Raw genomic sequence first — 55,025 nt, 5'->3', positions numbered from 1 at the left:
TAACCCTCCCCCGCTCCGCGGGAGAGGGGACTCCGCTGCATTTTCCCAAAGCTCCTGCCCCCTCTCCCGCAAGGCGGGGGAGGGATGGGGAGGGGGCACCCGCGATGCACCTTGCGCCAACGAAGAAGGCCCAACAGCCCGAGAGCCCGACATGAGCCTAATGCCCCCCAACCCCGACCTGCTGTCCGTGCGGGGCCTGCGCGTCGATTTCCGGTCCGGTGCCGGCGCGACGCAGGCCGTCAAGGGCGTGTCCTTCGACATCCAGAAGGGCGAGACGGTGGCGCTCGTCGGCGAATCGGGCTCCGGCAAGTCGGTGACGGCCCTGTCGATCCTGCAGCTGCTGCCCTACCCGATGGCGCACCACCCCGCCGGCTCGATCCGCTTCCGCGACACCGAACTGCTGGGCGCCGAGGAGAAGACCCTGCGGCAGGTCCGCGGCAACCGCATCGCCATGATCTTCCAGGAGCCGATGACCTCGCTGAACCCGCTGCACAGCATCGAGCGGCAGATCAACGAGACCCTGTTCCTGCACAAGCGGCTGTCGACCGCCGCCGCCCGCGCCCGCACGCTGGAGCTGTTGCGCCTCGTCGGCCTGCCCGATCCGGAAAAGCGGCTGACCGCCTATCCGCACGAGCTGTCGGGCGGCCAGCGCCAGCGGGTGATGATCGCCATGGCGCTGGCCAACGAACCCGATCTGCTGATCGCCGACGAGCCGACCACGGCGCTGGACGTCACCATCCAGGCGCAGATCCTGGCGCTGCTGAAGGATCTGCAGAGCCGCTTCGGCATGGCGCTGCTGCTGATCACCCACGATCTCGGCGTGGTGCGCAAGATGGCGGACCGCGTCTGCGTGATGAACCAGGGCGAGATCGTCGAACAGGCCAAGGTCGACGACCTGTTCATCCGTCCGCGCCATCCCTACACCCAGAAGCTGCTGTCGGCCGAACCGCGCGGCAACCCGCTGTCGCCGCCCGAGGATGCGGCGGAGGTGATGGCCGCCGACAAGCTGAAGGTGCATTTCCCGATCAAGAAGGGCCTGTTGCGCCGCACCGTCGGCCATGTGAAGGCGGTGGACGGCGTCGACGTGGCGGTCCGCCGCGGCCACACGGTGGGCGTCGTCGGCGAATCGGGATCGGGCAAGACGACGCTGGGCCTGGCCTTGCTGCGTCTGCACGCCAGCGAGGGTGCCATCCGCTTCGACGGCACCGACATCCAGGGCTGGCAGCCGAAGCGCCTGCGTGGACTGCGCCGCGAGATGCAGATCGTCTTCCAGGACCCCTACGGCAGCCTGTCGCCCCGCCTGTCGGTCGGCCAGATCATCGGCGAGGGGCTGGGCATCCACGGCATCGGCGACAGCAAGGAACGCGAGGCGATGGTCGCCCGCGCGCTGGAGGAGGTCGGCCTGCCGCCCGAGGCGCGCAACCGCTACCCGCACGAGTTCTCCGGCGGCCAGCGCCAGCGCATCGCCATCGCCCGCGCCCTGGTGCTGAAGCCGAAATTCGTCGTGCTGGACGAGCCGACTTCGGCGTTGGACATGTCGGTGCAGGCGCAGATCGTCGATCTGCTGCGCGACATCCAGGCCCGCCACAACCTCGCCTACCTGTTCATCAGCCACGATCTGCGGGTGGTGCGGGCGCTGTCCAGCCACGTCATGGTGATGAAGGACGGCAAGGTGGTCGAACAGGGCCCGACCCAGCGCATCTTCGAGGAGCCGCGCGAGGAGTACACCCGCGCCCTGCTCGCCGCCGCGCTGAACCTGGAGGCCGTGGAGTCGCCGGCGGTGCGGACGTGAGTTGCGGACGTGAGGCGGAGACTTTATCCGGGATCGCTCCGCGGGTAGGGTAGCCGTCCCCTCGCACTGACCGACGCCGATCCCATGACCGACACCGCCCCGCAAGACGCCGCCCGCCTCGCCGAAGCCGTCCGGTCGGGGGACCGGCGGGCGCTGGCGCGGGCGATCACGCTGATCGAATCGACGCGCGCCGACCATCGCGCCACCGCCGACGCGCTGCTGGCGCTGCTGCTGCCCTACACCGGCAACTCGGTGCGACTCGGAATCTCGGGCGTGCCGGGGGTTGGCAAATCGACCTTCATCGAGGCGTTCGGCCTGCATGTCATCGGGCTGGGACACAAGGTCGCGGTGCTGGCGGTCGATCCGTCGTCGCAGCGCACCGGCGGCTCGATCCTGGGCGACAAGACCCGCATGGTCGACCTGTCGCGGGAGGCCGACGCCTTCATCCGTCCCTCCCCGGCGGGTGCGACGCTGGGCGGCGTGGCGCGCCGCACGCGCGAGGCGATGCTGATCTGCGAGGCCGCCGGCTTCGACGTGATCGTGGTGGAAACGGTCGGCGTCGGCCAGTCGGAGACCGCGGTGGCCGACATGGTCGACCTGTTCATGCTGCTGCTGCTGCCGGCCGGCGGTGACGAGCTGCAGGGCATCAAGAAGGGCATCGTCGAGCTGGCCGACCTCGTCGTCGTCAACAAGGCCGACGGCGACCTTGCCGCCACCGCCCGCCACACCGTCGCCGACTACCGCCACGCGCTGGCCTTGCTGCGCCATGGCGACTGGCGTGTGCCGGTGCTCAGCTGCTCCGCCGTGAAGAAGGTGGGGATCGACACGGTGTGGGACACCATCGGCGAGCACAAGGCCCTGACCGAGGCCAACGGCGCCCGTGCCACCCGCCGGGCGGAGCAGGCCCGCGCCTGGCTGTGGAGCGAGATCCGCGAGACGCTGATCGACCGCTTCCGCTCTCACCCAGCCGTGCGGGCCGATCTGGCGCGACTCGAGGCGGAGGTGACCGCCGGCACGACCATCCCGGCGGCGGCGGCCCACACCCTCCTGGGGCGCTTCCTCGACCAAACGGGCGGCGCATAACCCGTTCAGCTTATGTTGCACCGCAACAAATTCGTTGCACCGCACCAACCGTAGGGCTATTCTGCATCGGGCGGGAAAGGGGCGGCGTGCGCCGATTCGACCTTGTCGATCAGCGTCTGTCGCTTGGGCCGGGGTGCCCGCGGTCTCCTGGGGTTACGCCGGAGCGGCCTTTCCGTTTCCGCCAATGTGCCTTTTCTACGGGAGACAACGCCATGACCGCTCAGCCGACCCCCGCCGCCGTCCTGACCCTGTTCAAGACCAACGCCCAAACCGCCGCCGCCACCACTGCCGCCAAATCCGCGCGCGTCGCCACCCTGGTCCAGGACGGCTACCGCCGCTGGTTCGACGGCGTCACCGCCTCGGTCAACGACGCCAGCCGTCTGGCCGCCGGGCTGGGCAAGGCCCGCACCCCCGCCGATCTGGCGGCGCTGCAGCGCGACTGGCTGTCCACCACCCAGGCCCGCGTGACCGAGAGCGTTCAGGGTTTCCTGGACGTCTCCACCAAGATCGCCGCCGAGATCACCACCCTGCCGACGCCGGCCGCCGAGGTTGCTCCCGCTGCCGCTCCGACCCCGAAGGCCGAGGTTCCGGCGTCCGCCCCGGTGACGGTCGCCGCCCCGGTGGTCGAGATGCCGAAGGTCGAAGCCCCTAAGGTCGAAGCCAAGGTCGAAGCCCCCGCTCCGGCCCCGGTCGTCGAGGCCCCGGAAGTTGCTCCGGAGCCCGCCCCGGTGAAGGCCGCGGAGACCGCTCCGGTCGCCACCGCCGCCGCTGCCAAGCCGGTCGAGGTTTCCGTCGAAACGCTGGTCGAGGCTGTGAAGGCCGAGAAGGCCGCTCCGGCCGCCTCCATCGCTGCCGAAGCGAAGGCCGCGGCCAAGCAGGCGCCCCGCCGCGCCGCCAAGCCGGCGTCGAAGACCTCCACCGCCGTGAACTGACACCCGTCAGGACAAGGCATTTAGAGTAAGGACCGGACGCGGCGCGTCTCTTCGGCAGATCGAAGAGGCCGCTGCGCTTCGACTCTCCTCAGTCCCGCGACGACTCAGGTTTTGATGGGTTCGTCGCGGATCCCGGCTTGACGACGGCGCTTTTGTTCGACTATATAGCGGCCTCCTTCGGGCGGCAGGCCGTCCGTTACCGGGTTTCATTTGCTAAAGTAAAGGATCAGTCCGATGGCACGTCGGTGCTCCGTGACCGGCAAGGGCACGCAGTTTGGCAACAACGTCAGCCACGCCAACAACAAGAATCGCCGCCGCTTCCAGCCGAACCTCCAGGAAACGTCGCTGCTCAGCGACAGCCTGGGGCAGCTGGTGCGTCTGCGCCTCTCGGTGAACGCGATCCGCTCGATCGAGCACAAGGGCGGCCTCGACGCCTTCCTGCTCGACGCGAAGGACGCCGTGCTGAGCCTGGATGCCCGTCGCATCAAGCGCCGGATCTCCAAGGCCCAGGAGAAGCAGCAGGCTGCGGCCTGATCGCTTCCCGGCATCTGGGGCGCGTTTGGTGTGCTGAGGCGGGGCGCTTGCCGCTCCGCTAGCGAGATTTAGGACGCGTACAGGACGATTCCGACTCCCGGTAAGAGAGCGGCGCGCGACATCCGAAAGGGTGCCGCGCGTTTCGTCGTTTCCGGGGTTGGGTTGTTGAGGGTGTGCAGCGTTAGACCCCCACCCCCAACCCTCCCCCGCTGAGCGGGGGAGGGAGCTAGTGCTTGTGCGGGAGAGTGGCGGTAGTCCCTCCCCCGCCCAGCTCTCGCACAAAGCTATGCTTTGTGCTGACGCGGCAGGCGGACCGTAGGTCCGCTGAGAGCGGGGGAGGCTAGGTGGGGGTCTAACTTTCACTCCCCCAACACCTCCTCCGGGTCCTCCGCATCCACCACCCGCCGGGCGATCTCGTAGCCGAAGCCTGCCCGCCCCAGCGCCGCCATGTCCTTCTCGCGGTGCGCCTCGCGCTGCTCCGGCCGCCGGTACGGACCCAGCCGCCGCCGCTTGGCCAGCGCCAGCGCCGCGGTCAAATCCAATTCCGGCCCGACATCCTCGCGCAGGCTGTCCAGCGCCTTGTCGGCCTCGTCGCGGCCGATACCCTTGCCGGCCAGCTTCTGCGCGATCAGCCGGGTGGAGGCGCCGCGGCGGTGCAGGCTCTCGGTCCGCATGCGGGCATAGGTCTCGTCGTTCAGCAGGCCGCTGCGGACATAGCGGGCGAGCAGGTCGTCGACCCAGCGGGCGCCCTCCTCGCGGTCGGTGCCGTGGGCCTTGGCCGACAGGTCGACCTTGCGCATCAGCACCCGGCGCAGGTTGGCCGTCGAACTGGCGAAGCGTTCCAGATAATGCAGCGCCGCGTTCTCCAGATATTGCGGCGTGACGCGCTTGGGCGGCTTGCGGGCCGGCGAGGATGGACGCTTGTCGTCGGTGTTCATGGCAGTCCCTTCGGCGGCGGCGGTTGCCGGACGGGTGGGCCGCAAGTAAAGTCCGTGACTTTCTCGGCAGTCCGTGACCTTCCCGGCGCCCTTTCCTGGCGAAACAGCTCCGGTTCCTCCGGCCATGGCCGCCGGCACCGGGTCCCTAAAGGCAGATCGTGACGCGATGACCCTTCCCCTTCCTCCCATGCCGCGCAATGTCGGTTCCGTCAACTGGATCGGCCTGTGGACGCTCTACGCACGCGAGGTACGGCGCTTCGTCAAGGTGCACCAGCAGACCGTCTGGGCCCCGGTGGTGACGACCCTGCTCTATTACGCGGTGTTCGCCCTGTCGCTCGGTTCAGCCGTGCGGATGGTCGGCGAGACGCCCTTCCTGCAATTCCTGGCGCCCGGCCTGATCATGATGGCGATGGTGCAGAACGCCTTCGCCAACACCTCCTCCTCCATCGTGATCGCCAAGGTCCAGGGCAACATCGTCGACATCCTGATGCCGCCGCTGTCGCCGATGGAGCTGGTCAGCGGCTTCGTGCTGGGCGGCGTCACCCGTGGCATCGTGGTCGGTCTGGTGACCGGGCTGGCCATCTGGGCGGTGATCCCGATGCACATGCCGCATCCGGGCTTCGTGCTGTTCCACGCGGTAATGGCGTCGATGCTGCTGGCTTTGCTGGGTCTGGTCGGCGGCGTCTGGTCGGAGAAGTTCGACAACATCGCCGCGGTGACCAACTTCGTGGTGACGCCGCTGTCCTTCCTGTCCGGCACCTTCTATTCGGTCGACACCCTGCCGCCGGTCTTCTGGTGGATCGCCCATTTCGACCCCTTCTTCTACATGATCGACGGCTTCCGCTATGGCTTCATCGGCACGTCGGACGGATCGCGCTGGCTGGGCGTGATCGTGATGCTGGGGGTGAATGCCGGGCTGTGGTGGCTGGCTTGGCGCATGTTCAAGACGGGTTACAAGCTGAAGGCGTGAAACACCGGAAAGTCTTGCGTCTTTTCCGCCCTATCCGTTGACAGAACCGATCGATCTTCGGATATTTGCCGTTCCCGGCGGCCAGCCATGGCCGCCGGATTTTCCTTTTTGGGAGACCAAAGCCGTGATCCCCGTCGTTATGCCCACATACGCCCGCGCCGACATCGTGTTCGAGCGTGGTCAAGGTCCGTATCTCTACGCGACCGACGGGCGACGATTCCTCGACTTCGCCGCCGGCGTCGCGGTGAACGCCCTGGGTCACGCGCATCCCTATCTGGTGGAAAAGCTGACCGAGCAGGCGAACAAGCTGTGGCACACCTCCAACCTGTTCCGGGTCGCCGGACAGGAGAGCCTTGGCAAGCGTCTGACCGAGGTCACCTTCGCCGACACGGTGTTCTTCACGAATTCCGGCGCGGAAGCGTGGGAATGCGGCGCCAAGGCCGTCCGCAAGTACCACTATGACTCCGGCAACCCGCAGAAGAACCGCATCATCACCTTCGAGCAGGCCTTCCACGGCCGCACGCTGGGCGCCATCTCGGCCGCCAAGCAGGAGAAGCTGGTGCATGGCTTCGACCCGCTGCTGGACGGCTTCGACCAGGTGCCGTTCGGCGACCTGGATGCCGTGCGCGCCGCCATCACGCCCGCGACCGGCGGCATCTGCGTCGAGCCGATCCAGGGCGAGGGCGGCATCCGCGCCGGCTCGTTGGAGTTCCTGCGCGGCTTGCGCGCGCTGTGCGACGAGCATGGCCTGCTGCTGTTCCTGGACGAGATCCAGTGCGGCATGGGCCGCACCGGCAAGCTGTTCGCCCATGAATGGGCCGGCATCACGCCGGACGTCATGTGTGTCGCCAAGGGCATCGGCGGCGGCTTCCCGCTCGGCGCTTGTCTGGCGACGGAGCGTGCGGCGTCGGGCATGACCGCCGGCACCCACGGCTCCACCTATGGCGGCAACCCGCTGGCAACCGCCGTCGGCAACGCCGTGCTGGACGTCATGCTGGCGCCGGGCTTCCTGGACGACGTGCAGAAGACCTCAGCCTATTTGCGCGGCCGCCTGGAGGAGCTGATCGCCAAGCATCCGGCGATGTTCCTGGAACTGCGCGGCCAGGGCCTGATGCTGGGCCTGAAGCTTGGTCAGCCGGTGGGCGATGTGGTGGCGAAGCTGCGCGCCAACGGCCTGCTGTCGGTCCCGGCCGGCGACAATGTGGTGCGGCTGCTGCCGCCCCTGAACATCGGCGAAGCCGAAGTGAACGAAGCCGTCGGGATTCTCGACCGGACGGCACAGGAGTGCGTGGGATGAGCGGCGACAACAACACGGCCAATAACGGCGTTCGGCACTTCCTCGACATCGACCGGATGGACGGCGCCACGCTGCGCCGCCTGCTCGACCATGCCGTGCGCATCAAGGCCGACCTGAAGAAGGACCGGCTGGCCCATTCCACCCTGCTGGCCGGCCGCTCGCTGGCCCTGATCTTCGAAAAGCCCTCGACCCGCACCCGCGTGTCGTTCGAGGTCGGCATGCAGCAGTTCGGCGGCAACGTCGTGGTGCTGAAGCCCGATGACATGCAGTTGGGCCGCGGCGAGACCATCGGCGACACCGCCCGCGTGCTGTCGCGCTTCGTCGACGCGGTGATGGTCCGCACCACCGGCGAGGAGCGGGTGCATGAGCTGGCCGCCCATGCCAGCATCCCGATCATCAACGGCCTGACCGACCAGACCCACCCCTGCCAGATCATGGCCGACCTGATGACCTTCGAGGAGCATCGCGGTCCGATCAACGGCCGGACCATCGCCTGGATCGGCGACTGCAACAACGTCGCGGTCAGCTGGGCCCATGCCGCCGTCCGTTTCGGCTTCGAACTGCGGCTCGCCTGCCCCACCGTCTACGGCCCGTCGCCGGAGCTGCTGGCCTGGGCCGAGCGCGAGGGCACCGGCCGTCTGGTCGTCACCGAATCGCCGGAAGAGGCGGCGCGTGGAGCAGAATGCGTCATCACCGACGCCTGGGCCTCGATGCACAACACCGACGTGGACGAGCGCGCGGCGATCCTCGCCCCCTATCAGGTGAACGAGGCGCTGATGGCGCACGCCCACCCGGATGCGCTGTTCATGCACTGCCTGCCGGCCCACCGGAACGAGGAAGTGACCGATGGCGTGATCGACGGCCGCCATTCGGTGGTCTGGGACGAGGCGGAAAACCGCCTGCACGCCCAGAAGGCCATCCTCGGCTGGTGCATGGGCGTGCTGGACTGAGGTTAGGTTAGACCCCCACCCTAACCCTCCCCCGCTGGGCGGGAGAGGGAATTGGACCTTTGTCGGCACACAGCGGCAGTCCCTCCCCCGCCCAGCGGGGGAGGTTAGGTGGGGGTCTAACTCCCCAACACCACAGGCCACCCCCATGCATGGGTGCCCTGCCGGCCTTGATTCGGCCTCCCGCCGCCCCGATCTTCGCCCCTACGTCTTCATTGCCGGTCTCTGTCTTAAGGAATCCGCCCTATGGACGATCCGTCCGTCCGCCCGCTCACCGATGATTTCGTCCTGCCGTTCCAGATCGAGGCGTCGCGCCTGCGCGGCCGCACCATCAAGCTGGGGCCGGCGATCGACGAGATCCTGACCCGCCACGACTATCCGCCCACCGTCGCCCGCTTCCTGGCGGAGACGGCGACGCTCGCCGTGCTGCTCGCCAGCATGCTGAAGTACGAGGGCATCTTCACGCTGCAGACCAAGGGCGACGGGCCTATCCGCCTGATGGTGGCCGACGTCACCTCGGTCGGCGACGTGCGCGCCTACGCCCAGTTCGATCCGGAAGCCCTGGCCAAGGCCGAGCGGGACGTCGAGATCGCCCCGGCCGCGGCGCTGCTCGGCAAGGGCTACATCGCCTTCACGGTGGACCAGGGTCAGGACACCGACCGCTACCAAGGCATCGTCGAGCTGTACGGCAAGACGCTGACCGACTGCGTCCAGCACTATTTCCGCCAGTCCGAGCAGATCGACACCGGCCTGACCGTCTCGGTCGACCGCGAGGTGAAGCCGGACGGCACGCCCGGCCAGTGGCGCACCGGCGGCATCATGATTCAGCGCCTGCCGCAGGAGCAGGGTCTGGTCGCGTCCGACAAGGAAGACGATTGGCGCCGCGCCATGGTGCTGATGGCCAGCGTCACCGGCGACGAGCTGCTGTCGACCGATCTCGCCGCGTCCGACCTGCTCTACCGCCTGTTCCACGAGGACGGCGTGCGGATCTATGAGGGCCATGCGCTGCGCTTCGGCTGCCGCTGCTCGCGCGAGCGGGTGGAGAACATGCTGCGCAGCCTGCCCCGCGAAGAGGTGCAGGAGCTGAAGATCGACGACGGCCGGGTCGAGGTGACCTGCCAGTTCTGTTCGACCGACTACCACTTCACCGACGCGGATCTCGACCGCGTGTATGGTCCCGCCTCCTAACGGGGAATAGGGTCCAATACCAGCGCGTTCATAGGGGCGCGGCGTCCGCGCCGCGCCCCTTTCTTTACCCATCAATCCCGAACCGGAGCCCCCATGCTGTCGCGCCGCTTTGCCCTTGCCGCCGGAACGGCCACCCTCCTGCTCGCCGCCTGCCAGAGCGCGCCGCCGCGGCCGGCGCCGCGCCCGGTCGATTTCTCCAATTTCGGGCCGATCGTCCTGAATGCCGGCACCATCGACGTGGTCGACGCCTATCGCCCGATGGGGGCCAAGCATGTGGAGGGCCGCTCCGCGGTTCCGCCGGCCGAGGCGGTGCGGCGCTGGGCGGCGGAGCGGTTGCAGGCGGCCGGCGGTCAGGGCCGCGTGCGCGTCACCATCCGCGACGCCAGCATCGTCGAGGTGGCGCTGCCGACCAAGAAGGGCATCACCGGCTATTTCACCAACGATCAGGCCCAGCGCTATGACGGCCGGATCGAGGTGGAGATCACCGGCGAGGTGCCGGACACCGGCAATGGCGGCTTCCGCGGCGTGACCCGTTCCAGCGTCACCCACTCCTCCACCGTGGCGGAGAACGTCTCGCTGGCCGACCGCGAGGCGACCTTCCTCGACATCACCCGCCGGATGATGGATGACCTGAACGCCCGCCTCGACGCCGGCATCCGCAAGGATCTGGCGCCGATGGTGCGGCGGTGATTTCCCGGCGCTGATCGCTTCGCTGGGAGTTGGCCCGGCTGATCCGCCCTATATCTCAAGCTGCATGCCCAGCTCGACCACACGGTTGGGCGGGATGCAGAAATACTCCGACGCGCTGGTCGACAGCTTCGACAGGAAGATGAACAGCGGCTCCTGCCAGCGCGGCAGGCCGAGCTTGCCGTGGCTGCGGATCAGCGTCTCGCGGCTGACGAAATAGGTGGTTTCCATCGGCTCGAACGGCAGGCCGGGGATCCGCTTCGTCTCCAGCGCCTGCGGGATGTCGGGCTCGTCCTTGAAGCCGAAATGGACGATCAGCCGGAAGAATCCGGCGGACAGCGCCTTCAACTCGAAGCGCCGCTCGTCCGGCACATGGGGCACGTCCTCGATGTCGACGGTCAGCAGCACGACGCGCTGGTGCAGCACCTTGTAATGCTTCAGGCTGTGCAGCAGCCCCGGCGGCAGGCCGCGCGGGTTGCCGGTCAGGAAGACGGCGGTGCCCGGAACCCGCTGCACCGAGCCGCCCTTCAGCCGCTCCACCAGCAGGTCGAAGGGCAGCGCATCCTCGGCCAGCCGCTTGCGCACCACCTCGCGCCCGCGCCGCCAGGTCGCCATCAGCAGGAAGACCGCCGCGCCGACCACCAGCGGGAACCAGCCGCCCTCCTCCACCTTCACCAGATTGGCCAGGAACAGCGCCATGTCGACGGTCAGGAACACCGCCAGCGCCAGCACCGCCTGCCACAGCTTCCAGCGTCCGAGCGAGCGCGCGACCTTGTAGGCCAGCAGCGTGGTCGCCACCATCGTGCCCGTCACGGCGATGCCGTAGGCGGCGGCGAGGTTGCTGGAGGTCTGGAAGGTCAGCACCAGCAGGAGAACGCCGGCCAGCAGCAGCCAGTTCAGCTGCGGCATGTAGATCTGGCCCTTCTCATGTTCCGAGGTGTGCATCACCTCCATCCGCGGCAGATAGCGCAGATGCATCGCCTGCAGCGTCACCGAATAGGCGCCGGAGATCACCGCCTGACCGGCGATGATGGTCGCCGCCGTCGCCAGCAGCAGAAGCGGCACCTGCGCCCAGTCCGGCGCCAGATGGAAGAAGGGGTTCTCGATCGCTTCCGGCTCGTGCAGCAGCAGGGCGCCCTGGCCGAAATAGCACAGCAGAAGCGACGGCAGCACGATGGTGTACCAGGCGCCGCGGATCGGCTTTCGGCCGAAATGGCCCATGTCGGCGTAGAGCGCTTCCGCCCCCGTCACCGCCAGAACCACGGCTCCCAGCAGCAGGAAGCCGTGCCAGCCATGATTGAACAGCATCTCCACGGCATGGCCGGGCCAGACGGCGGCCAGGACACCGGGATACCGCACGATCTGCCACAGCCCCAGCACGCCCAGCGTTATGAACCAGACCATCATCACCGGCCCGAACAGCCGGCCGACCTTCTCCGTCCCGAAGCGCTGCAGCACGAACAGTCCGATCAGGATGGTCAGCGTGATGGGGATGACGTAATCGTCCAGAGCGGGGGCCACGACATGCAGCCCCTCCACCGCGCTCAGAACCGAGATGGCGGGGGTGATCAGGCTGTCGCCGTAGAACAGCGAGGCGCCCATCACGCCGATGGCCATGACGACGCCGGTGCGCCGGTGCCCCGGCCGCATGCCGCGCAACGCCAGCGCGGTCAGCGCCAGGATGCCGCCTTCGCCCTGGTTGTCGGCGCGCATGACGAAGACGACGTATTTCACCGTCACCGTGATGATCAACGCCCAGAAGATCAGCGACAGCACGCCCAGGATGACCTCCGGCACCAGCGGAAAGCCGCCGCCCTCGGTCAGGCATTCGCGCAGCGTGTAGAGCGGGCTGGTGCCGATGTCGCCATAGACGACACCCAGCGCCCCCAGCGCGAGCGCGCGCAGCTTCGCCGCATGCTCCCGCCCATCCATGCCTGCTTCCATAACCAGGTCCGCTCCTGTCCCGTTTCACTGCGTCCGCAAAGGACCACCGCCGGCCTGCCCGGCACATCGTCCGGACCGATCATTGGCATACGCACAGCCATGCCTAAGGTGGCTTGCGGTGGACGCGCAAGCACCGAATGGCGAAACGCGCCGCCGGCCGGTCCGATCCCATGCCAGTTACACCCTTTCGGTGGTCCGTTCCCATGCGACGGAGCGCGGCACTCGGCACCGTTGCATCCGGAGCGCCGACATGCTTCCATTCATACGTGTACCGCGCGGAGCTCCGAGCCGGCAGCCATGTCCAACGATTTCCTGTTCGCCTCGGACGCGTCCCCCGTAGCACCGCTCCCGGACCGACCCGACTCCGACACCCCGGACCCTCATTCCCCGCCCTGGCTGGTGCTGGTCGCCGATGACGAGCCGGAGGTGCATGCCGTCACCCGGCTGGCGTTGGCCCGCCTGCGCTTCCGCGGCCGTCCCGTCCGCCTGCTGGACTGCACCAGCGCCGCGGAGGCGGAGCGCATCCTGCGCGACACGCCCGGCATCGCGGTCATCCTGCTCGACGTGGTGATGGAGACGGAGGATGCCGGCCTGCGGCTGGTCCGCACCATCCGGGAGGATTTGGGCAACCGGGCCGTCCGCATCGTCCTGCGCACCGGCCAGCCAGCGCAGGTCGCGGAGGAGGACCTCGTCCTCGCCTATGAGATCGACGGCTACACCGCCAAGACGGAACTGACCGCCCGTCGGCTGTTCACCAGCGTGGTGACGGCGTTGCGCGCCTATGACGCACTCGACGCGCTGGAACGGCAGCTCGCCGAGCGCACCCGCGCGCTGGAGGAGGCGACCGTCCGCCTGAACCGGCTGGCGGTGCTGGATCCGCTGACCGGCGTGTGGAACCGCCGCCGCTTCCTGGAACTGGCGGCGGCGGAACTGGCGCGGGCACGGCGCTATGGCCGGCCGCTGACGGTCTTCCTGCTCGACCTCGATGGGTTCAAGGCGGTCAACGATGCCCATGGCGACGCCGCCGGGGACGCGGTGCTGCGCGCGGTGGTGAAGCGGATGCGGGCGGCGCTGCGCATCTCCGACCATGTCGCCCGTTCCGGCGGGGAGGAATTCGTCGTGCTGCTGCCGGAGACCGACTCCGCCGGTGCCGCCGTGGTGGCGGAACGGGTGCGCGCCGCCCTGGCCGGCAGCCCCATCGTCGTGGACGACCGCGCCATATCCGTCACCGCCAGCATCGGCATCGCCCACTGGCTGCCCGGCGAACCCGGCGTCGAACAGACCCTGCACCGCGCCGAGCGGGCGCTCCGCGCCGCCAAGCAGGCCGGCCGCAACCGGGTGGAACGGGCGGCGGAATAGCCGGCCCAACCCCGGCGATAGGGTGTTTCATGTGAAATATCGTCACAGCGCGGCGATTGAACGGCGGGGAACTAGGGGCTACTCCTATCGTTGGAGGCATCCATCCGGATGGTGCTCCCGATCAGGGGTTCGCACATGTGGCAGGACTACGGCAACGCGCTCATCTCCGCCTTCGGGCTGGCGGGCCTGGGGTTCGGCATCGGCAAGCTCGTCATCGTGCTCGGTGAGCGCGCCATCGAGCGGCGCCACGGGTCGGAGGGGGTGCGCGACGTCATCGCACGCCGCGCCAAGATGGAAACGAAGTTCGAAGCCCGCCGTGCCGACCGCATCCGGGAACTGAAGGAGCTGGACGGCACGGTGGAGGACGTTCTGCGCCGCCGCAAGGTGCTGGAACGCCAGATCGAGGACTCGCGGCAGTCCGGCGAACGGCTGGTCCGCCTGATCGGCGAGGAGATCCAGGGCAGCCCCTGCTATGTCGCCATGGTCGTGAACAAATATGTCGGCACCGGCGCCGCCCAGCAGAGCCAGCATGCGCTGGTCGACCCCACTTGGGCCCAGCCGCAGACGATCGAGGTGTGGGCGCGGTCGATGGCGGAGGCGCGGACGGAGATCGAACGGCGCTACCCCCCGGCCTTCGGCTATGCGGTGACCCGGATGCAGGAGTTCCTGTCCGCCGATGCTCCCGTCGCCAAGGCCGGTTGAGATCCGGTTGAGATAAGGACGCGCCATGGACAGCATGCCCTACATCTTCGCCGGTCTGGTCGGCCTCGCCTCCCTGTCGGTATCGCTTCTGCTGGCCATGCGCCGCCTGAAGACCTCGGAGGAGCGGATCGCCAACGCCGTCTCGCGCAAGCAGGCGCAGGTCGAGCGGATCAAGAAGGTCGCCCGCGTCACGCTTCAGCAGGCCCGCGATCTGCGCGACGCCCGCCGCCGCAAGGCGATGGCCGAGCTGGGCTGCGAGGATCTGGAACAGCGCCTGAAGGCCGTCGGCGCCGCCGACCGCCGCATCTATGTGCTGGACGACCGCCGCACCCAGAAGGACCAGGGCTGGCTGCTGCGGGTGGTCAACATCGAATACGGCGCCCGCGTCAACGCCAACCTCACCCCCACCGCGCTGGACAGCTGGAAGCGCGGCCGCCGCTTCCTGGTCTGGGCGCTGGACGAGAAGAAGGCCTGCGAGAAGGTCAACGCCCGCTTCCCCGAGAACAAGGGCTTCACGGTCATGGGCGTGGAGTCCTATCTGGGGTGAGCATCGACTGACGATGCCCCCCACCCTAACCCTCCCCCGCCCAGCGGGGGAGGGTTAGGGTGGGGGGCATTCGCCAGCCGACACGCCCCGCCACAATAATGACATCAATCCCATTTTCGGACTATCATCCCCGCGCGCACCCATCCGCCAGCGCCGGGGAGCCTTGCCATGATCCGTTACGCCGAACTGCAGGTCGCCACCAGCTTCAGCTTCCTGGAGGGGGCATCGCACCCTGACGAGTTGGCGCTGACCGCGTCCGCACTCGGGCTGGCGGCGGTGGGGGTGACGGACCGCAATTCGCTGGCCGGCGTGGTGCAGATGCATGCGGCGGCAAAGAAGGCGGGCATCCGGGCGCTGATCGGCTGCCGACTGGACCTGACCGACGCCGACAGCCTGCTGGCCTACCCGACCGACCGCGCCGCCTACGCCCGGCTGTCGCGGCTGCTGACGCTGGGCAAGATGCGGGCGCCGAAGGGGGAGTGCTTCATCGCCCGCGCCGACGTGCTGGCCCATGCCGAGGGCATGCTGTTCCTGCTGCTGTCGCCCGACCGGCGCGACGAGTCGTTCCTGCGCGAGCTGCGCGCCTGGCGCAGCGGGCTGGCGCGCGGGCAGCTCTATCTGGCGGCGAGCCACCGCTACCAGGGCGACGACGGCCGGCGGCTGCGCTGGCTGGCCGGGCTTGGGGAGACGGAGGGGGTGCCGCTGGTCGCCACCAACGACGTGCTCTATCACGGCGCCGGGCGGCGGGCGCTGGCCGACGTGATGACCTGCATCCGCCATCACACCACCATCGACGAGGCCGGCTGGCGCCTGTCCGCCAATGCCGAGCGCCACCTGAAGCCGGCCGTCGAGATGGTGCGCCTGTTCCGCGACCACCCCGACGCCGTCGCCCGCAGCCTGGAGATCGCCGAAGCCTGCCGCTTCTCGCTGGACGAGCTGCGCTACGAGTACCCCGACGAGGTGGCGGAGGGGCGCGATCCGCAGGACACGCTGGAAATCCTGACCTGGGCGGGTGCGGCCGAGAAATATCCCGGCGGGATCCCCGATCCGGTCCGGCAGACCGTGGAGCGTGAACTGGCCCTGATCGCCGGCCAGGGCTACGCCCCCTATTTCCTGACCGTTCACGACATCGTCCGCTTCGCCAGGGAACAGGGCATCCTCTGCCAGGGGCGCGGCAGCGCCGCCAATTCCGTCGTCTGCTATTGCCTGGGCATCACCTCGGTCGATCCGACCGAAATCGATCTGCTGTTCGAGCGCTTCATCTCCGCCGCCCGCGGCGAGCCGCCGGACATCGACGTCGATTTCGAGCATGAACGGCGAGAGGAGGTGATCCAGTACATCTACAGGAAATACGGCCGCGCCCGCGCCGGCCTGACCGCCACCGTCATCCGCTACCGCGCCCGCAGCGCGTTGCGCGAGGTCGGCAAGGCGATGGGGCTGTCGGCCGATCTGGTGGCACGGCTGACCGGAACGATCTGGGGCTGGAGCAGCCAGGGCGTGGACGGGGAGCGCGCCCGCTCGCTCGGCCTCGACCCCGACGACCCGCGCCTGCAGCGGACGCTGGAACTGGCCGATGAACTGATCGGCTTTCCCCGCCACCTGTCGCAGCATGTCGGCGGCTTCGTGATCACCCGCGGCCCGCTGTCCGACCTCTGCCCGGTCGCCAATGCCGCGATGGAGGACCGGACAACCATCGAATGGGACAAGGACGACATCGATGCGCTCGGCATCCTGAAGGTCGACGTTCTGGCGCTGGGCATGCTGACCTGCATCCGTCGCGCCTTCGACCTGATCGAACAGGTGCACGGGCAACGCTGGACGCTCGACAGCCTGCCCAAGGAGGACCCGGCGGTCTACGAGATGCTCTGCCGCGCCGACAGCCTGGGCGTCTTCCAGGTCGAAAGCCGCGCGCAGATGAGCATGCTGCCCCGGCTGAAGCCGCGGACCTTCTACGACTTGGTGATCGAGGTCGCCATCGTCCGCCCCGGCCCGATCCAGGGCGGCATGGTCCATCCCTATCTGCGCCGCCGCAGCGGGGCGGAGGACATCACCTACCCGATGCCGGCGCTGAAGCCGGTCCTCTACAAGACGCTGGGCGTGCCGCTGTTCCAGGAACAGGCGATGAAGGTCGCGATGGTCGGCGCCGGCTTCACCGCCGAGGAGGCCGACCAGCTGCGCCGCGCCATGGCCGCCTTCCGCAGGACGGGCCAGGTGCGCCTGTTCCACGACAAGTTCATCGCCGGCATGATTGCCAACGGCTGCGACCCCGCCTTCGCCGAACGCTGTTTCCAGCAGATCGAGGGCTTCGGCGAATACGGCTTCCCGGAAAGCCATGCCGCCAGCTTCGCGCGGCTGGTCTATGTCTCCGCCTGGATCAAGCGCCACCACCCCGCCATCTTCGCCGCCGCCCTGCTGAACAGCCAGCCCATGGGCTTCTACGCCCCCGCCCAGATCGTCCGCGACGCGCGGGAGCACGGCGTGACCGTCCTGCCGCCGGACGTGAACCTGTCGGGGTGGGATTGCACCATCGAACCCCAGCACCAGTCCCTTCTCCCCCCCGCTCACGCGCAAACTTCGTTTGCGCTGACGCGACAGGCGGACCACAGGTCCGCCGAAAGCGGGGAGAAGGTTAGGATGAGGGGGTTCGGCGCAGCCGAAGAGATCCTCGAAACGCATCCCCCTCACCCCGACCCTCTCCCCGGAGGGGAGAGGGGGATAAGCCTCCGCCTCGGCCTCCGTCTCATCAAGGGCTTCACCGAAGCCCACGCCGACGCCATCGTCCTGTCCCGCGCCGGCGGCTACCGCGATCCCTATGACCTGTGGCGGCGCGCCCGCCTGCCGGTCGCGGCGCTGGAAAAGCTTGCCCGGGCCGACGCCTTCCGTTCCGTCGGGCTGGACCGGCGGGCGGCGCTGTGGGCGGTGCGGGCGCTGGGCGACCAGCCGCTGCCGCTGTTCGCGCGACTAGATGGCCCGCTAGCCGAGGAACCCGAAGCCCCGCTGCCCGCCATGGCGCTGGGGGAGCATGTGGTGATGGACTACACCAGCCTGTCGCTGTCGCTGAAGGCCCACCCGCTGGCCCTGCTGCGCGACGGCCTGCCCGGCATCACCCCGGCGGAGCGGCTGGCCCGGACGCGCGACGGCCGGCGGCTGACCACCGCCGGCCTCGTGCTGGTGCGCCAGCGGCCGGGCAGCGCCGAGGGCGTCGTCTTCATCACGCTGGAGGACGAGACCGGGATCGCCAACCTCGTCGTCATGCCCGACGCCTTCGAGACCTTCCGCCGCCCGATCATGACCGCGCGGATGATGGCCGCCACCGGGCGGGTGCAGAACCACGAGGGCGTGGTGCATCTGTGCGTGGAATCGCTGATCGACCTGACCCACCGGCTGTCCGAGCTGACCGGCGAGGACCGGCCCGCAGCCGGCTCCTTCTCCAAGGGCCGCAATTTTCATTGAGGGGACCGGCCATTTTAATTCGGCCAACCGATTGCTCCTGACATCACGCTGTCAGGAGGGGGTGTGCTATCAAGGGGACGTGCCGGCACGAACCACGAACATCCCTTCCCCACATGTCAGGAGCCCGTTCCATGAACAACCCGCATGTCGCCACCTGGTTCGAAATCCCCGCCGCCGACCTCGCCCGTGCCGTGCGCTTCTACGAGGCCGTCTTCGCCACCAAGATGGTTCAGGAGCCCTGCCCCAGCGGCATGAAGATGGCCGTCTTCCCGGCCGATGGCGAAGCGGTGAAGGGTTGCCTGATCGAGCACGAGTCGTGCAAGCCCAGCGCCGACGGCACCACCGTCTACCTGAACGGCGGCGACGACCTGTCCGCCCCGCTGGCCCGTGCCGAGCAGGCCGGCGCCACCATCGTCGTGCCGAAGACGCTGATCACGCCGGAGATCGGCTATTTCGCCCAGTTCATCGACAGCGAGGGCAACCGCGTCGGCCTCTATTCGATGCACTGATCCCGAGCCGCTTCCATGCGCCGCGCCGACCGCCTGTTCCAGATCGTCCAGCATCTCCGCAAGGGGCGGCTGGTGACGGCTGCCGAGCTGGCGCGCTGCCTGGAGGTGTCGGAGCGCACCGTCTACCGCGACATGCGCGACCTCGCCTCCTCCGGCGTGCCGGTGGAGGGCGAGGCCGGCGTCGGCTATCTGCTGCGCGACGGCTACGACCTGCCGCCGCTGATGTTCACCCGGGACGAGGTGGAGGCGCTGGTGGTCGGCGCCCGCCTTGCCCGCGCCTGGGTCGGCGGCGCGCTCGCCGATGCCGCCGCCCGCGCCCTGGACAAGGTGGAGGCGGTGGTGCCGGAGGCGCGGCGGCGCGAACTGGCCGACAGCCGCGTCTTCGTCCCCGACTTCTCCTTCCCTGCCGCTCTGCGCGAGCGGATGGACGTGCTGCGCTGCGCCATCAACGCCAGACGCGTCGTGCTGTTCGACTACCGGCGCGAGGACGGCACCCATTCCGCCCGCGCGGTCCAGCCGCTGGGCCTGTTCTTCTGGGGCCGGGTGTGGACGCTGGGCGCTTGGTGCGAACTGCGCGAGGAGTTCCGCAGCTTCCGCATCGACCGCATGGAGACCCTGATGGCTCTGGAGCGCCGATTCGACGAAATCCCCGGCCGCGGACTGGAGGACTATCTCGCCCTCTGGCGCGAGGAGGGCTCGTGCGCGGGGGTGAGGCCCTTCACTCCACCAGCCTGATCTCCGTCGTCGCCACGCCCGAGGCGCCGACCGGCACCGCGTAATCGTCGAATCCAGGCGGGCCGAAGCTGCCGCGGGCGGAGCGGCTGAAGCCGTGCGGTTCGGCGGGGATGCCGAACAGTCCGGTGGCGAGTTCCCCGTTGTTGTCCAGATCCTGGAAGGCGATCAGCCCATAGCGCCCGGCCGGCAGGTCGGGGAAGACCGCGACCAGATCCGTCCCCGCCGCCGCGGCGAAATAGCCGGCGCGCGGCGCCTTCGCCGCCTGGGCCTCGGCGCTGTCGAACAGCGCGATCATCACCTTGCCCTGATTGGGCTTGACGTTACGGACGGTTGCGCGAAGCTCCCCCGCGGCGGCCGTTCCCGCGGCGGCCAGCGCCAGCAGAGTCACCGGGGCGATCATCCTTGCGAACCAACGCGCGAACCAACGGCGTGCCTTCATTCCCCGATCCTTCCTGGCGGCTCCCGGCCGGCCGGGCACCGCGCGATGCGTGACGCGACCATGCCGGACGGCGCCGCCTCCACCCCATCCGTTCCCTACGGCAGGCGCATGCTGCGCCGGCGCCTGCCGCTGCTGGCGGGCTCCATCCTAGCATTGGCTCTGCTGGGGCCGTTCGGCACATTCCGCGAAATGGGGTTCATGCTGCGGCTTGGCTACTGGGGCGGGCTGATCGCCACCGGCTGGTCGATGTTCGAACTGGTGGTGCTGGTCGCCCGCCGGGTCCTGCCGAACCTGGAGCGCACATGGCCGCTGATGCTGGCCGCGGCCTTCCTGACCGTCGGCGTCCTGCAGACCCTGGTGGTCGCCCTGCTGGAAAACCAGCTGCGCGGCCAGGATTTCCTCACCCCCGCCGGGTTGGCCGAGCTGTTCGGCCATGTGCTGGTCATCACCACCCTGGTGTCGGCCCTGCCGGTGTGGCTGGAGTTGCGGGAGCAAGGCATCGTCGGCCACCTGCCGCCCGCCCCGCCCGAGTCTTCCATCGACGGCGGCCCGCCCCTGCCCCGTCCCGCCCCGTTCCTCGACCGCATCCCGTCCAGGCTGGGCCGCGACCTGCTGGCGCTGGAGATGGAGGACCATTACGTCCGCGTCCATACCGCGCTGGGCAGCGACCTGATCCTGATGCGCATGCGCGACGCGGTGGCGGAACTGGCGGGCATCGACGGCCGGCAGGTCCACCGCTCCTATTGGGTCGCCGCTTCGGCGGTGACGGCGGTGGAGCGCAAGCCGGACGGCAAGTTGTCGCTGCGGTTGACCAACGGCCTGCTGGTGCCGGTCAGCCGCACCCACGCGCCCTCGGTGCGCGCCGCCGGCTGGACCGAGAAAGCCGTCTCCTGAACGCCTCTAAACACCCTCTCCGCGGAAGGGCCGCGACAGCAGCCCGTCAATGGTCTCGTCCAGCCCGGCGCCGCGGTTCAGGATGGCGTCGACCGCGCCGCAGATCGGCATGTCGACGCCCAGCTTCGCCGCCAGCCCGACCACCGCCGCGGCGGTGTAGACGCCTTCCGCCACCGACCGGCGCACCGCCAGGATCTCGGCCAGCGCCTTGCCTTCGCCCAGCGCCGCCCCCAGCGACATGTTGCGCGACTGCAGGCTGGAGCAGGTCAGCGTCAGGTCGCCCAGGCCCGACAGCCCCATCAGCGTCTCCGCCCGGCCGCCGAGCGCCAGCGCCAGCCGGGTGATCTCCGCCAAGCCGCGGGTGATCAGCGCCGCGCGCGCGTTGTCGCCCAGCCGCCGCCCCTCGACCACGCCGCAGGCGATGGCCAGCACATTCTTCACCGCCCCGCCGATCTGCGAGCCGATCACGTCGTCCGAGCGGTAGGGCCGGAAGGTGCGGCTGCCCAGCGCCGCGACCAGCGCCGTGCCCAGCGCCTCGTCGGCGCAGGCCAGCGTCACCGCCGTCGGCAGCCCGCGCGCCACCTCCGCCGCGAAGGTCGGGCCGGACAGGATCGCCACCGGATTGCCGCCCGGCAGGGAGGCCGCGACCGCCTCGCTCATCAGCGCGTGGCTGTCCAGCTCGATCCCCTTGGCGCAGACGACCACCGGTGCGCCCGGCTTCAGCAGCGGCGCCATCCGCGCGGTGACGCTGCGCGCATGCTGGGCCGGCGACACCAGCAGCACCGCGTCGCACTCGCCGAGATCGGCCAGATCGCCGGTGACCCGTAGCGCGTCGGGCAGCGGCACGCCGGGCAGGTAATCGCGGTTCTCGCGGCGGATGCTCATCGCCTCCACCACCGCCGGCTCGCGCGCCCACAGCAGCGTCTCGCGCCCGGCCCGCAACGCCGCCAGGGCCAGCGCCGTTCCCCAGGCGCCGCCGCCGACGACGCCGATCCGGTTGAGGGAGGAGGAGGGCATCGATGTCATCTCACCACGTATCCATTCCGGTCAAAGCCCTCTCCCGCCCCGGGAGAGGGAGGGGACCCGCACCGAAGGCGTGGGGAGGGTGAGGGGTAATACGAGAATCCCGAACCGCATGGCTTCGTGCCTCACCCCTCACCCTTCCCGCTTCGCGGGCCCCTTCCCTCTCCCGGGCCGGGAGAGGGAAATTCTCACGCCTTCACCCCTGCGCCAACCCCCGCGCGCCCGATCACCGGCGCGGCGGTGGGGTCCAGCGGCCAGCGCGGGCGGGGGGCGAAGTTCAGCGGGTCGCTCTCGCCCAGGCGGAAGCGCTCGATCCCGGCCCAGGCGATCATCGCCGCATTGTCGGTGCACAGCCGCAGCGGCGGGGCGACGAACGGCATGCGCTGCTTCTCCGCCAAGGTAGCCAACCGGCTGCGGATCGCCTTGTTGGCGGCGACGCCGCCGGCGACCACCAGGGCGCCGCCCTGCGGATGATCCTCCTTGAAGCGGCGGATGGCGCGGGCGCAGCGGTCGGCCAGCACCTCCGCCACCGTCGCCTGGAAGGCGGCGGCGAGGTCGTCGCGATCCGCATCGGAAAGCGGCGCGCCCACCTCCTCCACATGCCGCCGCACCGCGGTCTTCAGCCCGGAAAAGGAAAAATCGCAGCCCGGACGCCCCAGCATCGGCCGCGGCAGCTCGAACCGTCCCGGATTGGTGGCGCGTGCCGCCGCCTTCTCCACCAGCGGCCCGCCGGGATAGCCGAGCCCCAGCAGCTTGGCGGTCTTGTCGAAGGCCTCGCCCACCGCGTCGTCGATGGTGGTGCCGAGCCGGCGGTAGCGCCCCACCCCCTCCACCGCCAGAAGCTGGCAATGGCCGCCGGACACCAGCAGCAGCAGGTAGGGAAAGGCGACGTTGTCGGTCAGCCGCGCGGTCAGCGCGTGGCCTTCCAGATGGTTGACGGCGACGAAGGGCAGCCCGCGCGCCGCGGCGATGGCCTTGGCGGTCATGACGCCGACGATGACGCCGCCGATCAGCCCCGGCCCGCCGGTGGCCGCCACCGCGTCGAGATCACCGAAGCCGATCCCGGCCTCCGCCATCGCGCGGCGGATCAGCCCGTCCAGATGTTCCAGATGGGCGCGGGCGGCGATTTCCGGGACGACGCCGCCATAAGGCGTGTGGTCGTCCAACTGCGACAGCACGACGTCGGCGCGGATCTCGCGCGCGTCGGTGACGATCGCGGCGGCCGTCTCGTCGCAGCTGGTTTCAATTCCAAGAACGATCATGGCGCCAAACTAGCCGCCTTGGCCATCCGGGTACAGGATGGAGTTGCGCGCACGCGGGCGCGAGAAGGCGGGCGCGTGAAATTTGATCCGTCTCAATCTTATGTATGAGAGGCAGACGAATCCTTGCAAAGCTGCGCGGATCCCCTAGAACACGCCCTATGACGACCCACCCGCTCCGTATCGGGACGCGCGGCAGCCCGCTGGCGCTGGCGCAGGCCCATGAAACCCGCGACCGCCTGATCGCCGCCCATCCGCATCTGGCCGCCCCCGGCGCCATCGAGATCGTCGTCTTCAAGACCACCGGCGACCGCATCCTCGACCGCACCCTGGCGGAAGCGGGCGGAAAGGGCCTGTTCACCAAGGAGCTGGAGGAGGCGCTGTTCGACGGCCGCGCCGACCTCGCCGTCCATTCGATGAAGGACGTGCCGACCCAGCTTCCCGACGGCCTGGAGATCGCCACCCTGCTGCCGCGCGAGGATCCGCGCGACGCCTTCTTCGCCCGATCCGGCAGCGGTCTGGCCGACCTGCCCGCCGGATCGGTGGTCGGCACCGCCGGCCTGCGCCGTCAGGCCCAGGTGCTGGAACTGCGTCCCGACTTGAAGATATTTCCCCTGCGCGGCAACGTGCAGACCCGCCTGTCCAAGCTGGACGCCGGCGAAGTCGACGCCACCCTGCTGGCGCTGGCCGGCCTGCGCCGCCTCGGCCTGACCGACCGCATCACCGCGGTGCTGGAACCGGAAACGATGCTGCCCGCGGTCGCCCAGGGCGCCATCGGCATCGAGATCCGCAGCGACGACGACGCCACCCGCGCCCTGCTGGCCCCGCTGAACTGCGCGGAGACCATGGTCCGCGTCACGGCGGAACGCGCGCTGCTGGCCGCGCTGGACGGCTCCTGCCGCACCCCCATCGCCGCGCTGGCGGTGCTGGACGGCGAGGACCTGCATCTGCGCGCCAAGGTGCTGTCCCATGACGGCCGGACCATCTTCCGGGCCGAGCGCCGCGGCAAGGCGGCCGACGCCGAGTCGCTGGGTGCCGACGCCGGGAACGAGATCCGGGCGCAGCTGCCGCCCGATTTCTTCGCCGCCGCGCCGCACTGATCCCTCCCTTCGGCCGAGTTTTCCGCATGACGGAAAAACAGCCCGACCCCTCGTCCCCGCCCCGTCGTACGCGTCTTCTCGTGACGCGTCCGGCGGAGGATGCCGAGCCGCTGGTCCGCCGGCTGGAGGCGCTCGGCTTCGACGCCGCGGTCGAACCCATGCTGTCGATGGTCTGGCTCGACGGTCCGGAACCGGACCTGTCCGACGTACAGGCCCTGCTGTTCACCAGCGCGAACGGCGTACGCGCCTACTCCAAACGTACGAGCCGCCGCGACCGTCCGGTGCACGCCGTCGGCGACGCCACGGCGCGGGCGGCGCGGGCGGCCGGTTTCGCAGAGGTCGACAGCGCGTCGGGCGACGTGTACGCGCTGGCCGACCGGGTCAGCAGTTTGCGCGACCCGTCCGCCGGTACGCTTCTCCATGTGGCGGGAAGCAAGGTGGCGGGCGACCTTGCCGGGCTGCTGGGGGGCTCCGGCTTCACGCTGCGGCGCAGCGTGATGTACGATGCCGTACCCGCGCTAACCCTGTCGGACGATACCGCGACATTTTTGCGTACGTCGGCACTCGACGGCGTGTTGTTTTTCTCTCCCCGTACCGCGGTTTCCTTTGTTAGGCTGCTGGCCGAGGCGGGGCTGGTCGACTGTTGTCGTACGGTCGATGCGTTCTGCCTCAGCCCCGCGGTCGCGGAGGCTGCCCGTGCGTACGGCGACGAGGGAGTGACGCCGTGGCGAAGCGTACGGGTGGCGGCCAGACCGGAGCAGGACGCCCTGCTCGATCTGTTGCCGGTCGCCGGGTAACCCCGGCGCGGTCCGGCCGTACGGCTTACACCCCGGGGTCCTTCCGGGTGGGTACGTCAGCCGTACGGGGGACGAGGGGGACCGGTCAGGGGGCTGTGACGTTAAGACGAACAACAGCGAACCGAAGGTACAGCCCATGACCTCTCGTCCAGGCTCCGAACGCCCCGGCACCGACCGTGACGGCGACGGCGCCAGCACCGGCAATGCGGCGGTCGACCGCATCGTCGAACGTTTCGGCGGCATCCGCCCCATGGCCCACAAGCTGGACACCCCGGTGACGACGGTGCAGGGCTGGAAGAAGCGCGGCGCGATCCCGCTGGCCCGCCATGCCGACCTGCGCACCGCCGCCGCCAAGCACCGCATCAAGCTGGACGACGCCGACCTGGACGCCGCCACCCCCAGCGAAGACCGGCCGACCGACGCGGCATCGGCCGCGCTCATCACCCCCGCCGTCATCCCGGCCGATGCGGTTCCGGTGGTGGACCCGGTTGTTGATCCGGTACCGGCCGCCTCCCCCGCCGACACCATCCCCGGCGCCGACACGCCGGCCCCGGCATCCGGCCATGGGACGACCGCCGGCCCGGTGACCGAACTGCAGTCCTCCGACGCCCTGATTCCGCCGGCCACGCCGATCGGCGCCACGGACAGCCTGTCCGACACGCCGAAGTCCGAAACGGAGAAGGCGGAAGACGCGAAGGCCGATCCGTTCAAGTCGGACGCCGCCAAGCCGGACACCGTATCCGACACGCCGAAGACGACGGCCTCCACCTGGACGCCGTCCGGCACCACCGGCAGCGCCGGCTACAGCCGCAGCGATTCCGAGCCGGCCCGTCCGACCATCGCCCCGACGCCGTCCTATATCGACGAGCCGCGCTCCGGCAGCGGCTTCGCCACCGCGCTGTCGGTGGTTGCCCTGCTGGTCGGTGCCGCCGCCCTGTCGGCGCCCTGGTGGGGGCCGGCCCTGCCCGGCTGGCCCGCTCCGGCCGCCCCCGCCGTTGCCCCGTCTCCCGCCGCCGCTCCGGCCGACCCGGCGCTCCGCGCCCAGATCCAGCAGATCGTTGACCGCGTGGGCAAGCTGGAACAGCGCCCGGCCGCCGCGCCCGGCAATGGCGGCAACGGCGAAGCCGCCGCCGGCCTCGCGGCCCTGACCCAGCGGATCGACGCGCTGGAACAGCGCCCGGCCGCCGCCGCGCCCGACACCGGCGTCGCCGACGCCCAGAAGGCGCTGGCCGACCGGCTGGCCGCGCTGGAGCAGAAGGTCACCGCCGCCGCCGGCAACGCCCAGGCTGCACAAGAGCTGCGCGGCGAGGTCGACTCGCTGAAGCAGCAGGTCACCAGCGTCAATCAGGCAGTGACGCAGCGCCAGGATGCCGCCACCGCCGCCCAGGCGCTGGTGCTCGCCGCCGGGCAACTGCGCGCCTCCCTGTCGGGCGGCCAGCCGTTCCAGCAGGATCTGCAGGCGGTCCGCGCGCTCAACATCGCCGATGCCGGCGTGACCCAGCCGCTCGACGCCGTGGCGCCCTATGCCGCCAAGGGCATCCCGACCCGCGCCCAGCTGACCGACCGGTTCGAACCGCTGGCCGGCGAGATCGTCCGCGCCGACATCCGCGGCGAGGGCAACAGCTGGATCGACTCGGCGGTGGGCAAGCTGTCCACCCTGGTCACCGTGCGCCGTGAAGGCGGCGGGGTCGTCGGCACCACCACCGACGCGGTCGTTGCCCGTGCCGAAGCCGCGCTGAGCGAGGGCAATCTGGCCAAGGCGGTGGAAGAGCTGTCGACCCTGCAGGGTCCGGCCGCGCAGACCGCCGGCCCGTGGCTGACCGACGCCAAGGCGCGTCTGGCCGCCGATCAGGCCGCCCGCCAGCTGAACGACCGTGCCATCGCCCTGATGACCACCGCCGCCGGCGGGAAGGGGACGGCCCAATGACCCGCGCCCTCTGGTTCCTTCTGAAGGTCGCGGTCGTCATTGCCGCCGCGATCTGGCTCGCCGACCGTCCCGGCACAGTCAGCGTCCATTGGCTGGGCTATTCCGTCGAGGCGCCCTTCTGGGTCGCCCTGCTGGTCACGCTGGCGGCGCTGGGCATCGCGGCGCTCGGCTACCGCCTGATCCGCGGGCTGATCCGCACGCCGCAGCGGATCCGCCGCCACAGCCGTGCCCGCCGCCGCGAACGCGGCTACCGCGCCCTGACCCAGGGCATGGTCGCCATCGCCGCCGGCGACGCGCCGACCGCGCGCAAGATGGCGCGCAAGGCCGACGGGCTGCTGAACGAGCCGCCGCTGACCATGCTGCTGTCGGCCCAGGCCGCCCAGCTGCAGGGCGACGAGCGCGCCGCCAAGCAATATTTCGAAGCGATGCTGGAGCGGCCGGAGACGGCCTTCCTCGGCATGCGCGGGCTGCTGACCCAGGCGATCAAGTCGGGCGACCGGGTAGAGGCGCTGACCCTCGCCCGCAAGGCGCGCGGGCTTCAGCCCAACACGCCCTGGCTGCTCGGTACGCTCTACGACCTGGAGGCGCAGGCCGGTGACTGGGCCGCCGCCGAGGGCACGCTGCAGCAGGCGATCCAGGCCGGGGCCATCCCGACCGAGGAGGGCCGCCGCCACCGCGCCGTCCTGCTGCTGGAGCGCAGCTTCGAGGCGGAGCGCCGCGGCCGTGCCGACTCCGCCCTGTCGCACGCCCAGGCGGCGCACGACATGATGCCGGGCTTCGTCCCCGCCGCAGTGCGTCTTGCCCGCCTGCAGCTGGCCGCCGACCGTCCGAAGCCGGCCGCCAAGGTGGTGGAGCGGGCATGGCGCCAGTCGCCGCATCCGGAACTGGCCGAGATCTACCGCGGCCTGGTTTCCAGCTACGACCCGCTGGCCCGCGTCCGCCTGTTCCAGAAGCTGGTGCGTCAGGCCCCGGATTCGGCCGAATCGCATCTCGCCGTCGCCCAGGCCGCCATCGAGGCCCAGCTGTGGGGCGAGGCGCGCCAGCACCTGAACCGCGCCATGGAGATCGGCCCGACCCGCCGCGCCTATCGCCTGATGGCCGAACTGGACCGCAGCGAACGCCATGACGAGGACGCGGCGAAGGACTGGCTGGCCAAGGCCGCCGACGCGCCGGAAGACCCGGTGTGGACCTGCAACTCCTGCGGGGCGGTCAGCCACAATTGGGGCGGGCTGTGCGGCCATTGCGGCGCCTTCGACAGCCTGACCTGGAAGGCCCCGACGGTCGCCGTCCCGGTGATGGAACCGACCGACATCCCCCCGGCACTGGCCCGTCCGGCGACGGCCTGAAGAAGGCACGCCGAAAGTCCCCTCTCCCCCCGGGGAGAGGGTTAGGGTGAGGGGGTCGCGCTGCGAGGATTTTCAAGAGCCGCGCACTCCCCGCACTCCTATCGAATCCACCCTATGCATCCCCCTCACCCCGACCCTCTCCCCAGGGGGAGAGGGGGATTCCGCGACGGGAGAGGGTTTTTACTGCCGCATCCCCTCCGGCCCGACGCGGTCCAGCGGCAGTTCCTTCATCGCCAGCAGACGGTCCAGCAGACGCCCGCCAGCCGGCGGAGCGGCAGCCCTGGCGGCACTGGCGAGACCGGCCGTTCCGGCGCTGGGCACCGACGCCTCCAATTGCGTGTTCTCGACCTTGTATTCGCCGCCGGTCAGGCTGACGACGACCTGCTCCTTCGGTGACGGGGCGGCCACGACGTTGCCGTTGGCGACGTTGCCGTGCATCAGGCCGTTCCTGCCGGCGCTGGGCACCCATTCCAGCCGCAGGAAGCGGTCCTTCGGGTCGGTCATCAGGGTGATGTTGTCGGACACCCGGTTGTTGTCGCCGCCATGCAGGAAGACCGCAGCGGCGCCGGTGTTCTCCAGCAGGTTGCCCTGCACCGTCACGCCGCTGGTCATGTCGTCCAGATAGATGCCGAACCCTTTGTAGCGGACCAGCCAGCGCCCCTGCGCGTCGGTGGCGAGGCCGCCGGTGTCGCGGATGTCGTTGAAGCGGACGATGCTGCGGGTGTCGTTGCCGCTGCGGCCCAGCATCTCGATGGCGCCGGCGTCGGCGGTCTGGCGCGCGGTGTCGCGGATGCGGTTAAATTCGATGACGTTGTCGCTGTTCACCGTCTGCGGGTTCCAGTTCTTCACCGAAATGCCGTAGCGCGCCGCGCGCCGGATGTCGTTGTGGGCGATCAGCGTGTTGCGGATGCCCGCCGCGATCACTCCGCCGCCGAAGAAGCGCACCTCGCCCACGTCGCTGATGCGGTTGGCGAGGATGCGGTTGTCGCTGCTTCCCGGCGCCATGAAGATGCCGGAGCGGCCGAGATGCTCCATTCGGTTGTCCGACACCTCGCTGCGCGTGGCGCCGTCCAGCGTGACCGCGGTGCCGACCAGGGCGAAGCGGTTGCCGGCGATGCGCAGGCCGCTGCCGCCCTTCGCCAGCACGGCGCTGCCGTCCCACGGCACGTCGGTGAAGGTCAGCCCCTCCACCGTCACGTCGCGGGCGTTGTCCAGCCGGAGAAGATTGGCCGTCCTCGCCACCACCAGTTCCGCCCGCCCGCTGTCGAGCCCGGTCGGCGGCTTCACCAGCAGCCGCCTGGCTTTGGCGTCCCAGGCGAACTCGCCCGGCCGCGTCAGGAAATCGGGATGGCCGAGCAACCGCACGGTGGAGCCGTCGCGGTACGGATACTGCCCGTCGCCGCCGAAGCTCAGCAGCCCGTTCGGATCGGCGGACGCCACCCCCAGCAAATCGTCTGACAGGCGCTCGCGGTCCAGCGCCTGCGCCCGCACCCCCGGCCCGGCCCAAGCGGCCTTCAGCACGCCCGGCGGAACCCGCATCTGCCGCTTGGATCCGGGACTTTTGGGACCGGATTGCACCGCCTTGGCCGGGAACCAGCCGCTGCGCGGGTCGCCGGGATTGAAGTCGCCGCTGCGCGCCGCCTCCAGGCGTTGCCCGCCGTCAGGGCCGCCGATGGAGACGTCCAGTCCGGGATCGCGCGCCAGCGGCGCCGACAGCACGCCGTTCGCCATCTGCGCGCCGCCCACCGCCTCCCCGCCCGACAGAACCGGCTGTTCGCCCTCCACCGCCGTCAGCCGCAGCCCCGTCAGCGAGCCGTCCACCACCAGCGGCTTGGTCAGCCGGTAGATGCCGCCATGCAGACGCACCGTCGCCGGCCCGCCCCCCTTGGCGGCGGCCAGCGCACGGGCCGGGGTGGCGAAGGGGCCATCGCGCCCGTCTGCCGACGGCTGGGGCAGGCGGCCGGACCAACGGTCGTTTCCGGTTGGCGACACGTAGAAGGTCGTCTCCGCCGCGGCCGCCGGTCCCCATCCGGCGGCGGGCAGCAGGAACGCGCACATCGCCAGGATGCGGGCTGCGCGGCTCCAGGAATCGGGTTGGGAACGGGGCATGAAGAAAGCTCCTCCGTTGCGGCAGTCCTTCCGCCGAAGGGGGGAGACTGACCCAGGCCCGCGGGACCGGCAAAAGCGCGAAGGGGGTGTGCGGGTGCGAAGGGGCCACGCCCTCTGCACCCCTGCCGGGCCGGGACGGGACGTATAGGCTGGCTTTTCATCCTAGCCTGACCGGCCGGTCGTACCCGCTTGCCCGCCCAAGCGCCCCGGTCGGCCGGGCCTGGAAGCGAAGCCTACAACCGGGGACTGTTTGCCGATGATCGAAATGGCGCTGATCGCGCAGGTCCTGGTGCTGGTGCTGGTGATCGCGGTGTTCTTCAGCACCGGCAGCGCATCGATGTTCCATCCGCTGACGCTGTACCTGATCTTCCATGCTCTGGTCTTCGTCATGCGGCCGATCCTGGTCCACACGCAGAATTTCAACGACGTCTGGCTGTTCATGGGCTTCTGGCCAAGCGAGCAGCAATTCGTCATGACGCTGGTGGTCAGTTCGGTCGGGCTGGTCGCCTTCGCCGCCGCCTGTACCTGGGCCGGGATGGTCCGTCCCGATTGGACGCCCAACGGGGAGCCGGCGCCGTCCTTCACCTTCGACCGCGTCGATGTGGTGGCCTTCCTGACCACCGCGGCGCTGCTGGGTCCGCTCGCCATCTATTCGGCGATCCAGCGCCAGGGCGGCGCCAGCTTCGACGGCACCGGCGACGTGCAGATGGAACGCGATCCGCTGACCGGACAGCCGATCTACACCAACACCACCGGCTACATCGCCGAAGCCCATTCGATGGGCCTGCCGCTGACGCTGGGGCTGATCTGGATCTGCCGGTTCCACCCGCTGTCCTTCCTCCCCTTCGCCGGCTTCGTCGCCTACCGCGCCTATCTGGGCTGGGGCCGCTGGGCGATCATCATGGGCATCCTGGGTCTGGTGCTGCTGATGCTGTACCGCACGCGCACCAAATGGTTCCGGCTGTGGCATGCGCTGGCCGCGGTTCCGGTGCTGGGGCTGTTCACGCTGCTGGGCAACAACCGCGACGCCTTCCGCGACGTGCTGGCCGGCGACGCGCCGCCCTCGGTCCTGTTGAGGTTCAACGGCGGCAGCGGCGGTGGCCGGGCGATCGACGCGCTGGCCGGCCAGGATCTGGCCAACTTCGACTTCCTCGCCTACATCCTGTGGGTGGTGCCGAAGCAGTCGGCCACCTACACCTGGTTCACCCAGTATCTGCAGCTGTTCACCGAACCGATCCCACGCCTGCTGTGGCCGGACAAGCCGGTCGGCGCGCCGGTGAAATGGGTGGACCTGAACGACTACGGCGTCTTCTACAACCTGACCACCTCGCTGCCGGGCGACGGCTGGATGAGCGCCGGCTGGATCGGCATGATCGTCACCATGGTGGTGGTCGGCCTGATCCTGGGGCGGCTGCACCGCTGGTTCTGGACCGACGGGTTCCGCAACCGCTACGCCGTGCTGTTCTACTGCGCCTTCCTGCCGCTGTGCCTGCAATGGTTCCGCGACGGCAACATCACCATCGTGAAGTTCGGCTTCTTCTCGCTGCTGCCGATCCTGCTGTGGATCGGGCTGACCCGCGCCCTGCGGGCCTGGGGGATCCTGGAGGACGACCCGCTGCGTCCGGTGGTGGCGCCGCCCCACATCGCTCGAAGGGAGCCGTCATGACGCTGACCGTCAGCGCCGTCATCGCCACCTACAACCGCGGGCCGGAACTGCGCATCGCGCTGACCCGGCTGATGAACCAGACCACCCCGCCGATGGAGATCATCGTCATCGACGACGGCTCCAGCGACGGCACCGGCGCGATGATGCGGGCGGAGTTCCCCACCGTCCGCTACGTCCGCCAGCCGCACAATGGCGGGCTGATCCTGGCCCGCAACTTCGGCTTCGTGAACACCACCGGCGACTGCATCCTGTCGGTCGACGACGACAGCTGGTTCGAGGACCCCGACGGGCTGGCCCGCTGCGTCGCCTATCTGGAGCAGAACCCGGAGGTCGCCGCCGTTGCCTGCAACATCGAGACGCGCGACGGGCTGGTCTATTTCCCCAAGGGGGCCGCGCCCTTCGATGTACCCTGGTATGTCGGCTGCGGCCATCTGCTGCGGCGCAACGCGGTCGAGCAGGTCGGCCTCTACATGCCGGAACTGTATCGCCAGGGGGAGGAGAAGGACCGCTGCCTGCGGCTGGTCGGCGCCGGCTATCGCGTCGTGGCCCTGCCCGAAATCATGGTCTACCACGACAAGAGCGAGAAGGGCCGCAAGCCGGGGATGGAGCGCTTCTACAACCACCGCAACGACCTGATCCGCGAGGTGGCGCGCTGCCCCTCCTCGCTGATGGCGTGGCGGCTGGCACGCAGTTGGGCCGGCAACAGCTGGAAGAACCTGCGCCATGGACCGCGGATGACCGACCTGAAGGTGCTGCTGGCCCTGCCGCAGATCCTCCGCATCGGCCTGAAGCACCGCGCCCCGGTGAGCGCCGAGGCCTACCGCCGCTGGCTGCATCTGGCGAAGACGGCGGCCCCGGCCAGCGCACCGCCTGTTGAAAAGCCGGTCAGCCGGGCTGCATCCCGCCCAGTTGCAGCAGAACGGCCCAGCCCAGCACGATCAGATTGACGGTCAGCGTCATCGCCATACCCGGCGCCCGCGCGAAGGGATGCACCAGATAGCCCGCCCAGAACAGCAGCCGCCCCAGCACGAACAGCCCGGTCGCCACGACCGCCGCCCCCAGCGAGGGCTGCGGCAGGGTGGCGACCAGGGCGGCCAGCGCCGGCACGAAGATGGCGGACTGCTCCACGCTGTTGGCCAGCACCCGCTGGGCGACGCGCTGGCCGCGCGATTCGGGGTCCTCGACCGGGTTGAAGGCCTGGGTGCGCCCGCGCATCGCCATCACCCCGACGACCATGCCGAACATCACCAGCGCCGGCCAGACCGCCAGCCGCGCCCACAGCGCCATCCGCGCGCCCGGCGCGTTGACGCCCAGCGGCGGCGCCACCAGCGACAGCAGCAGGACGAACAGCAGCGCCGTCACCACCATCGACGCCCCGTTCAGCATAAGGGCGCCGCGGATCAGGGACTTGCGCCTACGGGGGGCGCCTTGGTGAAGGCTGCTGTCGGACATCGGGGCGGGGCTCCGTCACAGGTCGGGGATTCGACAAAGGCGCCGGTCCTTCCCATCTGGAAAAGACCGCACCCTGTTCCTTTGACCAATAACGGCCCAGCCCGTGATTTGGATCAAGGCCGGGGCGGGGCGGCAGGTGTTCGATGACGAAGTCTAGTGGGGGCTGCCCCGATGGGACAGATGTTGTCAGCCTCTCTTTTCGCTACCATGTTGTAACCATCTGCTTCACCATGTGGGTGAACGCGGCGATCTCGATGGTGGAGGGCCTATGATGGATCTCGTTCTGCTCGGTGGTGCGGTGGCGACGGCTGCGGCGTTGGCCGGTCTGATCGCCACGATGCCCACCCCCAAACCGATCCCGATCCGCGTCCGCGACCGGCGGCGTCAGCGTCGCTGACGTCACTGGCTCAAGACGTTTTTCGATAGGCCGTTTCCCGATGGGGTGAACCCCGTCGGGATGACAGCTTTGCAACTCAGCGGTCCAGGTCACGGATCGCGCGGTTCAGTTCGAACTCCTTGGAGGCGACGTAGGCCTCCATCCCGACGATCCGCTTGTCCATATCGCGGAAGCGCTGGGTCAGGCCGGCGAGCGTCCGGTCGGGCTTGGTCGACACCGTCCGCCAGAACGCCTCCTCCTCGGCATCGCGATACAGCTGCGCCGGACGCACCGGCAGCACCAGCAGCGCGATCACATAGGCGATCACCAGCGGGACCGAAAAGAAGAACAGGGCGAACAGCATCGCCAGCCGGACGACCATCGGCTGCACGCCGAAATAATCGGCGACGCCCGTGCACACCCCGCCCAGCACCCCGCGCTGCGGATCGCGATAGAGCCGATGCGGATTCGGCGAGTCGTAGAAGGACGTGCGGTCCATGGCGGCCTCGTTCCTTTCGTTGAGTTTCGGATTGGGTGATGAGGTGCTGCGGCGGTTGCCCCCACCTAACCTCCCCCGCTCTCAGCGGACCTACGGTCCGCCTGCCGCGTCAGCACAAAGCATAGCTTTGTGCGAGAGCTGGGCGGGGGAGGGACTGCCGTCTCTCTCCCGCCTAAGCACTTACTCCCTCCCCCGCCCAGCGGGGGAGGGTTGGGGTGGGGGCAATCGCCAGCCGACACCTCACCCACCCCATCACACCTTGTTGCGCCAGTTCGGCGCCTCGGCATCCAGCACGCGTTCCAGCGTATGGACGCGGGCCTCCAGCCGGTTGGAGATCTCCCACAACTCGGCCAGCAGCCGTTCGTCCTGCGCGGTGAGCCCGCGCTGCGACCGCCATTTGGTGATGTAGTGGAAGACGATCCAGACCGGCGCCACCACCACCATGAACAGCACCGCGAGGACGAAACCCAGGAACCCCATGGTCGTCGGGCCTTCTTATTGTCGTGAGGGGATTGGGCGGGGCGTCACCGCCCCACCCCGGCACCAGATCCCGGTCAGCCGTTGCGGCGGGCCGCGATGCGTGCCTTCAGCGCGGCCAGATCCTCCTCGACCTTGTGGGAGGCTTCGAGTTCCGCGATCTCTTCGGTCAGGCTCTTGGTGCGGCCGACGTCATAGGCCTCGACCCGGCCTTCCATCTCGTCCAGGTTACGCTCGACCTGCTCGAAGCGCGACAGGGCGTCGTTGATGCGCTCGTCATGCAGGACGGTGCGGACCTTGACGCGGTTGCTGGCCGTCTGGGTGCGGGCGACCAGCGCCTTTTCGCGGGTCTTGGCGTCGGTCAGCTTGGCCTGCAGGCGGCCGATGTCCTCGTTGGCCTTGGACAGCGCGGCTTCGACCTGCACCAGCTGTTCAGCCAGCGCGTCGGCCTGCTCGGCGACCTTCGACTTGGCCATCAGGGCGCCCTTGGCCAGATCCTCGCGGTCGCGGGTCAGCGCCACCTCGGCCTTGCGGTCCCACTCGTCGCGCTCGCGGTGGAGGTCGGCGACGCGGCGTTCGATCTCCTTCTTCTCCGCAATGATCTTGACGGTGGAGGAGCGCACCTCGACCAGCGTGTCTTCCATTTCCTGGATGATCAGGCGGATCAGCTTCTCCGGCTCCTCGGCGCGGTCGAGCAGGGAGTTCAGGTTCGACTGCACGATGTCGGTCAGGCGCGAAAAGATGCTCATGGTCGGTGTCCCGTTTATCTGACGTATATCAGCCGAGGATGGCGCCGGCGACGATGCCGGCGAAGAAGAACAGCCAGCTTTCGACCGGCCGGGTGGCGAGATAGTTGCGCACGCGCCGCATCGTCGGGCGGCTCTGCGCGGTGTTGAAGCGGTCACCGCCATAACGGCGGCGGAAATCGCTGAAGTCGCTCATGCTTGACCTCCTTGCCATGCCGCTACTATCGCAACCGGCGTGCCAAACCAGCCAAACGCCCATTAAGTCATTGTGAGTGCACAATTTTCCGCCTTGAGTTCGGGGATGCCGCCCGGCTTGCCGCGTCGCCGTTTCAACGATACCATCGCGTAATCGGCGACTGAGTGATGAAATGCGCGATGCAAGCCGCTCCTCCCTCCCTGCTCGGCGAATCGCCGGCCTTTCTGGCCACGCTGTCCCATGTCTCGCGGGTGGCGCCGCTGGAGCGGCCGGTGCTGGTGATCGGGGAGCGCGGGACCGGCAAGGAGCTGATCGCCGCCCGACTGCACTACCTGTCGCAACGCTGGGACCGCCCCTTCGTCAAGGTGAACTGCGCCGCGCTGCCGGAATCGCTGCTCGATTCGGAACTGTTCGGCCATGAGGCCGGGGCCTTCACCGGCGCCACCCGCCGGCAGATCGGCCGGATCGAGCAGGCCGACGGCGGCACCCTGTTCCTGGACGAGATCGCCACCGCCTCCCCCGCCGTTCAGGAAAAGCTGCTGCGCGCCGTGGAATATGGCGAGATCGAGCGGGTCGGCGGTCGCACCGCCACCGTCGACGTGCGGGTGGTGGGCGCCACCAATGCCGACCTGCCGGCGCTGGCCGCGGCGGGCCGCTTCCGTGCCGACCTGCTGGACCGGCTGGCCTTCGACGTGGTGACGCTGCCGCCCTTGCGCGCCCGGCCCGAGGACATCCCGCCGCTGGCCGAGCATTTCGCGCTGGGCATGGTGCGCGAGTTGCAACGGCCACTGTTTTCCGGCTTCACCGCCGCCGCGCTCGACCAACTGCGCGCCCATGACTGGCCCGGCAATGTGCGCGAGCTGCGCAACGCGGTGGAGCGCTCGGTCGCCGCCGCCGAGAGCGACGAGCCGCTGTACCGCATCATCCTCGACCCATTCGATTCGCCCTGGCGTCCGGCCGCGGCGCCGACCGCCCGGCCAACTCCGGAGCCGGTCACGGACACCCCTCCGCCCGCCATTCCAGCCTTCGATGGCGGCATCCTCGATCAGGTCCGCGCCTTCGAGGCCGCCAAGCTGCGCGAGGCCCTGGAGCGGAACCGCTTCAACCAGCGACACACCGCCGAGGCGCTGGGGCTCGGCTACCACCAGCTTCGCGGCATGCTGAAGAAGCACGGGCTGATCCCGCCACCCCCTCTGCGACCATAGGCCGTCCCCAGGTTGCGCCCGTACCGTGCTATACCGGTCGCTCAACCGTCGAGAGAGCGGTTCGTCACGATACGGGAAGGGGAGCAGCACGATGGCCACCAGCATGCCCAGCCTTGAGATCCGCGGTCCGATGAAGCCCGGTTTCGAGGAGATCCTGACGCCGGAGGCGATGGCCTTCCTGGCGGAGCTGGAGGGTCGCTTCGGGCCTGAGCGGCTGCGGCTGCTGGACGTGCGGACCAAGCGCCAGGCACTGCTCGACCAGGGCCACAAGCCGGACTTCCTGCCGGAAACCCGCGCCATCCGCGAAGCCGACTGGACCATCACGCCGCTGCCCGCCGACCTGCTCGACCGCCGGGTGGAGATCACCGGGCCGGTCGACCGCAAGATGGTCATCAACGCGCTGAACAGCGGCGCCAAGGTCTTCATGGCCGATTACGAGGATGCCACCTGCCCGACCTGGACCAACCTGGTCGAGGGGCAGATCAACATCCGCGACGCCGTGCGCCGGACCATTTCCCACGAGGATCCGGCCAGCGGGAAGAAGTACCGTCTCAGCGACCAGACGGCCGTCCTGAAAATCCGCCCGCGTGGCTGGCATCTGGACGAGAGCCATGTGCTGATGGAAGGCGAGCCGATGTCGGGCGCGCTGTTCGACTTCGGCCTGCATGTCTTCCACAATGCCAAGGAGCTTCTGGCCCGCGGCAGCGGCCCCTATTTCTACCTGCCCAAGCTGGAAAGCCATTTCGAGGCGCGGCTGTGGCGCGAGGTCTTCCTGGTGGCGGAGGAATATCTCCACCTGCCCCACGGTTCGATCAAGGCGACGGTGCTGATCGAGACCATCCTCGCCGCCTTCGAGATGGACGAGATCCTGTATGAGCTGCGCGAGCATTCCGCCGGCCTGAACTGCGGGCGCTGGGACTACATCTTCAGCTTCATCAAGAAGTTCCGTAAGGACCCCGCCGCCGTCATGCCCGACCGGGCCGAGGTGACGATGGCCACGCCCTTCCTGTCCGCCTACAGCCAGCTGGCGATCAAGACCTGCCACCGCCGCGGCGCGCCGGCCATCGGCGGCATGGCCGCCTTCATCCCGGTCAAGGGCGATCCGGAAGCGAACGAGGTCGCCTTCTCCCGCGTACGCGCCGACAAGGAGCGCGAGGCGTCCAACGGCCATGACGGCACCTGGGTCGCCCATCCCGGTCTGGTGCCGGTGGCGCGCGAGGTGTTCGACGCCTACATGACCACGCCGAACCAGATCGCCCGCAAGCGCACCGACGTGACCGTCACCGCCGCCGACCTGCTGGCGGTGCCTGCCGGGCCGAAGACCGAGGGGGCCTTGCGCAACAACGTGGTGGTCGGCATCGGCTATATCGAGGCATGGCTGCGCGGCCAGGGCTGCGTCCCGCTGTTCAACCTGATGGAGGACGCCGCCACCGCGGAGATCAGCCGCACCCAGGTCTGGCAGTGGGTCCACACCGGCACGGCGCTGGACGACGGGCAGCCCGTCACCCTCGACCTCGTGGACCGCATCATCGCGGAGGAACTGTCCGCCTGGAAGGATCGCGTCGGCGCCGACGCCTATGCCAAGGGCCGTTACGCCGATGCCGCCGCCCTGTTCCGCGATCTGGTCGCGCGCGAGGACTTCACGGAGTTCCTGACCCTGCCGGCCTACCAGCGCGTGGTGGCGGAAGGGGCGTAAAGCTCATAGGAAGGCGGGGGCGTAGAGCCCCCTCCCCCCGAAAAATGCCCCTCAGACCCGCTCCGCCACCCAGATCACCGCGCGCGTGCCGGCCTTGATCGCCGCCGACAGCACCGGATAGCCGGCCGCGCGCTCCGCCTCGTTGACGATGCCGATGTCGCGGTGCTCGACCTCCTCCGCCTGGAACTTGCGGATGCTGTCGGCAAGCTCCTGCTCGTCGGGGCCGAGGTGCTTCAGCTGCGCCTCGTAATGCTCCTCGATCACCTCTTCGACGGCGACGGTGCAGGCCATCGCCGCGCGCTCGCCGAGGATCGCGGTCCCGGCCCCCAGCAGGAAGCCGGTGACATGCCACAGCGGCTGCAACAGGGTCGGCCGCACGCGGCGCCGGTTCAGCTGCTTTTCGAAATACTGCAGATGGACCAGCTCCTGCTCCGCCATGTGGCGCAGGGTCTTGCCGTGCCGGCCCTTGCCGATGACGGCGATCTGGCCCTCATAGATGCGCTTGGCGCCATATTCGCCGGCATGGTCGACGCGGACGATGCGGGCCAGCCGCTCGCGCCGTGGCAGATCGCCGGGCAGCGCGCCATGGCGGGGGATGGCGGTCGGAGAGGTCGTTTCGCTCACAGTGCAGTCCTCGACACCGGGGTGCGGATGTAGGCGGTGCGCGCCGCGACGAAGGCGTAGGCCGCCAGCGCCAGCGAGATCGCCACGTTGTAGCCCGCCATGGAAATGCCGAACAGCGACCAGGCCACTTCGTCACAGCGGGTGACCGGCGCCGCCATCACCTGCGCCCGCAGCGCCTCCAGCGAGTTCGCCGGGGCCGAGCCGCCGCAGGACGAGGTGCCGGCCCACCAATGCTGCTCCACCCCGACATGATAGGCGGCGATGCCGGCGCCGGCCAGCAGGGCAAGCCCGCTCGCCACCAGCAGCGCGTCGCCCAGCCCCTTCCAACGGCGGAAAAGCCAGGTCACCAGCCCGAACACCATCACCGCCACATAGGGCCAGCGCTGCATGATGCAGAGGACGCAGGGTTGGTAATCCAGCACGAACTGGAAGAACAGGGCCGACAGCAGCACGCCGGCGCTGGCCAACGCCAGCAGCAGCGCGGCAATGCGGGGATCGTCGAAGATGCGGGACATGAGCGGCTCGGTCGTCATGGTCGACAATGTAGCGCGTGCGCGACTGTTCGACCAGCCGTCCGCGACGCGCGCACCGCCCCTGCGACGGCATGGCAGGGACGGCACCGCCGCCGGGGAATAGGCGCGGTCGTGGCGGCGTCGCCCATTGCCGGTCGGATGGAGCCGCCGTTCTTTTGCACTTTCCGTTTCCGGACTGTTGCGTTAGAAGAGGCGTCGCTGCGGGCGTGGTGAAATTGGTAGACGCGCCGGACTCAAAATCCGGTTCCGCAAGGAGTGTCGGTTCGAGTCCGACCGCCCGCACCACCTTATTCCGACCGGTCTCCCGGTCCTGACCGGCAATTCGCCGCCCCCTCGTCCAATACCGAATCGGTCACGGCATCGCTCACAGCGGCACCGCAGGACGCCGCGCGCGCACCGGACGAGTCCGGCGTGTGGCAGAACAGGTCGGCCAGCACCTCTATGACAGCCGTCACTTCCCGGCTGGCGATCGAGTAGAAGATCGTCTGCGACCGTCGCCGCGTGCGGACCAGCCCGTCGGCGCGCAAGCGCGCCAGATGCTGCGACAGGGCCGACTGGCTGAGCCCGACGATTTCGCACAGTTGTCCGACGCTGCGCTCCCCCTGCCCCAGTTCGCACAGGATCAACAGGCGCGCCTCGTTGGACAGCGCCTTCATCAGCTTGGCGGCGGGCCGCAGCCCCGGGGTCAGGATGGACGCACTCATTGACACTAAATTAGAAATTACTAATTTTATGGTCAAGGGTTTTCCCGGCATCCGCCCGGCCCGACCGACCGTCCCTACTCAAGGCATCCCGACCATGTCCCTGTGCACGCTGTTCCGCCGCTTGATCCCCGCCGCCCCATCGGCCGACCGGAGCGGCGCCGGCCCCATCCGCCAGATCGACCCGGCGACCGTCATCGAGTGGCAGGCCAACGGCCAGGCGGTGATCGTCGACGTCCGCGAAGCCCATGAACATGCCGCCGGCCATATTCCCGGCGCCATTCTGAACCCGCTGTCCTCTTTCGACCCGTCGCGGGTCCCGGCCGACCCGGCCAAGCATCTGGTTTTCCATTGCCAGGGCGGCATGCGCTGCGGCCCCGCCGCCGAGCGCATGGTGGCCGCCGGCCACACCGGCACCATCAACCGCCTGCGCGGTGGCTTTGCCGCCTGGGTCAATGCCGGCGGTTCCGTGGAACGCTGAATGTCGGTATGGAAGCAGGCCGGACTGTAAAGACGTTACTGCAAAGAAGTTGGTGCGGGCGGCGGGACTCGAACCCGCATACCTTAGGGTGAGGGATTTTAAGTCCCTTGCGTCTACCGGTTTCGCCACGCCCGCGCCCCGGACTCTGCCATCATAGACCGGTCAGGCGACCGGAACATGACTGCAAAGCTCATGTCGACGGAACGGCCCCGCGCTGCCCGCGCAGATTGCATACTGTGATATGCAACGCACCGTTCCGTGGTCATGACTTAGACAATCGCGGGGCTGCGGGTCAAGGGGGCTTCGCAAAACCGTAAGCATTCCCATATCGAAGGAAGCGCAACTGCGGGACAGGCCCTGGACAGGGTCGGGGAAAGGGAGAACGCGGCGTGAGCGAGACGAACTGGCTGTCGCTGGTGGCGCTTCTGATGGTGGCCGTTCTGGTGGTGCCGGCGGCCCTTCGCCGGAACCGCGGGGTCGTGCTGCGCAATGCGGCACTCTGGCTGGCGGCGATCGTGGCGCTCGTGTGGATTTATGATCGCTTCGGGCCGTTCGGCGCCAACTTCTGAGCGCAGCCATTGCGAACGGCCAGCCCGCAAGATGCCTCGGAAGGCCTCATGGGCTGGAATGCTTCAGGGACGGGTGTCCTCGTTCATCGTCATGATGCCGATTCCCATCGACACGCTGCCGAAGGTCAGCATCAGGCCGGCATAGAGCATGACGGTCGCGGTGATCCCGTATTCGCTGCTGCCGATCAGCGTCGCCAGATTGGCGACGTCGAACCACAGTAGACCGCTCGCCAGCACCACCGCACCGGCGACGCCCGCTGCCAGATGGCGCAGAAGGAACAGCAACGCCGCTTTCTCAAAGCTCTTCATGGCAGAGCCTCCCGGCAAACGCGGTTTGGATGACGGGAGGCTAATATAGGACCGAATCGGTCCCGGACAATCGATCCGCCGACATAGCTGCGGTCATAGCGCCGCATTAGCCCTTCGTACCAACGGTGATGGTCGGCGTGCCGCCCAGTCGGTTGATGATGGCCGCCAGTTCATCGGCCGCCGCCATCACCTCCGCCTCGTCGGTGCCGCGCAGAACCAGGCTGACACCGAAGAAGCCGTTGCGGAAGTAAGGATAGCTGCCGATCTCGAGATTCGGATGGCGATCCTGCAAGTCCGACAGGTCGGCGGCGATCACCCCCTCCCCCAACTCGCACGCAACCGTGCGGGCATGCAGCGCCGGCCCGCCGGCCAGCCGCGGCAGGATGCCGTCCAGCATCGCCCGCATGATGTTGGGCACGCCGGCCATGACGAAGACGTTGCCGATCTGGAAGCCGGGCGCCTGGCTGATCGGGTTGTCGATCAGGATGCCGCCGGCGGGGACATTGGCCATGCGCAGCCGCGCCTCGTTCAACTGGCCGGCGGCGTAATGGCGCTCCAGCCGGGATACTGCTTCCGGGTTGCGCTCCAGCGCCACGCCGAAGGCCTTGGCGACGCAGGCGGCGGTGATGTCGTCGTGGGTCGGACCGATGCCGCCGGTGGTGAAGACATAGGTGTAGCGGGCGCGCAGGGCGTTGACCGCAGCGACGACCTCCTCCTCCACATCCGGCACCACGCGGGCCTCGCGCAGCCGCACGCCGATCTCCGTCAGCTTCTCTGCGATGTGGCCGAGGTTGGCGTCCTTGGTGCGGCCCGACAGGATCTCGTTGCCGATCACCAGGACGGCGGCAGTGGGATTTGCGGCGGTCGGGTTGGCGGCAGTTTCAGACGTCATGGCGGTGGGGGTCTCCGTGGAACGCTCTTGTCGAGCGGGAAGGCCAAGGGTAGCGTCGCCGCCAAGATGCGCTTTCCCACCCCCCTTCTTCAAGGCCGCCTGATCCGCCGCTACAAGCGGTTTCTCGCCGATGTCCTGCTGGACGGGGCGGAGGTGACGGCGCATGTCCCCAATTCCGGCAGCATGATCGGGCTGAACATTCCAGGCTCCGCCGTCTGGCTGTCGCGCTCCGACAACCCCAACCGCAAGCTGGCCTACACGCTGGAACTGGTGGAGGCCGCCGCCCCCTGGGGCGAGGGGCTGGTCGGCGTCAACACCGGCCATCCCAACGCGCTGGTCGCCGCCGCGATCGCCGCCGGCACCATCCGGGAGCTGGCCGGCTACGACCGGCTGCGGCGCGAGGTGAAATACGGCCGCAACAGCCGAATCGACGTGCTGCTGGAGGACGACCCGGCCAAGCCCGGTGCCCGGCCTCCCGCCTATGTCGAGGTCAAGAACGTCCATCTGCGCCGCCCTGATGGCCCCCATGGTGATGCCGCCGAATTCCCGGACTGCGTCACCGCCCGCGGCGCCAAGCATCTGGAGGAGATGGCGGCGATGGTGGCCCAGGGCTGCCGCGCGGTCATGCTCTACCTTGTCCAGCGCGGCGACTGCACCCATTTCCGCACGGCGGCCGATCTCGATCCGGCGTATCATGATGGTCTGCGCCGCGCACTGGATTCGGGGGTGGAGGCGCTGTGTTGGTCTTGCGCGATCACGCCCGAATCGATTGAATTGGACCGGACGCTGCCGATCCGGCTGTAAAGCCGCGGCAGGTTCCGGCATCGGGCTTTCGGTTACTTGGCATAGGGGCTTTCGTCTTGGAACAGGATCACGTCGAATCCAACCGCGTCCGTCTTCATGGTCCGGAGGGATTCGAAGGCATGCGCAAGGCCGGCCGGCTGGCTGCGCTGGCTCTGGACTACATCGTCCCCTATGTGCAGCCGGGCGTCACCACGGGCGAGCTCGACCGCCTGCTGGAGCAGTTCATCCGCGACCATGGCGGCATCCCCGCCCCGCTCGGCTATCGCGGCTTCCCGCGCGCCAACTGCATCTCTGTCAACCATGTCGTCTGCCACGGCATCCCCGGCGACAAGCGGCTGGTCGACGGCGACATCCTGAACATCGACGTCACGCCGATCGTCGACGGCTGGTACGGCGACAGCAGCCGCATGTATCTGTGCGGCGATGTCGGCGTGAAGGCGCGTAAGCTGGTCGACGTCACCTATGACGCGCTGATGATCGGCATCGCCGCGGTGAAGCCGGGCGCCACGCTGGGCGACATCGGCCACGCCATCCAGACCTTCGCCGAGTCCCACCGCTTCTCGGTGGTGCGCGATTTCTGCGGCCACGGCGTCGGCCGCGTCTTCCACGAGCCGCCGTCGGTCCTGCATTACGGCAAGCCGGGCGAGGGCTTGGTGTTGAAGGAAGGCATGATCTTCACCATCGAGCCGATGATCAACACCGGCCGTCCCGACGTGAAGATCCTGGGCGACGGCTGGACCGCCGTGACCAAGGACAAGTCGCTGTCCGCCCAGTTCGAGCATTCCATCGGCGTGACGGCCGACGGCGCGGAGATCTTCACCCTGTCGCCGGCGGGGTACACCAAGCCGCCTTACGCGGTGGAGTGAGGCTGAGGGGCATTATGGAGTGAGTGGCGGGCGCCGTGTCGGGGGATGCGGCGCCCGAGTTGTTTTTGGCAACCACCAAGCACTCGATTGACCAGCGCCGCAACCAACAACACCGCAACAGCCCCAAAACGATCAAGGGCCCGGCAATTGCTTGCCGAGCCCTTGAAGAAACTGGTGCCGCAACAGGGATTTGAACCCCGGACCTACTGATTACGAATCAGTTGCTCTACCCCTGAGCTACTGCGGCGTCGTTGTGGCGCGGAACATAGCGAGGTGCTTCGCGGGATGCAAGCGGTGAATTTCGGAAAAATCGACCGCCCGCACTCATCCCTGCCATGCAGCCAACAGCCTCACCCATGCTGCCGGATCACCTCCAGGAAGGCGTCGGCGTAGCGTTCCAGCTTGCGCCCGCCCACCCCCGGCAGATGGGCGAAGGCGGCGTGGTCGCGGGGGCGCTGGGCCACCATCTCCAACAGCGTGCTGTCGTGGAAGATCACGTAGGGCGGCACGCTCTGCGCCTTGGCCAGCGCCGTGCGGCAGTCCTTCAGCGCATGCCACAGCGCGTCGTCGGCCGCCGACAGTGCGCCGCGGGCGCCGGAGCGCGACACGCCCTCCCCGCTCGATCCACCGCCGACACTGCCGCCGCCCCGCGCGGTGTGGCGGCGCAGCGCATCGTGGACGCCACGGCGGCGCTCCAGCACCGGGTCCTTGCGCAGCTTCACCACCCGCTGGCCCTTGATGACGGCAACTCCGGCATCGGTCAGGCGGAAGCCGCCATAGCCTTCCAGGTCGACGGTCAGCAGCCCGGTCGCCACCAGCTGGCGGTAGACCGACTGCCATTCGACCTTGGTCAAATCCGTGCCGACGCCGAAGGTCTTCAGCCGGTCATGCTGCTGCTGCACCACCTTCTCGGTGGCGTTGCCGACCAGAACGTCGATCAGGTGGCCGGCACCATAGCGCTGCCCGGTGCGGTAGACCGCCGACAGCGCCTTCTGCGCCGCGACGGTGCCGTCCCAGGTCTCGACCGGGTCCAGGCAGGTGTCGCAGTTGCCGCAGGGCTCCGGCAGTGTCTCGTTGAAATAGTTCAGCAGCACCTGACGGCGGCAGTCCGGCGTCTCGCAGAAGCCCAGCAGGGCCTCCAGCTTGCCGCGCTCCACCCGGCGGTGGCTGTCGCCGGCCTCCGACTGCTCCAGCATCTGGCGCAGCATCACCACGTCGGCCATGCCATAGGCCATCCAGGCGTTGGCGGGCAGGCCGTCGCGGCCGGCGCGGCCGGTCTCCTGGTAATAGGCTTCCAGGCTCTTGGGCGGGTCGAGGTGGCAGACGAAGCGGACGTTCGGCTTGTCGATGCCCATGCCGAAGGCCACCGTGGCGACCATCACCAGCCCCTCGCTCTTGATGAAGCGGTCCTGGTTGGCCTCGCGCGTCTCGGCGGGCAGCCCGGCATGGTAGGGCAGAGCCTCGCGCCCCTGTTGGTTCAGCCAGGCGGCGACATCCTCCACCTTGTTGCGCGACATGCAATAGACGATGCCGGCGTCTTCCGGGTGGTTTTCGCGCAGGAAGGCCAGCATCTGCTGGCGCTCGCTCTTCTTCGGCACCACGCGGTAGGTGATGTTGGGCCGGTCGAAGCTGGACAGGAAGACGCGGGCGTCGGTCAGGCCCAGCTTGTCCTTGATCTCGGCGCGGGTCTGCACGTCGGCGGTGGCGGTCAGCGCGATGCGCGGCACCATCGGATGGCGTTCGTGCAGGATCGACAGCTGCAGATATTCGGGACGGAAATCGTGCCCCCACTGCGACACGCAATGCGCCTCGTCCAGTGCGAACAGCGCCAGCCGGGTGCGGTCGAGCAGATCGAGGAAGCGCGGCGTCACCAGCCGTTCCGGCGCGACATAGACGAGGTCGATCTCGCCCTGCACCATCGCCCGCTCCACCTCCCGCGCCTCCGCCGGCCCGAGGGAGGAGTTGAGGAAGGCGGCGCGCACGCCAAGCTCCCGCAGAGCCGTCACCTGGTCGCGCATCAGGGCGATCAGCGGCGACACCACCACCGTCACCCCGTCGCGCACCAGCGCCGGGATCTGGTAGCACAGCGACTTGCCGCCGCCGGTCGGCATCAGCACCAGCGCGTCGCCGCCGCGCACCACATGGTCGATGATGTCGGCCTGCTGGCCACGGAAGGAGTCGTAGCCGAACACCGTCCGCAGCGCGTCGAGCGCCGTGGCCGGCCGTTGACCGGGGGCATCGTCGGACGCATCCCGGTTGCTGTAGGAAAACAACGAATCCACGCCGATGCGGTTCAGGAAAGTGGTGCCGGGGATCCGGCTTGTCGTCTCAACGACCCATCATGTGGCACAGATCGTCCCTGGGGCAAAGCCGCAAAGGGTCACGCCCGGGAACAAAGGTCGGACCCTTACCGCCACCACCACACATTGGTGTGAAACAGTGGCGCCCGCTCATCGTCCGCGTGTAAACTGAAAACGGCGGATGGGTGGTCCATCCGCCGTTTCAGAAGGAGGAAGGTGGCATGAAGAAGATGCCGTTCTTCCTGGTGCTCCAGTGGCGGCGATGGCGGATCGAAATCCGCCTGAACCGTCGCTAAACACCGGGAGAGTGCCGGCGGGTGCGGGATCACCTGCCGGCCACCTCCGAAAAATATACAGCCGCGCGGCCCGATTTTCAACGCGCGGTAATGGCCGCTACAGCAAATCCCGCAGCATCGCCACCAGCGGCACGTCGGCCGGCGGCATCGGGTAGTCGCCCATCCGGTTCGGGTAGACCCAGGCGAGCTTCTGCCCCTCCTGCGGCATCACGTCACCCTCCCACACCCGGCAGACATAGAGCGGCATCAGCAGGTGAAAGCTCTCATAGCTGTGCGAGGCGAAGGTGAAGGGCGCGAGGCAGCTTGCCGCCGTGTCGATGCCCAACTCCTCCTTCAACTCGCGCACCAGCGCCGCTTCCGGCGTCTCGTCGGCATGCACCTTGCCGCCGGGGAACTCCCACAAGCCCGCCAGCGACTTGCTAGGCGGGCGCTGGGCCAGCAGCACGCGCCCGTCGGCATCGACGAGCGCGACCGCGACGACCAGCAGCACCGGCAGCGAACCGGGTGCGGGGGTGGAGTTGGGATCGAAACAGGCGGTCATCACGCGGCTCCGGTGGCGGTCAGCTCCGATAGCTGCCGTTGATGTCGATGTAGCCGTGCGTCAGGTCGCAGGTCCACACCTTCGCCGTGCCCTTGCCCAGGCCGAGGTCGATGTCGATGTCGATCTCCTTGCCCTTCATGTGGGCGGCGACCGGCGTCTCGTCGTAACCGGGGACCTCCATCCCGTCGGCGCAGATCAGGGTGCCGCCGACGGTGATCTTGATGAGATCCCGGTCGGCGCGCTCGCCGGCGCGGCCGATGGCGGCGACGATGCGGCCCCAGTTGGCGTCCTCGCCGGCGACGGCGGTCTTGACCAGCGGCGAGTTCGCCACCGTCATGCCGATGCGCTTGGCGGCGGCGTCGCTGTCGGCGCCGCGCACGGTGATGGCGATGAACTTGGTCGCCCCTTCGCCGTCACGCACCACCTGCAGCGCCAGGTCGAGCAGCAGATCCTCCAGCGCGGCGCGGAACTCCGCCAGTTCGGCGGCATCGGCGCTCGACACCGGGGCGTTGCCGGCCTTGCCGGTGGCGAACAGCAGCAGCGTGTCGCTGGTCGAGGTGTCGCCGTCCACCGTGACGGCGTTGAAGGTGCGCTCGGTGAACTCCGACAGCATGTCCTGCAGCGCAGTGGCGGCAATGGCGGCGTCGGTGAAGACGAAGCCCAGCATCGTCGCCATGTCCGGCGCGATCATGCCGGAGCCCTTGGCGAAGCCGGCGATGGTCACCGTCGTCCCGCCGATGGTCGCGGTGCGCACCGAACCCTTCGGGAAGGTGTCGGTGGTCATGATGGCGCGGGCGGCCTTCTCCCACGCGGCGGAGTCGGCGGCGAGGGCCGGGGCCATCGGCGCCAGGCACTTGCCGATGGCGTCGGCGGCCAGCGGAATGCCGATCACGCCGGTCGAGGCGATATAGACCTCGTCCGGGGCGCAGCCGGCCAGATCGGCGGCGGCGGTGACGGTCGCCTGCACGGTGGCGTCGCCCGCCTTGCCGGTGAAGGCGTTGGCGTTGCCGGCATTCACCACCACGGCGCGGGCCTGGCCCTTGGGCAGACTGTCGCGGCACCAGATCACCGGGGCCGAGCAGGTCAGCGACCGGGTCAGCACGCCCGCCACGCTGGTGCCGGGATCCAGCACGGCCAGCAGCAGATCGTCGCGGCCCTTGTATCGGATGCCGCTGTTCGCCGTGGCGATGCGCACGCCCGCGATGGGCGGCAGCGTCGGGAAGCTTGCGGGAGCCAGGGGAGAAAGGGTCGTGGCCATGAAGGGGATTCCCGTGGTGGGGAGTGGTGGCATGTGGAGAGGGGTAGGAGTGGAGATGCTTGCCCCCACCTAACCTCCCCCGCTGGGCGGGGGAGGGACTGCCGCCACTCTCCCGCACAAGCACTTACTCCCTCCCCCGCCCAGCGGGGGAGGGTTGGGGTGGGGGCATAGTACGCCCCCGTCCCCTTACTTCTTCGCCGGCTCCGCCGGAGCGGCGGGAGCGGCCGGGGTCGCCGGAGCGGCAGCCGGCTCTTCCTTCGGCATCGGCGAGCCGTCGAGCTGGAAGGTCTCGATCGTCGCCTTGCCGCGCAGCTCTTCGACCAGCGCGGTGACGATGTCCTTCGACAGCGTCTGCTCCAGCTGCGGCTTCACCTCGTCCAGCGTCGGCTGCGGCTGGGTGCGCTTATCCTCGACCTTGATGATGTGATAGCCGAACTGGGTCTTGACCGGCTCCTTGCTGATCTCGCCCGGCTTCATGGCGAAGGCGGCGTTGGCGAAGGGCTCGACCATCGCGTCCTTGGTGAAGTAGCCGAGGTCGCCGCCCTGGGCCGCCGCGGCGGCGTCCTTGGACTTCTCCTTGGCCAGCTTGGCGAAATCGCCGCCCTTCTTCAGCTGGGCGATGATGGCCTTGGCCTCGTCCTCCTTCTCGACCAGGATGTGGGCGGCCTTGACCTCCTCCTGCGCCGGGTTCTCCTTCAGGAACTCCTGATAGGCCTTCTGCGTCGCCTCGGGGGTGATGCGGGCCTTGATCTCCTTCTGGATATAGGCGCGCTGCACCGCGCGCTCCTCGGCGCGCTTGATCTCGTCCTTGACCTCGGCCGAATCGGCCAGACCGGCCTTGTAGCCGGCCGAGGAGACCAGCTTGCCGCTGACCAGCTGGTCGATCACCGCCGGATAGATCATCTCGATCGGCATCTGCTGCACCTGGGGCGGCAGCTGCGAGACCATCCGGGAGACGTCCGACTTGCGCAGCTCCTCGCCGTTGACGCGGGCGACCACCGGATCGGCCGGAGCGGCAGGCGTGGCCGGAGCCGAGGCGGCCGGGGCCGGCGCGGGGGTGGCGGGAGCCGGCGTCTGGGCATTGGCGGCCAGCGCGATGCCACAGGCGGCAACCGACAGGAGCGCGGTGCGGAACACTCGTTGAACCATGGCGTGTCTGTTTCCTTCCGGCGGATGCTTTGCGACAAGAGGGCGGCCGATGGGTCGGGGCCCGGTTCGCATGGCCTGCGGCATCGGAGCCATCCGCCGCTCCGCGCCCGATTCCGCAGGGGATTAAGCATGGCTAGCCCGTGCGGGGCAAGGGGTGCGCTTGGGTCCCGCTGGGGAACCTGCTGCGGATCCGGCGGCCATGAGCCTCTCCAACGACCTGTGCCCCGCGTCCGGCAATACCAGCCCCGAACCCTCCCGTCAGCCGCCTTCCCGCTTTCTGGATACGATTTCATGGTTCCGTCATGCCCGCCGTGGGCCGGGCGGCGCCATTGTATGGTGTCTCAGGAAGGCTCCACCTGCCCGGTCTCGTTGACAGGGCCTTGCCATAGTCCTATGTGAGACCCGTCGATAGACTGGCCCGCATTCCGCTTCACTCCCGAGGTTTTCATGTTCGGCGCTCTCGCCCGCAAGATTTTCGGCACCGCCAACACGCGCGCGGTCAAGGCGCTGCACAAGACCGTGGCTCAGATCAACGCGCTGGAGCCGTCGGTCGCGGCGCTGACCGACGACCAGTTGAAGGGGCGCACCGACTGGCTGCGCGACCGGCTGGCCAAGGGCGAGACGCTGGACGACATCCTTCCCGACGCCTTCGCCACCGTGCGCGAGGCGGCCAAGCGCGTGCTGGGCCAGCGCCATTTCGACGTCCAGCTGATGGGCGGCATGGTGCTGCACAGCGGCAAGATCGCGGAAATGCGCACCGGCGAAGGCAAGACGCTGGTCGCCACCCTGGCCGTCTACCTGAACGCGCTGGAAGGCAAGGGCGTCCACGTCGTCACCGTGAACGACTATCTCGCCTCGCGCGACAGCGGCTGGATGGCGCGGGTCTACGGCTTCCTCGGCCTGACGACCGGCTGCATCGTCCACGGCCTGGACGACGACGAGCGCCGCGCCGCCTATGCTGCCGACATCACCTACGGCACGAACAACGAGTTCGGCTTCGACTATCTGCGCGACAACATGAAGTTCCGGCTGGAGGAACTGGTCCAGCGGCCCTTCAACTACGCCATCGTCGACGAGGTCGACTCGATCCTGATCGACGAGGCGCGCACGCCGCTGATCATCTCCGGCCCGTCCACCGACTCGTCCGAGATGTATGTCCAGGTCGACCGGCTGATCCCGATGCTGGTCCCTGAGGATTACGAGAAGGACGAGAAGCACCGCACCGTCAGCTTCACCGAAGCGGGCCAGGAGCACATGGAGCAGCTGCTGGGCCAGGCCGGGCTGCTGAAGACCGGCGGGCTCTACGACATCCAGAACGTCGCGCTGGTCCACCACTCGCAGCAGGCGCTGCGCGCCCATATGCTGTTCCAGCGCGACAAGGACTACATCGTCAAGGACGACAAGGTCGTCATCATCGACGAGTTCACCGGCCGCATGATGGAAGGCCGCCGCTTCTCCGAAGGCCTGCACCAGGCGCTGGAAGCCAAGGAGAAGGTGACGATCCAGCGCGAGAACCAGACGCTGGCCTCCATCACCTTCCAGAACTACTTCCGCATCTATCCGAAGCTGGCCGGCATGACCGGCACCGCCCTGACCGAGGCGGCGGAGTTCGGCGAGATCTACGGCCTGGAGGTGGTCGACATCCCGACCAACGTCCCGGTCAAGCGCATCGACCACGACGACGAGGTCTATCGCACCGCGACCGAGAAGTACCACGCGATGATCGACCTGATCGAGGACGCGCGCAAGCGCGGCCAGCCGGTGCTGGTCGGCACCACCTCGATCGAGAAGTCGGAGCTGCTGGCGGAACTGCTGACCAAGCGCGGCATCCCGCACAACGTCCTGAACGCCCGCCACCACGAACAGGAAGCCTACATCGTGGCCCAGGCCGGCCGCGCCGGGGCGGTGACCGTCGCCACCAACATGGCCGGCCGCGGCACCGACATCCAGCTGGGCGGCAACCTCCAGATGCGGATCGAGGTCGAACTGGCCGACGTGCCGGAAGGCCCGGAGCGCGAGGCCCGGATCAAGCAGATCGAAGCCGAGATCGCCGAGGCGCGCGAGACGGTCAAGCAGGCCGGCGGCCTCTACGTCATCGGCACCGAGCGCCACGAAAGCCGCCGCATCGACAACCAGCTGCGCGGCCGTTCGGGCCGCCAGGGCGACCCCGGCACCTCGAAGTTCTTCCTGTCGCTGGAAGACGACCTGATGCGTATCTTCGGGTCGGAGCGGATGGACAGCATGCTGCAGCGTCTCGGCCTGAAGGAAGGCGAGGCGATCATCCATCCCTGGATCAACAAGGCGCTGGAAAAGGCGCAGCAGAAGGTCGAGGCGCATCACTTCGAGGTCCGCAAGAACCTGCTGAAGTTCGACAACGTCATGAACGACCAGCGCAAGGTCGTCTATGAACAGCGCCACGAGGTGATGGAGAGCGAGGACATCGCGGAGGAAATCCGCGAGATGCGCCACCAGATCATCGCCAACATGGTGTCGACCGCCATCCCGGCCAACAGCTACTCCGAACAGTGGGACATCGACGGCCTGCACGAGGGGGTGAACCGCGTGCTGGGCATGGACCTGCCGGTTCACGAGTGGGCCAAGGAAGAGGGCATCGCCGAGCCGGAGATCGAGGAGCGCGTGCGTGAGGCCGCCGACCGCAAATATGCGGAGAAGGAGGAGGCCTATGGCGCCGAGACGATGCGGCATGTGGAGAAGAGCATCCTGCTCCAGATCCTGGACCAGGAATGGAAGGACCACCTCCTCCAGCTCGACCACCTGCGCCAGGGCATCAACCTGCGCGCCTATGCCCAGAAGGACCCGCTGAACGAGTACAAGCGCGAGGCCTTCGAACTGTTCGACAGCATGCTGATGGCGCTGCGCGAGCAGGTCACCACCATCCTGATGCATGTCGAAATCCGCATGGCCCCGTCGCAGGAGGAGCTGTTCGCCCGCCAGATGCAGGAGATGCACGAGGGCCGCATGGACCCGGCACTGGCGATGGCGGGCATGGGTGCGGGTGACGGCGACGCCTTGCCCGACGGCATGGTTCGCGCCTCGTCGCTCGCCGGCACGCCGGAGGATCAGCCGCTGCCGGCAGACGTGATGGAAAACACCCCGCGCAACGCCGCCTGCCCCTGCGGCTCCGGCAAGAAGTTCAAGCACTGCCACGGACGGATGGCGTAAGGGGTGATCGGTGGGGGTGCCTGCGCGTTGCCCCCACCCTTCCCACGGCTTCGCCGCGGGCCCCTTCCCTCCCCCGCTTCGCAAGGGAGGGAGTTAAACGCAAGACCAGCGGAGTTCCCTCCCCCGCCCGGCGGGGGAGGGTTAGGGTGGGGGTCTAACTCCCCTCCCCCCACGAAACCAACCCCTCCCCGTCCCGTTTCCCATCCACCACCACGGGGAAACGGAACGCCATGTTGGAAGAGTTCAAGAAATTCATCAGCCGCGGCAATGTCGTGGAGCTGGCGGTCGGCATCATCATCGGTGCGGCCTTTACGGGAATCGTCAATTCCCTGGTGAAGGACATCCTGATGCCGCCGATCGGCTGGGTCATGGGCGGCATCGACTTCTCCAACTATTTCTTCAGCCTGTCCGGCGGCCATTACGATTCGCTCCAGGCGGCCGAGGCGGCAGGCGTCGCCACCATCAACTACGGCCGTTTCATCAACGCCTGCATCAATTTCCTGATCGTCTCCGGCGCCCTCTTCATGATCGTCCGGCAGGTCAACCGGCTGCACATCCTGCACAGGGAAGTGCCGAAGACGCCGCCGCGGCAGGAACAACTGCTGGAGGAAATACGCGACGCCCTGCGCGCCCAGTCCAAAGGTGTCTCGACCGCAGCTTCGCCGTCCGACCGCTCCCCCTGACGGCACCTTCTCTCGACACGGGTGTTTGTCACGGGGTAAGGAGAACCCCCCGTTGCCGAGTCTGGGCGAACGGGCTACCCTCTCCGGCGAGATGGTGAGAGCGGGGCGGTGGCCACCGGATGACGGCGCCCGGTCCCGCCATCGCCATGCGCGCCCCCCGGCCAGAGCGATGTCAATGTCCGTCCACCGCTTCCCGCCCGCCATCCGCACCGGAACCCGAGGATGAGCCTCGATCCGCGGACCGCCCGTCATGGACGATCTGCGGGCCGGCCCTTCGGGAGCCGGCGCCTGGGGGGCCGGTGTCTTGCCGGCGGGCTGGTCGCCCTGCGCCTGCTTGCCGTCCTGCTGCTGCCGATGCTGGTCGGCGGCCCGGCCGTGGCGATCAACTCGCCATCGCCTGCCGTGCCGGCGGCCGAGGAGGGACCGCGGCCGGCCGAGGTCCGGGTGGCACTGGATGACAATTACCCGCCCTACAGTTTCCGCAATGCCGACGGCACCCATGTCGGAATCGTGAAGGATCTGTGGGCTTTGTGGTCGCAGCGGACCGGCGTCACGGTGCGGATGATGCCGAGCGACTGGAATCTGGCACGCCACGCGGTCGACACCGGCGCCGCCGACGTGATCGAGACCATCTTCCGCAACGGCGCGCGCGATGCGCTCTACGACTTCTCCACCCCCTACGCCCGCGTCGACGTGCCGATCTGGTTCAGCAGCGACCTCAGCGGGATCATCGGGGTGGAGTCGCTGCGCGCCTTCACAGTCGGGGTCAAGGACGGCGATTTCTGCGCCGAATGGCTGACCGACCAGGGCATCACCGCCTTCCAGAGTTTCCCCGGCTTCGAGAAGATGGTCGACGCCGCGGCCCGGCAGGAGACGCGGGTCTTCTGCATGGACGACCCGTCGGCCACCTATTACATGACCAAGCGCGGGGTGCAGGGGCGGTTTCGCTACACCGACCCGCTCTACACCGGCGAACTGCACTGGGCGGTCCGCAAGGGCGACGCGGCGCTTC

Annotated in this window: 52 protein-coding genes and 3 tRNA genes (1 of these 55 running past the window's edge); 33 read left to right on the top strand and 22 right to left on the bottom strand. The window is 68.8% G+C overall.

Translation table 11 applies throughout. From position 1 onward, the window contains the following. The first annotated feature begins 151 nt into the window (after positions 1-151). The 4 genes from J2Y49_RS23750 (at position 152) to rpmB (ending at position 4,341) form a co-directional block, all read left to right on the top strand. A complete protein-coding gene (locus J2Y49_RS23750) occupies positions 152-1,792 on the top strand; it encodes an ABC transporter ATP-binding protein (protein ID WP_310117446.1) in 1,641 nt (546 codons plus the stop codon). Between the two features lie 84 nt (positions 1,793-1,876). After that, positions 1,877-2,875 (top strand): methylmalonyl Co-A mutase-associated GTPase MeaB, encoded by a 999-nt coding sequence (gene meaB / locus J2Y49_RS23745; protein WP_310117445.1) that lies wholly within the window; start codon positions 1,877-1,879, stop codon positions 2,873-2,875. 212 nt (positions 2,876-3,087) lie between these two features. Beyond that, positions 3,088-3,807 (top strand): hypothetical protein, encoded by a 720-nt coding sequence (locus J2Y49_RS23740; protein WP_310117444.1) that lies wholly within the window; start codon positions 3,088-3,090, stop codon positions 3,805-3,807. Positions 3,808-4,041: 234 nt separating this feature from the next. Next, positions 4,042-4,341, top strand: a complete 300-nt coding sequence (gene rpmB / locus J2Y49_RS23735; protein WP_012973047.1) for a 50S ribosomal protein L28 — start codon at positions 4,042-4,044, stop codon at positions 4,339-4,341. A 359-nt stretch (positions 4,342-4,700) separates the two neighbouring features. Here rpmB and J2Y49_RS23730 read toward each other — a convergent pair whose 3' ends face one another. Further along, positions 4,701-5,279: a RecX family transcriptional regulator gene (locus J2Y49_RS23730; protein WP_310117443.1), complete on the bottom strand. Its 579-nt coding sequence runs from the start codon at positions 5,277-5,279 to the stop codon at positions 4,701-4,703. A 166-nt stretch (positions 5,280-5,445) separates the two neighbouring features. On the opposite strand from J2Y49_RS23730, the gene J2Y49_RS23725 reads away from it, so the two are divergent. From J2Y49_RS23725 to J2Y49_RS23705, 5 genes are all read left to right on the top strand, one after another. After that, positions 5,446-6,249: an ABC transporter permease gene (locus tag J2Y49_RS23725; protein ID WP_310117442.1), complete on the top strand. Its 804-nt coding sequence runs from the start codon at positions 5,446-5,448 to the stop codon at positions 6,247-6,249. A 139-nt stretch (positions 6,250-6,388) separates the two neighbouring features. Then, positions 6,389-7,546: an aspartate aminotransferase family protein gene (locus J2Y49_RS23720; RefSeq protein WP_409017898.1), complete on the top strand. Its 1,158-nt coding sequence runs from the start codon at positions 6,389-6,391 to the stop codon at positions 7,544-7,546. Beyond that, on the top strand, positions 7,543-8,496 hold the full coding sequence (gene argF / locus J2Y49_RS23715) for an ornithine carbamoyltransferase (protein WP_310117440.1): 954 nt from the start codon (positions 7,543-7,545) through the stop codon (positions 8,494-8,496). The genes J2Y49_RS23720 and argF overlap by 4 nt, the downstream gene beginning before the upstream one ends. Before the next feature lie 243 nt (positions 8,497-8,739). Continuing rightward, positions 8,740-9,681 (top strand): Hsp33 family molecular chaperone, encoded by a 942-nt coding sequence (locus tag J2Y49_RS23710; RefSeq protein WP_310117439.1) that lies wholly within the window; start codon positions 8,740-8,742, stop codon positions 9,679-9,681. Between the two features lie 93 nt (positions 9,682-9,774). Next, positions 9,775-10,371 carry a hypothetical protein gene (locus J2Y49_RS23705; RefSeq protein ID WP_310117438.1) on the top strand — a complete coding sequence of 199 codons (597 nt, stop codon included), beginning with the start codon at positions 9,775-9,777 and terminating at the stop codon, positions 10,369-10,371. Between the two features lie 48 nt (positions 10,372-10,419). Here the strand turns inward: J2Y49_RS23705 and J2Y49_RS23700 are convergent, their stop codons facing one another. Continuing rightward, positions 10,420-12,312: a potassium transporter Kup gene (locus J2Y49_RS23700; RefSeq protein WP_310117437.1), complete on the bottom strand. Its 1,893-nt coding sequence runs from the start codon at positions 12,310-12,312 to the stop codon at positions 10,420-10,422. Between the two features lie 297 nt (positions 12,313-12,609). Here J2Y49_RS23700 and J2Y49_RS23695 point away from each other — a divergent pair, with 297 nt between their 5' ends. The 6 genes from J2Y49_RS23695 (at position 12,610) to J2Y49_RS23670 (ending at position 19,617) form a co-directional block, all read left to right on the top strand. Further along, the gene (locus J2Y49_RS23695; RefSeq protein ID WP_310117436.1) at positions 12,610-13,671 is read left to right on the top strand and encodes a diguanylate cyclase; all 1,062 of its coding nucleotides are present in this window, start codon (positions 12,610-12,612) and stop codon (positions 13,669-13,671) included. A 135-nt stretch (positions 13,672-13,806) separates the two neighbouring features. Beyond that, positions 13,807-14,373, top strand: a complete 567-nt coding sequence (locus J2Y49_RS23690; protein WP_310117435.1) for a hypothetical protein — start codon at positions 13,807-13,809, stop codon at positions 14,371-14,373. 25 nt (positions 14,374-14,398) lie between these two features. Next, positions 14,399-14,920, top strand: a complete 522-nt coding sequence (locus J2Y49_RS23685) for a hypothetical protein (protein ID WP_310117434.1) — start codon at positions 14,399-14,401, stop codon at positions 14,918-14,920. A gap of 168 nt (positions 14,921-15,088) precedes the next feature. Then, the gene (locus J2Y49_RS23680; RefSeq protein ID WP_310117433.1) at positions 15,089-18,373 is read left to right on the top strand and encodes an error-prone DNA polymerase; all 3,285 of its coding nucleotides are present in this window, start codon (positions 15,089-15,091) and stop codon (positions 18,371-18,373) included. Between the two features lie 131 nt (positions 18,374-18,504). Beyond that, positions 18,505-18,882 (top strand): VOC family protein, encoded by a 378-nt coding sequence (locus J2Y49_RS23675; RefSeq protein WP_149227947.1) that lies wholly within the window; start codon positions 18,505-18,507, stop codon positions 18,880-18,882. Between the two features lie 15 nt (positions 18,883-18,897). Further along, the gene (locus J2Y49_RS23670; RefSeq protein ID WP_310117432.1) at positions 18,898-19,617 is read left to right on the top strand and encodes a YafY family protein; all 720 of its coding nucleotides are present in this window, start codon (positions 18,898-18,900) and stop codon (positions 19,615-19,617) included. Here the strand turns inward: J2Y49_RS23670 and J2Y49_RS23665 are convergent. Then, the gene (locus J2Y49_RS23665) at positions 19,601-20,056 is read right to left on the bottom strand and encodes a DUF2141 domain-containing protein (RefSeq protein ID WP_310117431.1); all 456 of its coding nucleotides are present in this window, start codon (positions 20,054-20,056) and stop codon (positions 19,601-19,603) included. The two genes, J2Y49_RS23670 and J2Y49_RS23665, sit on opposite strands and share 17 nt — an antisense overlap. A gap of 45 nt (positions 20,057-20,101) precedes the next feature. Between J2Y49_RS23665 and J2Y49_RS23660 the strand changes: the two genes are divergently transcribed. Continuing rightward, positions 20,102-20,950 (top strand): LytTR family DNA-binding domain-containing protein, encoded by an 849-nt coding sequence (locus J2Y49_RS23660; protein WP_310117430.1) that lies wholly within the window; start codon positions 20,102-20,104, stop codon positions 20,948-20,950. A gap of 6 nt (positions 20,951-20,956) precedes the next feature. Here J2Y49_RS23660 and J2Y49_RS23655 read toward each other — a convergent pair whose 3' ends face one another. Both J2Y49_RS23655 and tsaD read right to left on the bottom strand, forming a co-directional pair. Further along, positions 20,957-21,976 carry an NAD(P)H-dependent glycerol-3-phosphate dehydrogenase gene (locus tag J2Y49_RS23655; RefSeq protein WP_310117429.1) on the bottom strand — a complete coding sequence of 340 codons (1,020 nt, stop codon included), beginning with the start codon at positions 21,974-21,976 and terminating at the stop codon, positions 20,957-20,959. A 185-nt stretch (positions 21,977-22,161) separates the two neighbouring features. Next, positions 22,162-23,235: a tRNA (adenosine(37)-N6)-threonylcarbamoyltransferase complex transferase subunit TsaD gene (gene tsaD, locus J2Y49_RS23650; protein ID WP_310117428.1), complete on the bottom strand. Its 1,074-nt coding sequence runs from the start codon at positions 23,233-23,235 to the stop codon at positions 22,162-22,164. A 158-nt stretch (positions 23,236-23,393) separates the two neighbouring features. On the opposite strand from tsaD, the gene hemC reads away from it, so the two are divergent. The 4 genes from hemC (at position 23,394) to J2Y49_RS23630 (ending at position 28,402) form a co-directional block, all read left to right on the top strand. After that, positions 23,394-24,332 (top strand): hydroxymethylbilane synthase, encoded by a 939-nt coding sequence (hemC, locus tag J2Y49_RS23645; protein ID WP_310117427.1) that lies wholly within the window; start codon positions 23,394-23,396, stop codon positions 24,330-24,332. Between the two features lie 80 nt (positions 24,333-24,412). Beyond that, positions 24,413-25,129 carry a uroporphyrinogen-III synthase gene (locus J2Y49_RS23640; RefSeq protein WP_310117426.1) on the top strand — a complete coding sequence of 239 codons (717 nt, stop codon included), beginning with the start codon at positions 24,413-24,415 and terminating at the stop codon, positions 25,127-25,129. Between the two features lie 136 nt (positions 25,130-25,265). Further along, complete coding sequence (locus J2Y49_RS23635; RefSeq protein WP_310117425.1) at positions 25,266-27,056, top strand: mitofilin family membrane protein; 1,791 nt, start codon at positions 25,266-25,268, stop codon at positions 27,054-27,056. Beyond that, the gene (locus J2Y49_RS23630; protein WP_310117424.1) at positions 27,053-28,402 is read left to right on the top strand and encodes a heme biosynthesis HemY N-terminal domain-containing protein; all 1,350 of its coding nucleotides are present in this window, start codon (positions 27,053-27,055) and stop codon (positions 28,400-28,402) included. Before J2Y49_RS23635 ends, J2Y49_RS23630 begins: the two co-directional genes overlap by 4 nt. A gap of 180 nt (positions 28,403-28,582) precedes the next feature. On the opposite strand, the gene J2Y49_RS23625 is transcribed toward J2Y49_RS23630, so the two are convergent. Further along, positions 28,583-30,511 carry a right-handed parallel beta-helix repeat-containing protein gene (locus J2Y49_RS23625; RefSeq protein WP_310117423.1) on the bottom strand — a complete coding sequence of 643 codons (1,929 nt, stop codon included), beginning with the start codon at positions 30,509-30,511 and terminating at the stop codon, positions 28,583-28,585. 256 nt (positions 30,512-30,767) lie between these two features. On the opposite strand from J2Y49_RS23625, the gene J2Y49_RS23620 reads away from it, so the two are divergent. Then, positions 30,768-32,177: a hypothetical protein gene (locus J2Y49_RS23620; protein WP_310117422.1), complete on the top strand. Its 1,410-nt coding sequence runs from the start codon at positions 30,768-30,770 to the stop codon at positions 32,175-32,177. Beyond that, entirely contained in the window at positions 32,174-33,124 is a 951-nt protein-coding gene (locus J2Y49_RS23615; RefSeq protein ID WP_310117421.1) for a glycosyltransferase family A protein, read from the top strand. Before J2Y49_RS23620 ends, J2Y49_RS23615 begins: the two co-directional genes overlap by 4 nt. On the opposite strand, the gene J2Y49_RS23610 is transcribed toward J2Y49_RS23615, so the two are convergent. Then, entirely contained in the window at positions 33,063-33,629 is a 567-nt protein-coding gene (locus tag J2Y49_RS23610) for an MAPEG family protein (protein ID WP_310117420.1), read from the bottom strand. The genes J2Y49_RS23615 and J2Y49_RS23610 overlap by 62 nt on opposite strands. Before the next feature lie 268 nt (positions 33,630-33,897). On the opposite strand from J2Y49_RS23610, the gene J2Y49_RS23605 reads away from it, so the two are divergent. Further along, on the top strand, positions 33,898-34,026 hold the full coding sequence (locus J2Y49_RS23605) for a hypothetical protein (RefSeq protein ID WP_256379242.1): 129 nt from the start codon (positions 33,898-33,900) through the stop codon (positions 34,024-34,026). Positions 34,027-34,102: 76 nt separating this feature from the next. Here the strand turns inward: J2Y49_RS23605 and pspC are convergent, their stop codons facing one another. The 4 genes from pspC to J2Y49_RS23585 all read right to left on the bottom strand — a co-directional run bounded on the left by pspC (position 34,103) and on the right by J2Y49_RS23585 (position 35,923). After that, positions 34,103-34,504: an envelope stress response membrane protein PspC gene (gene pspC, locus J2Y49_RS23600; protein WP_149227975.1), complete on the bottom strand. Its 402-nt coding sequence runs from the start codon at positions 34,502-34,504 to the stop codon at positions 34,103-34,105. Positions 34,505-34,756: 252 nt separating this feature from the next. Further along, complete coding sequence (pspB, locus tag J2Y49_RS23595) at positions 34,757-34,984, bottom strand: envelope stress response membrane protein PspB (RefSeq protein WP_310117419.1); 228 nt, start codon at positions 34,982-34,984, stop codon at positions 34,757-34,759. Positions 34,985-35,058: 74 nt separating this feature from the next. Beyond that, positions 35,059-35,730: a phage shock protein PspA gene (gene pspA, locus J2Y49_RS23590; protein ID WP_014246713.1), complete on the bottom strand. Its 672-nt coding sequence runs from the start codon at positions 35,728-35,730 to the stop codon at positions 35,059-35,061. A gap of 28 nt (positions 35,731-35,758) precedes the next feature. After that, entirely contained in the window at positions 35,759-35,923 is a 165-nt protein-coding gene (locus J2Y49_RS23585; RefSeq protein ID WP_310117418.1) for a hypothetical protein, read from the bottom strand. Between the two features lie 179 nt (positions 35,924-36,102). Here J2Y49_RS23585 and pspF point away from each other — a divergent pair, with 179 nt between their 5' ends. Together pspF and aceB are read left to right on the top strand one after the other, a co-directional pair. After that, on the top strand, positions 36,103-37,128 hold the full coding sequence (gene pspF / locus J2Y49_RS23580) for a phage shock protein operon transcriptional activator (protein WP_310117417.1): 1,026 nt from the start codon (positions 36,103-36,105) through the stop codon (positions 37,126-37,128). Positions 37,129-37,219: 91 nt separating this feature from the next. Then, entirely contained in the window at positions 37,220-38,824 is a 1,605-nt protein-coding gene (gene aceB, locus J2Y49_RS23575) for a malate synthase A (RefSeq protein WP_310117416.1), read from the top strand. A gap of 51 nt (positions 38,825-38,875) precedes the next feature. Here aceB and J2Y49_RS23570 read toward each other — a convergent pair whose 3' ends face one another. After that, on the bottom strand, positions 38,876-39,448 hold the full coding sequence (locus J2Y49_RS23570; protein ID WP_310117415.1) for a demethoxyubiquinone hydroxylase family protein: 573 nt from the start codon (positions 39,446-39,448) through the stop codon (positions 38,876-38,878). Then, the gene (locus J2Y49_RS23565; protein ID WP_310117414.1) at positions 39,445-39,963 is read right to left on the bottom strand and encodes a disulfide bond formation protein B; all 519 of its coding nucleotides are present in this window, start codon (positions 39,961-39,963) and stop codon (positions 39,445-39,447) included. The genes J2Y49_RS23570 and J2Y49_RS23565 overlap by 4 nt, the downstream gene beginning before the upstream one ends. A 218-nt stretch (positions 39,964-40,181) precedes the next feature. Between J2Y49_RS23565 and J2Y49_RS23560 the strand changes: the two genes are divergently transcribed. Then, positions 40,182-40,266 (top strand) — tRNA-Leu (locus J2Y49_RS23560). Positions 40,267-40,268: 2 nt separating this feature from the next. Here J2Y49_RS23560 and J2Y49_RS23555 read toward each other — a convergent pair. Then, the gene (locus J2Y49_RS23555; protein WP_310117413.1) at positions 40,269-40,685 is read right to left on the bottom strand and encodes a metalloregulator ArsR/SmtB family transcription factor; all 417 of its coding nucleotides are present in this window, start codon (positions 40,683-40,685) and stop codon (positions 40,269-40,271) included. A gap of 94 nt (positions 40,686-40,779) precedes the next feature. On the opposite strand from J2Y49_RS23555, the gene J2Y49_RS23550 reads away from it, so the two are divergent. After that, on the top strand, positions 40,780-41,163 hold the full coding sequence (locus J2Y49_RS23550) for a rhodanese-like domain-containing protein (protein WP_310117412.1): 384 nt from the start codon (positions 40,780-40,782) through the stop codon (positions 41,161-41,163). Between the two features lie 50 nt (positions 41,164-41,213). Here J2Y49_RS23550 and J2Y49_RS23545 read toward each other — a convergent pair. Next, a tRNA-Leu gene (locus J2Y49_RS23545) sits at positions 41,214-41,298 on the bottom strand. Positions 41,299-41,552: 254 nt separating this feature from the next. On the opposite strand from J2Y49_RS23545, the gene J2Y49_RS23540 reads away from it, so the two are divergent. Next, on the top strand, positions 41,553-41,732 hold the full coding sequence (locus tag J2Y49_RS23540; protein WP_014246704.1) for a hypothetical protein: 180 nt from the start codon (positions 41,553-41,555) through the stop codon (positions 41,730-41,732). A gap of 63 nt (positions 41,733-41,795) precedes the next feature. Here J2Y49_RS23540 and J2Y49_RS23535 read toward each other — a convergent pair whose 3' ends face one another. Together J2Y49_RS23535 and J2Y49_RS23530 are read right to left on the bottom strand one after the other, a co-directional pair. Beyond that, complete coding sequence (locus J2Y49_RS23535) at positions 41,796-42,041, bottom strand: hypothetical protein (protein WP_310117411.1); 246 nt, start codon at positions 42,039-42,041, stop codon at positions 41,796-41,798. A 106-nt stretch (positions 42,042-42,147) separates the two neighbouring features. Next, positions 42,148-42,933, bottom strand: a complete 786-nt coding sequence (locus J2Y49_RS23530; protein WP_310117410.1) for a molybdopterin-binding protein — start codon at positions 42,931-42,933, stop codon at positions 42,148-42,150. Positions 42,934-42,999: 66 nt separating this feature from the next. On the opposite strand from J2Y49_RS23530, the gene sfsA reads away from it, so the two are divergent. Continuing rightward, positions 43,000-43,737, top strand: a complete 738-nt coding sequence (gene sfsA / locus J2Y49_RS23525; RefSeq protein ID WP_310117484.1) for a DNA/RNA nuclease SfsA — start codon at positions 43,000-43,002, stop codon at positions 43,735-43,737. 56 nt (positions 43,738-43,793) lie between these two features. Beyond that, positions 43,794-44,603, top strand: a complete 810-nt coding sequence (gene map, locus J2Y49_RS23520; protein ID WP_109152245.1) for a type I methionyl aminopeptidase — start codon at positions 43,794-43,796, stop codon at positions 44,601-44,603. A gap of 172 nt (positions 44,604-44,775) precedes the next feature. Here the strand turns inward: map and J2Y49_RS23515 are convergent. The 5 genes from J2Y49_RS23515 to J2Y49_RS23495 all read right to left on the bottom strand — a co-directional run bounded on the left by J2Y49_RS23515 (position 44,776) and on the right by J2Y49_RS23495 (position 50,147). Further along, positions 44,776-44,850: transfer RNA gene (locus J2Y49_RS23515), tRNA-Thr, on the bottom strand. 103 nt (positions 44,851-44,953) lie between these two features. Then, on the bottom strand, positions 44,954-46,885 hold the full coding sequence (recQ, locus tag J2Y49_RS23510; protein ID WP_310117409.1) for a DNA helicase RecQ: 1,932 nt from the start codon (positions 46,883-46,885) through the stop codon (positions 44,954-44,956). 411 nt (positions 46,886-47,296) lie between these two features. Further along, complete coding sequence (locus tag J2Y49_RS23505; RefSeq protein WP_310117408.1) at positions 47,297-47,740, bottom strand: (deoxy)nucleoside triphosphate pyrophosphohydrolase; 444 nt, start codon at positions 47,738-47,740, stop codon at positions 47,297-47,299. A gap of 19 nt (positions 47,741-47,759) precedes the next feature. Next, a complete protein-coding gene (gene argJ, locus J2Y49_RS23500) occupies positions 47,760-48,998 on the bottom strand; it encodes a bifunctional glutamate N-acetyltransferase/amino-acid acetyltransferase ArgJ (protein ID WP_310117407.1) in 1,239 nt (412 codons plus the stop codon). A gap of 186 nt (positions 48,999-49,184) precedes the next feature. Next, the gene (locus J2Y49_RS23495) at positions 49,185-50,147 is read right to left on the bottom strand and encodes a peptidylprolyl isomerase (protein ID WP_310117406.1); all 963 of its coding nucleotides are present in this window, start codon (positions 50,145-50,147) and stop codon (positions 49,185-49,187) included. 447 nt (positions 50,148-50,594) lie between these two features. Here J2Y49_RS23495 and secA point away from each other — a divergent pair, with 447 nt between their 5' ends. The 3 genes from secA to J2Y49_RS23480 all read left to right on the top strand — a co-directional run. Next, positions 50,595-53,330 carry a preprotein translocase subunit SecA gene (gene secA, locus J2Y49_RS23490; RefSeq protein ID WP_310117405.1) on the top strand — a complete coding sequence of 912 codons (2,736 nt, stop codon included), beginning with the start codon at positions 50,595-50,597 and terminating at the stop codon, positions 53,328-53,330. 230 nt (positions 53,331-53,560) lie between these two features. Further along, a complete protein-coding gene (gene mscL, locus J2Y49_RS23485) occupies positions 53,561-54,013 on the top strand; it encodes a large conductance mechanosensitive channel protein MscL (RefSeq protein ID WP_310117404.1) in 453 nt (150 codons plus the stop codon). Positions 54,014-54,235: 222 nt separating this feature from the next. Continuing rightward, positions 54,236-55,025: the start of an EAL domain-containing protein gene (locus J2Y49_RS23480; RefSeq protein WP_310117403.1), read on the top strand. It continues 1,925 nt past the right edge of the window; only the first 790 of its 2,715 coding nucleotides appear in the window; the start codon lies at positions 54,236-54,238; its stop codon lies off the right edge, out of view.

Source organism: Azospirillum sp. BE72, assembly GCF_031455875.1.
Lineage (GTDB): Bacteria > Pseudomonadota > Alphaproteobacteria > Azospirillales > Azospirillaceae > Azospirillum.
This window is presented reverse-complemented; position numbering and strand designations above follow the sequence as displayed.

Bases quoted from the DNA above. Each gene is read 5' to 3' on its own strand.
- J2Y49_RS23750 (WP_310117446.1), top strand. From the start codon at position 152: ATGAGCCTAATGCCCCCCAACCCCGACCTGCTGTCCGTGCGGGGCCTG.
- meaB (WP_310117445.1), top strand. From the start codon at position 1,877: ATGACCGACACCGCCCCGCAAGACGCCGCCCGCCTCGCCGAAGCCGTC.
- J2Y49_RS23740 (WP_310117444.1), top strand. From the start codon at position 3,088: ATGACCGCTCAGCCGACCCCCGCCGCCGTCCTGACCCTGTTCAAGACC.
- rpmB (WP_012973047.1), top strand. From the start codon at position 4,042: ATGGCACGTCGGTGCTCCGTGACCGGCAAGGGCACGCAGTTTGGCAAC.
- J2Y49_RS23730 (WP_310117443.1), bottom strand. From the start codon at position 5,279: ATGAACACCGACGACAAGCGTCCATCCTCGCCGGCCCGCAAGCCGCCC.
- J2Y49_RS23725 (WP_310117442.1), top strand. From the start codon at position 5,446: ATGACCCTTCCCCTTCCTCCCATGCCGCGCAATGTCGGTTCCGTCAAC.
- J2Y49_RS23720 (WP_409017898.1), top strand. From the start codon at position 6,389: ATGCCCACATACGCCCGCGCCGACATCGTGTTCGAGCGTGGTCAAGGT.
- argF (WP_310117440.1), top strand. From the start codon at position 7,543: ATGAGCGGCGACAACAACACGGCCAATAACGGCGTTCGGCACTTCCTC.
- J2Y49_RS23710 (WP_310117439.1), top strand. From the start codon at position 8,740: ATGGACGATCCGTCCGTCCGCCCGCTCACCGATGATTTCGTCCTGCCG.
- J2Y49_RS23705 (WP_310117438.1), top strand. From the start codon at position 9,775: ATGCTGTCGCGCCGCTTTGCCCTTGCCGCCGGAACGGCCACCCTCCTG.
- J2Y49_RS23700 (WP_310117437.1), bottom strand. From the start codon at position 12,312: ATGGAAGCAGGCATGGATGGGCGGGAGCATGCGGCGAAGCTGCGCGCG.
- J2Y49_RS23695 (WP_310117436.1), top strand. From the start codon at position 12,610: ATGTCCAACGATTTCCTGTTCGCCTCGGACGCGTCCCCCGTAGCACCG.
- J2Y49_RS23690 (WP_310117435.1), top strand. From the start codon at position 13,807: ATGTGGCAGGACTACGGCAACGCGCTCATCTCCGCCTTCGGGCTGGCG.
- J2Y49_RS23685 (WP_310117434.1), top strand. From the start codon at position 14,399: ATGGACAGCATGCCCTACATCTTCGCCGGTCTGGTCGGCCTCGCCTCC.
- J2Y49_RS23680 (WP_310117433.1), top strand. From the start codon at position 15,089: ATGATCCGTTACGCCGAACTGCAGGTCGCCACCAGCTTCAGCTTCCTG.
- J2Y49_RS23675 (WP_149227947.1), top strand. From the start codon at position 18,505: ATGAACAACCCGCATGTCGCCACCTGGTTCGAAATCCCCGCCGCCGAC.
- J2Y49_RS23670 (WP_310117432.1), top strand. From the start codon at position 18,898: ATGCGCCGCGCCGACCGCCTGTTCCAGATCGTCCAGCATCTCCGCAAG.
- J2Y49_RS23665 (WP_310117431.1), bottom strand. From the start codon at position 20,056: ATGAAGGCACGCCGTTGGTTCGCGCGTTGGTTCGCAAGGATGATCGCC.
- J2Y49_RS23660 (WP_310117430.1), top strand. From the start codon at position 20,102: ATGCGTGACGCGACCATGCCGGACGGCGCCGCCTCCACCCCATCCGTT.
- J2Y49_RS23655 (WP_310117429.1), bottom strand. From the start codon at position 21,976: ATGACATCGATGCCCTCCTCCTCCCTCAACCGGATCGGCGTCGTCGGC.
- tsaD (WP_310117428.1), bottom strand. From the start codon at position 23,235: ATGATCGTTCTTGGAATTGAAACCAGCTGCGACGAGACGGCCGCCGCG.
- hemC (WP_310117427.1), top strand. From the start codon at position 23,394: ATGACGACCCACCCGCTCCGTATCGGGACGCGCGGCAGCCCGCTGGCG.
- J2Y49_RS23635 (WP_310117425.1), top strand. From the start codon at position 25,266: ATGACCTCTCGTCCAGGCTCCGAACGCCCCGGCACCGACCGTGACGGC.
- J2Y49_RS23630 (WP_310117424.1), top strand. From the start codon at position 27,053: ATGACCCGCGCCCTCTGGTTCCTTCTGAAGGTCGCGGTCGTCATTGCC.
- J2Y49_RS23625 (WP_310117423.1), bottom strand. From the start codon at position 30,511: ATGCCCCGTTCCCAACCCGATTCCTGGAGCCGCGCAGCCCGCATCCTG.
- J2Y49_RS23620 (WP_310117422.1), top strand. From the start codon at position 30,768: ATGATCGAAATGGCGCTGATCGCGCAGGTCCTGGTGCTGGTGCTGGTG.
- J2Y49_RS23615 (WP_310117421.1), top strand. From the start codon at position 32,174: ATGACGCTGACCGTCAGCGCCGTCATCGCCACCTACAACCGCGGGCCG.
- J2Y49_RS23610 (WP_310117420.1), bottom strand. From the start codon at position 33,629: ATGTCCGACAGCAGCCTTCACCAAGGCGCCCCCCGTAGGCGCAAGTCC.
- J2Y49_RS23605 (WP_256379242.1), top strand. From the start codon at position 33,898: ATGATGGATCTCGTTCTGCTCGGTGGTGCGGTGGCGACGGCTGCGGCG.
- pspC (WP_149227975.1), bottom strand. From the start codon at position 34,504: ATGGACCGCACGTCCTTCTACGACTCGCCGAATCCGCATCGGCTCTAT.
- pspB (WP_310117419.1), bottom strand. From the start codon at position 34,984: ATGGGGTTCCTGGGTTTCGTCCTCGCGGTGCTGTTCATGGTGGTGGTG.
- pspA (WP_014246713.1), bottom strand. From the start codon at position 35,730: ATGAGCATCTTTTCGCGCCTGACCGACATCGTGCAGTCGAACCTGAAC.
- J2Y49_RS23585 (WP_310117418.1), bottom strand. From the start codon at position 35,923: ATGAGCGACTTCAGCGATTTCCGCCGCCGTTATGGCGGTGACCGCTTC.
- pspF (WP_310117417.1), top strand. From the start codon at position 36,103: ATGCAAGCCGCTCCTCCCTCCCTGCTCGGCGAATCGCCGGCCTTTCTG.
- aceB (WP_310117416.1), top strand. From the start codon at position 37,220: ATGGCCACCAGCATGCCCAGCCTTGAGATCCGCGGTCCGATGAAGCCC.
- J2Y49_RS23565 (WP_310117414.1), bottom strand. From the start codon at position 39,963: ATGTCCCGCATCTTCGACGATCCCCGCATTGCCGCGCTGCTGCTGGCG.
- J2Y49_RS23555 (WP_310117413.1), bottom strand. From the start codon at position 40,685: ATGAGTGCGTCCATCCTGACCCCGGGGCTGCGGCCCGCCGCCAAGCTG.
- J2Y49_RS23550 (WP_310117412.1), top strand. From the start codon at position 40,780: ATGTCCCTGTGCACGCTGTTCCGCCGCTTGATCCCCGCCGCCCCATCG.
- J2Y49_RS23535 (WP_310117411.1), bottom strand. From the start codon at position 42,041: ATGAAGAGCTTTGAGAAAGCGGCGTTGCTGTTCCTTCTGCGCCATCTG.
- J2Y49_RS23530 (WP_310117410.1), bottom strand. From the start codon at position 42,933: ATGACGTCTGAAACTGCCGCCAACCCGACCGCCGCAAATCCCACTGCC.
- sfsA (WP_310117484.1), top strand. From the start codon at position 43,000: ATGCGCTTTCCCACCCCCCTTCTTCAAGGCCGCCTGATCCGCCGCTAC.
- J2Y49_RS23505 (WP_310117408.1), bottom strand. From the start codon at position 47,740: ATGACCGCCTGTTTCGATCCCAACTCCACCCCCGCACCCGGTTCGCTG.
- argJ (WP_310117407.1), bottom strand. From the start codon at position 48,998: ATGGCCACGACCCTTTCTCCCCTGGCTCCCGCAAGCTTCCCGACGCTG.
- J2Y49_RS23495 (WP_310117406.1), bottom strand. From the start codon at position 50,147: ATGGTTCAACGAGTGTTCCGCACCGCGCTCCTGTCGGTTGCCGCCTGT.
- secA (WP_310117405.1), top strand. From the start codon at position 50,595: ATGTTCGGCGCTCTCGCCCGCAAGATTTTCGGCACCGCCAACACGCGC.
- mscL (WP_310117404.1), top strand. From the start codon at position 53,561: ATGTTGGAAGAGTTCAAGAAATTCATCAGCCGCGGCAATGTCGTGGAG.